This is a genomic window from Oceanimonas sp. AH20CE76, assembly GCF_039654065.1.
Lineage (GTDB): Bacteria > Pseudomonadota > Gammaproteobacteria > Enterobacterales > Aeromonadaceae > Oceanimonas > Oceanimonas smirnovii.
Genome location: NZ_CP155481.1, coordinates 1,445,822 through 1,502,787, shown reverse-complemented (window position 1 = coordinate 1,502,787; position 56,966 = coordinate 1,445,822). Strand labels below are relative to the sequence as shown.

At 57.7% G+C, this 56,966-nt stretch carries 53 protein-coding genes, 1 tRNA gene and 1 other RNA gene (2 of these 55 running past the window's edge); 17 read left to right on the top strand and 38 right to left on the bottom strand.

Going from position 1 to position 56,966, the window contains the following annotated elements; all coding sequences use genetic code 11:
* The 7 genes in view from N2M06_RS07320 to N2M06_RS07290 are tightly spaced (at most 2 nt apart) and all read right to left on the bottom strand, a layout consistent with a single transcriptional unit that may run on beyond the window.
* Positions 1-502 carry the 5' portion of a 2,3-dihydro-2,3-dihydroxybenzoate dehydrogenase gene (locus tag N2M06_RS07320; protein WP_019935407.1) on the bottom strand. The gene continues 260 nt to the left of window position 1, outside the view, so only the first 502 of its 762 coding nucleotides appear in the window; its start codon is at positions 500-502; its stop codon lies off the left edge, out of view.
* Complete coding sequence (locus tag N2M06_RS07315; RefSeq protein ID WP_346352070.1) at positions 493-4,347, bottom strand: amino acid adenylation domain-containing protein; 3,855 nt, start codon at positions 4,345-4,347, stop codon at positions 493-495. The genes N2M06_RS07320 and N2M06_RS07315 overlap by 10 nt, the downstream gene beginning before the upstream one ends.
* A 2-nt stretch (positions 4,348-4,349) precedes the next feature.
* On the bottom strand, positions 4,350-4,598 hold the full coding sequence (locus N2M06_RS07310; RefSeq protein ID WP_019935409.1) for a phosphopantetheine-binding protein: 249 nt from the start codon (positions 4,596-4,598) through the stop codon (positions 4,350-4,352).
* 1 nt (position 4,599) lies between these two features.
* Entirely contained in the window at positions 4,600-5,232 is a 633-nt protein-coding gene (locus N2M06_RS07305; protein ID WP_346352069.1) for an isochorismatase family protein, read from the bottom strand.
* A complete protein-coding gene (locus tag N2M06_RS07300) occupies positions 5,232-6,863 on the bottom strand; it encodes an AMP-binding protein (RefSeq protein WP_346352068.1) in 1,632 nt (543 codons plus the stop codon). Before N2M06_RS07300 ends, N2M06_RS07305 begins: the two co-directional genes overlap by 1 nt.
* Positions 6,856-8,025: an isochorismate synthase gene (locus N2M06_RS07295; protein ID WP_346352067.1), complete on the bottom strand. Its 1,170-nt coding sequence runs from the start codon at positions 8,023-8,025 to the stop codon at positions 6,856-6,858. Before N2M06_RS07295 ends, N2M06_RS07300 begins: the two co-directional genes overlap by 8 nt.
* Positions 8,022-9,266 carry an MFS transporter gene (locus N2M06_RS07290; RefSeq protein WP_346352066.1) on the bottom strand — a complete coding sequence of 415 codons (1,245 nt, stop codon included), beginning with the start codon at positions 9,264-9,266 and terminating at the stop codon, positions 8,022-8,024. Before N2M06_RS07290 ends, N2M06_RS07295 begins: the two co-directional genes overlap by 4 nt.
* Positions 9,267-9,456: 190 nt before the next feature.
* On the opposite strand from N2M06_RS07290, the gene N2M06_RS07285 reads away from it, so the two are divergent.
* Together N2M06_RS07285 and N2M06_RS07280 are read left to right on the top strand one after the other, a co-directional pair.
* Complete coding sequence (locus N2M06_RS07285; protein WP_346352065.1) at positions 9,457-10,596, top strand: hypothetical protein; 1,140 nt, start codon at positions 9,457-9,459, stop codon at positions 10,594-10,596.
* 1 nt (position 10,597) lies between these two features.
* Positions 10,598-11,257, top strand: coding sequence for a 4'-phosphopantetheinyl transferase superfamily protein (locus tag N2M06_RS07280; RefSeq protein WP_346352064.1), 660 nt, complete (start codon positions 10,598-10,600; stop codon positions 11,255-11,257).
* On the opposite strand, the gene katG is transcribed toward N2M06_RS07280, so the two are convergent.
* The 3 genes from katG to N2M06_RS07265 form a co-directional block, all read right to left on the bottom strand.
* Positions 11,246-13,402: a catalase/peroxidase HPI gene (gene katG / locus N2M06_RS07275; protein ID WP_346352161.1), complete on the bottom strand. Its 2,157-nt coding sequence runs from the start codon at positions 13,400-13,402 to the stop codon at positions 11,246-11,248. The genes N2M06_RS07280 and katG overlap by 12 nt on opposite strands.
* A 188-nt stretch (positions 13,403-13,590) precedes the next feature.
* Entirely contained in the window at positions 13,591-14,139 is a 549-nt protein-coding gene (locus tag N2M06_RS07270; protein ID WP_317075450.1) for a rhodanese-like domain-containing protein, read from the bottom strand.
* 14 nt (positions 14,140-14,153) lie between these two features.
* Positions 14,154-14,588 carry a hypothetical protein gene (locus N2M06_RS07265; protein ID WP_346352063.1) on the bottom strand — a complete coding sequence of 145 codons (435 nt, stop codon included), beginning with the start codon at positions 14,586-14,588 and terminating at the stop codon, positions 14,154-14,156.
* Between the two features lie 146 nt (positions 14,589-14,734).
* Between N2M06_RS07265 and N2M06_RS07260 the strand changes: the two genes are divergently transcribed.
* Positions 14,735-15,100 carry a glutathione S-transferase N-terminal domain-containing protein gene (locus tag N2M06_RS07260; protein WP_346352062.1) on the top strand — a complete coding sequence of 122 codons (366 nt, stop codon included), beginning with the start codon at positions 14,735-14,737 and terminating at the stop codon, positions 15,098-15,100.
* On the opposite strand, the gene N2M06_RS07255 is transcribed toward N2M06_RS07260, so the two are convergent.
* The 8 genes from N2M06_RS07255 to N2M06_RS07220 form a co-directional block, all read right to left on the bottom strand.
* On the bottom strand, positions 15,069-18,158 hold the full coding sequence (locus N2M06_RS07255; protein WP_346352061.1) for an efflux RND transporter permease subunit: 3,090 nt from the start codon (positions 18,156-18,158) through the stop codon (positions 15,069-15,071). The two genes, N2M06_RS07260 and N2M06_RS07255, sit on opposite strands and share 32 nt — an antisense overlap.
* Positions 18,155-19,510, bottom strand: coding sequence for an HlyD family efflux transporter periplasmic adaptor subunit (locus tag N2M06_RS07250; protein WP_346352060.1), 1,356 nt, complete (start codon positions 19,508-19,510; stop codon positions 18,155-18,157). The genes N2M06_RS07255 and N2M06_RS07250 overlap by 4 nt, the downstream gene beginning before the upstream one ends.
* Positions 19,503-20,132 carry a TetR/AcrR family transcriptional regulator gene (locus tag N2M06_RS07245; RefSeq protein ID WP_346352059.1) on the bottom strand — a complete coding sequence of 210 codons (630 nt, stop codon included), beginning with the start codon at positions 20,130-20,132 and terminating at the stop codon, positions 19,503-19,505. Before N2M06_RS07245 ends, N2M06_RS07250 begins: the two co-directional genes overlap by 8 nt.
* Before the next feature lie 112 nt (positions 20,133-20,244).
* Positions 20,245-21,180, bottom strand: coding sequence for a competence protein CoiA family protein (locus tag N2M06_RS07240; protein ID WP_346352058.1), 936 nt, complete (start codon positions 21,178-21,180; stop codon positions 20,245-20,247).
* Positions 21,181-21,263: 83 nt separating this feature from the next.
* Positions 21,264-21,617 carry a DUF86 domain-containing protein gene (locus tag N2M06_RS07235; RefSeq protein ID WP_346352057.1) on the bottom strand — a complete coding sequence of 118 codons (354 nt, stop codon included), beginning with the start codon at positions 21,615-21,617 and terminating at the stop codon, positions 21,264-21,266.
* A 38-nt stretch (positions 21,618-21,655) separates the two neighbouring features.
* On the bottom strand, positions 21,656-22,072 hold the full coding sequence (locus N2M06_RS07230) for a nucleotidyltransferase domain-containing protein (protein WP_346352056.1): 417 nt from the start codon (positions 22,070-22,072) through the stop codon (positions 21,656-21,658).
* A gap of 149 nt (positions 22,073-22,221) precedes the next feature.
* Positions 22,222-22,319: signal recognition particle sRNA small type (ffs, locus tag N2M06_RS07225), an RNA gene on the bottom strand.
* 91 nt (positions 22,320-22,410) lie between these two features.
* Positions 22,411-24,138 (bottom strand): SLC13 family permease, encoded by a 1,728-nt coding sequence (locus N2M06_RS07220; RefSeq protein WP_346352055.1) that lies wholly within the window; start codon positions 24,136-24,138, stop codon positions 22,411-22,413.
* A 114-nt stretch (positions 24,139-24,252) separates the two neighbouring features.
* Between N2M06_RS07220 and cysD the strand changes: the two genes are divergently transcribed.
* The 3 genes from cysD to cysN all read left to right on the top strand — a co-directional run bounded on the left by cysD (position 24,253) and on the right by cysN (position 27,675).
* Complete coding sequence (gene cysD / locus N2M06_RS07215) at positions 24,253-25,158, top strand: sulfate adenylyltransferase subunit CysD (protein WP_346352160.1); 906 nt, start codon at positions 24,253-24,255, stop codon at positions 25,156-25,158.
* Positions 25,159-25,344: 186 nt separating this feature from the next.
* A complete protein-coding gene (locus N2M06_RS07210) occupies positions 25,345-25,692 on the top strand; it encodes a four helix bundle protein (protein ID WP_346352054.1) in 348 nt (115 codons plus the stop codon).
* 60 nt (positions 25,693-25,752) lie between these two features.
* On the top strand, positions 25,753-27,675 hold the full coding sequence (gene cysN, locus N2M06_RS07205; protein ID WP_346352053.1) for a sulfate adenylyltransferase subunit CysN: 1,923 nt from the start codon (positions 25,753-25,755) through the stop codon (positions 27,673-27,675).
* Positions 27,676-27,843: 168 nt separating this feature from the next.
* On the opposite strand, the gene N2M06_RS07200 is transcribed toward cysN, so the two are convergent.
* The 5 genes from N2M06_RS07200 to prmB form a co-directional block, all read right to left on the bottom strand.
* Positions 27,844-28,125, bottom strand: a complete 282-nt coding sequence (locus N2M06_RS07200; protein ID WP_346352052.1) for a YfcL family protein — start codon at positions 28,123-28,125, stop codon at positions 27,844-27,846.
* Complete coding sequence (locus N2M06_RS07195) at positions 28,122-29,255, bottom strand: ATP-NAD kinase family protein (RefSeq protein ID WP_346352159.1); 1,134 nt, start codon at positions 29,253-29,255, stop codon at positions 28,122-28,124. The genes N2M06_RS07200 and N2M06_RS07195 overlap by 4 nt, the downstream gene beginning before the upstream one ends.
* Before the next feature lie 9 nt (positions 29,256-29,264).
* Positions 29,265-29,789, bottom strand: coding sequence for an elongation factor P hydroxylase (locus N2M06_RS07190; RefSeq protein WP_346352051.1), 525 nt, complete (start codon positions 29,787-29,789; stop codon positions 29,265-29,267).
* Between the two features lie 100 nt (positions 29,790-29,889).
* Complete coding sequence (gene aroC, locus N2M06_RS07185; RefSeq protein ID WP_346352050.1) at positions 29,890-30,975, bottom strand: chorismate synthase; 1,086 nt, start codon at positions 30,973-30,975, stop codon at positions 29,890-29,892.
* A 24-nt stretch (positions 30,976-30,999) separates the two neighbouring features.
* Positions 31,000-31,920: a 50S ribosomal protein L3 N(5)-glutamine methyltransferase gene (prmB, locus tag N2M06_RS07180; protein ID WP_346352049.1), complete on the bottom strand. Its 921-nt coding sequence runs from the start codon at positions 31,918-31,920 to the stop codon at positions 31,000-31,002.
* A gap of 50 nt (positions 31,921-31,970) precedes the next feature.
* On the opposite strand from prmB, the gene smrB reads away from it, so the two are divergent.
* Positions 31,971-32,495 carry an endonuclease SmrB gene (smrB, locus tag N2M06_RS07175; RefSeq protein ID WP_346352048.1) on the top strand — a complete coding sequence of 175 codons (525 nt, stop codon included), beginning with the start codon at positions 31,971-31,973 and terminating at the stop codon, positions 32,493-32,495.
* A gap of 48 nt (positions 32,496-32,543) precedes the next feature.
* Here the strand turns inward: smrB and N2M06_RS07170 are convergent, their stop codons facing one another.
* The 4 genes from N2M06_RS07170 to N2M06_RS07155 form a co-directional block, all read right to left on the bottom strand.
* Positions 32,544-32,756 (bottom strand): DUF1107 domain-containing protein, encoded by a 213-nt coding sequence (locus N2M06_RS07170; protein ID WP_019935786.1) that lies wholly within the window; start codon positions 32,754-32,756, stop codon positions 32,544-32,546.
* Positions 32,757-32,802: 46 nt separating this feature from the next.
* Positions 32,803-33,315, bottom strand: coding sequence for a phosphohistidine phosphatase SixA (gene sixA, locus N2M06_RS07165; RefSeq protein WP_346352047.1), 513 nt, complete (start codon positions 33,313-33,315; stop codon positions 32,803-32,805).
* A gap of 408 nt (positions 33,316-33,723) precedes the next feature.
* Entirely contained in the window at positions 33,724-33,858 is a 135-nt protein-coding gene (locus N2M06_RS07160) for a TIGR02808 family protein (protein WP_019935784.1), read from the bottom strand.
* Between the two features lie 41 nt (positions 33,859-33,899).
* Entirely contained in the window at positions 33,900-34,100 is a 201-nt protein-coding gene (locus N2M06_RS07155) for a hypothetical protein (RefSeq protein WP_019935783.1), read from the bottom strand.
* Between the two features lie 109 nt (positions 34,101-34,209).
* On the opposite strand from N2M06_RS07155, the gene N2M06_RS07150 reads away from it, so the two are divergent.
* Positions 34,210-34,683 carry a universal stress protein gene (locus tag N2M06_RS07150; RefSeq protein ID WP_346352046.1) on the top strand — a complete coding sequence of 158 codons (474 nt, stop codon included), beginning with the start codon at positions 34,210-34,212 and terminating at the stop codon, positions 34,681-34,683.
* On the opposite strand, the gene nfsA is transcribed toward N2M06_RS07150, so the two are convergent.
* Positions 34,640-35,365, bottom strand: a complete 726-nt coding sequence (gene nfsA, locus N2M06_RS07145) for an oxygen-insensitive NADPH nitroreductase (RefSeq protein ID WP_346352045.1) — start codon at positions 35,363-35,365, stop codon at positions 34,640-34,642. The genes N2M06_RS07150 and nfsA overlap by 44 nt on opposite strands.
* A 65-nt stretch (positions 35,366-35,430) precedes the next feature.
* Here nfsA and N2M06_RS07140 point away from each other — a divergent pair, with 65 nt between their 5' ends.
* Positions 35,431-36,108 carry a DUF2982 domain-containing protein gene (locus N2M06_RS07140; protein ID WP_346352044.1) on the top strand — a complete coding sequence of 226 codons (678 nt, stop codon included), beginning with the start codon at positions 35,431-35,433 and terminating at the stop codon, positions 36,106-36,108.
* A gap of 50 nt (positions 36,109-36,158) precedes the next feature.
* The gene (locus tag N2M06_RS07135; protein WP_346352043.1) at positions 36,159-37,082 is read left to right on the top strand and encodes a LysR family transcriptional regulator; all 924 of its coding nucleotides are present in this window, start codon (positions 36,159-36,161) and stop codon (positions 37,080-37,082) included.
* 147 nt (positions 37,083-37,229) lie between these two features.
* On the opposite strand, the gene N2M06_RS07130 is transcribed toward N2M06_RS07135, so the two are convergent.
* The 4 genes from N2M06_RS07130 to N2M06_RS07115 all read right to left on the bottom strand — a co-directional run bounded on the left by N2M06_RS07130 (position 37,230) and on the right by N2M06_RS07115 (position 45,091).
* Positions 37,230-38,894 (bottom strand): AMP-binding protein, encoded by a 1,665-nt coding sequence (locus tag N2M06_RS07130; RefSeq protein ID WP_346352042.1) that lies wholly within the window; start codon positions 38,892-38,894, stop codon positions 37,230-37,232.
* 107 nt (positions 38,895-39,001) lie between these two features.
* Positions 39,002-42,286: an EAL domain-containing protein gene (locus tag N2M06_RS07125; RefSeq protein WP_346352041.1), complete on the bottom strand. Its 3,285-nt coding sequence runs from the start codon at positions 42,284-42,286 to the stop codon at positions 39,002-39,004.
* Positions 42,287-42,632: 346 nt separating this feature from the next.
* Complete coding sequence (locus N2M06_RS07120; protein WP_346352040.1) at positions 42,633-43,979, bottom strand: MATE family efflux transporter; 1,347 nt, start codon at positions 43,977-43,979, stop codon at positions 42,633-42,635.
* 26 nt (positions 43,980-44,005) lie between these two features.
* On the bottom strand, positions 44,006-45,091 hold the full coding sequence (locus N2M06_RS07115; RefSeq protein WP_346352039.1) for an alkene reductase: 1,086 nt from the start codon (positions 45,089-45,091) through the stop codon (positions 44,006-44,008).
* A gap of 233 nt (positions 45,092-45,324) precedes the next feature.
* On the opposite strand from N2M06_RS07115, the gene N2M06_RS07110 reads away from it, so the two are divergent.
* Complete coding sequence (locus N2M06_RS07110) at positions 45,325-46,227, top strand: LysR family transcriptional regulator (RefSeq protein WP_346352038.1); 903 nt, start codon at positions 45,325-45,327, stop codon at positions 46,225-46,227.
* An 18-nt stretch (positions 46,228-46,245) separates the two neighbouring features.
* Here the strand turns inward: N2M06_RS07110 and N2M06_RS07105 are convergent, their stop codons facing one another.
* The gene (locus N2M06_RS07105) at positions 46,246-47,391 is read right to left on the bottom strand and encodes an RNA-guided endonuclease TnpB family protein (RefSeq protein ID WP_346352037.1); all 1,146 of its coding nucleotides are present in this window, start codon (positions 47,389-47,391) and stop codon (positions 46,246-46,248) included.
* Positions 47,392-47,512: 121 nt separating this feature from the next.
* Here N2M06_RS07105 and N2M06_RS07100 point away from each other — a divergent pair, with 121 nt between their 5' ends.
* Positions 47,513-48,049, top strand: coding sequence for a tyrosine-type recombinase/integrase (locus N2M06_RS07100; protein ID WP_346352158.1), 537 nt, complete (start codon positions 47,513-47,515; stop codon positions 48,047-48,049).
* Between the two features lie 218 nt (positions 48,050-48,267).
* Here N2M06_RS07100 and N2M06_RS07095 read toward each other — a convergent pair.
* Positions 48,268-48,355, bottom strand: a tRNA-Ser gene (locus tag N2M06_RS07095).
* Between the two features lie 378 nt (positions 48,356-48,733).
* On the opposite strand from N2M06_RS07095, the gene rnt reads away from it, so the two are divergent.
* Positions 48,734-49,411, top strand: a complete 678-nt coding sequence (rnt, locus tag N2M06_RS07090) for a ribonuclease T (RefSeq protein WP_346352036.1) — start codon at positions 48,734-48,736, stop codon at positions 49,409-49,411.
* Positions 49,412-49,440: 29 nt separating this feature from the next.
* Here the strand turns inward: rnt and N2M06_RS07085 are convergent, their stop codons facing one another.
* Entirely contained in the window at positions 49,441-50,115 is a 675-nt protein-coding gene (locus N2M06_RS07085) for a cupin domain-containing protein (protein ID WP_346352035.1), read from the bottom strand.
* 57 nt (positions 50,116-50,172) lie between these two features.
* Positions 50,173-51,651: a molybdate ABC transporter ATP-binding protein ModF gene (gene modF, locus N2M06_RS07080; RefSeq protein WP_346352034.1), complete on the bottom strand. Its 1,479-nt coding sequence runs from the start codon at positions 51,649-51,651 to the stop codon at positions 50,173-50,175.
* A 179-nt stretch (positions 51,652-51,830) separates the two neighbouring features.
* Here modF and N2M06_RS07075 point away from each other — a divergent pair, with 179 nt between their 5' ends.
* Positions 51,831-52,064 carry a TIGR02647 family protein gene (locus tag N2M06_RS07075; RefSeq protein WP_346352033.1) on the top strand — a complete coding sequence of 78 codons (234 nt, stop codon included), beginning with the start codon at positions 51,831-51,833 and terminating at the stop codon, positions 52,062-52,064.
* Positions 52,065-52,117: 53 nt separating this feature from the next.
* Here the strand turns inward: N2M06_RS07075 and N2M06_RS07070 are convergent, their stop codons facing one another.
* The gene (locus N2M06_RS07070; RefSeq protein ID WP_317075413.1) at positions 52,118-52,732 is read right to left on the bottom strand and encodes a peroxiredoxin C; all 615 of its coding nucleotides are present in this window, start codon (positions 52,730-52,732) and stop codon (positions 52,118-52,120) included.
* Between the two features lie 233 nt (positions 52,733-52,965).
* Here N2M06_RS07070 and N2M06_RS07065 point away from each other — a divergent pair, with 233 nt between their 5' ends.
* Positions 52,966-54,288 (top strand): Na+/H+ antiporter family protein, encoded by a 1,323-nt coding sequence (locus tag N2M06_RS07065; RefSeq protein WP_346352032.1) that lies wholly within the window; start codon positions 52,966-52,968, stop codon positions 54,286-54,288.
* Positions 54,289-54,556: 268 nt separating this feature from the next.
* Here the strand turns inward: N2M06_RS07065 and N2M06_RS07060 are convergent, their stop codons facing one another.
* On the bottom strand, positions 54,557-55,459 hold the full coding sequence (locus N2M06_RS07060; RefSeq protein ID WP_346352031.1) for a LysR family transcriptional regulator: 903 nt from the start codon (positions 55,457-55,459) through the stop codon (positions 54,557-54,559).
* 166 nt (positions 55,460-55,625) lie between these two features.
* On the opposite strand from N2M06_RS07060, the gene aguB reads away from it, so the two are divergent.
* Positions 55,626-56,516: an N-carbamoylputrescine amidase gene (gene aguB, locus N2M06_RS07055; RefSeq protein WP_317075410.1), complete on the top strand. Its 891-nt coding sequence runs from the start codon at positions 55,626-55,628 to the stop codon at positions 56,514-56,516.
* On the top strand, positions 56,516-56,966 hold the start of the coding sequence (gene aguA, locus N2M06_RS07050) for an agmatine deiminase (RefSeq protein ID WP_317075409.1). Its footprint extends 620 nt past the window's final position; 451 of the gene's 1,071 nt are visible here — the first part of the coding sequence; it begins with the start codon at positions 56,516-56,518; the stop codon falls past the right edge of the window. The genes aguB and aguA overlap by 1 nt, the downstream gene beginning before the upstream one ends.

Sequence of the window (56,966 nt, the reverse complement as noted above, 5' to 3'; positions counted from 1 at the left end):
CCAGCTCCAGCCCCAGGCAACGCATCAACATGTGGGTCGCCGCCTTGGACGCGCCATAGGCGGCCATGGCGTGCCGCGGTATGCCGGCGGCATTGGAGCCCACTGTCACCATAACGCCCTGCCGGCGCGGGCTCATTACTCTGGCCAGGGCCCGGCACAGATAGAAGACCCCGTCGGTATTTACCGCAAAGGTACGCCGCCACTGCGCATCATCAATGGTGTCTATGGTGCCGGACTGCAGCACACCGGCCACATTGATACCAAAGCCGATGGGGCCCAGCCGCTGTTCAATGTCATCCACCAGGGCGTTGACCGCCACTGAGTCGGTCACATCCAGCGGGCGGCTGTGCACTCGGGGCAAACCGTCAAACTCAGGGGCCACCACATCCGTGGCCACCACTGAGCAGCCGCTGTGATGCAGCAGTTTGACCAGAGCCCGGCCAATGCCGCCGCCGGCACCGGTAACCAGCGCCAGTTTGCCGTTAAATCCGCTCAGCTGCATTTTATGTTCTCCTCGGTGTGGGCCATGACGGCGGCAAGCTCGGGGGCCAGTGCCGCCGAGGCCTGACTGCCGGTCATTTCGGCATGTAAAAAAGGTAATTCAATGGCTTGTACCTGAGTGGCATAGGGTGCCCAGAGGGACGACTGCAGCCAGGGCTTATCACCATGATCCCGGCCGGCCCGCACGTGCAGCAGAGTGCCCGCCAGCGGCTGATGATAGTGCTCCCGCACCCATTTGTTGGTGCTGGTCACCGCCCGCACCACACCATCCAGCGCCGCCTCGGGCAAATTGCCCAGGGTGGTGTCGCCCCGGCGCAAAAACGCCACTACCTTTTCACGGGTGTCGAGCTCTGTGTGCTGCTCCGGATCGTAACCGGCAATGGCCAGCAGGGCGCGCAGCGCCGCCACCGGGCCAGGCTCCGGCTCGGCGCGCCAGCATTCTGCCGGATAGGCATCCAGCAGCGCCACCATGCCCACCGGCCGGCCCAGCTGCTGCAGCCGCACCGCCATGGCCTGGGCGATAATGCCGCCCACAGACCAGCCCAGCAGGTGCACGGGCCCTGTCGGGTACAGCTCATTGATAGTCTCAACGTAACGGGCCGCCAGGCTGTTGATGCTGTCCTCCAGGGGTTGCTGCGGGTTCAGCGCCGGTGACTGCAGGCCATAGAGGGCTCGGCCGGGCAGGCGCTGGGCCAGCTCGCGGTAGTTCCAGGCAATGCCCCCCGCCGGGTGCACCGCAAATACCGGAGGCAGACTGCCCTGCCCTTTCGAGAGTTGTATATAAGGCCCCAGGCCGTCATCAATGCTGAACTGGTGCGCGTCCAGCACGGCCGCCAGCCCCGCTACCGTAGGGTTGGCAAACAAAGCGCCCAGCCCCGGATCCCGCTGCCAGCGGGCTTCTATGGCCAGCAGCAGATGCACCGCCGAGAGCGAGTCGCCCCCAAGAGCAAAAAAGTCATCCTGCCGCCCCGGCAGCGCGGCCAGCTTCAGCTGCTCGGCAAACAGGACGGCCAGCGCCTGCTCGGTGGCGGTTTGCGGCTCGCCGCCGCTGCCGCTGTCGGCTTTGGGTGCCGGCAGCGCCTTGCGATCCAGCTTGCCGTTGGCCGACAGCGGCCAGTGCTCAAGCCAGACAAAGGCCGAGGGCACCATGTAATCCGGCAACCGGCCCGCCAGATGCAGGCGCAGTGCCGCTTCATCGGGCCCGGCATTGTCTTTGGCCTGCATATAGGCCACCAGTCTGGGGTTGCCGTCGTCATGGCGCAGCAGCACTTCACCCCGGGCCACCCCCGGTGCCGTGCTCAGAGCGTGGGTAATGTCACCCAGCTCAATGCGCAGGCCGCGCAGTTTTATCTGATCATCACTGCGGCCCAGATATTCCACCGCCCCGTCCCGGCGAAAACGTGCCACATCGCCGCTGTGATAAAGCCGCTCGCCGGGCGCAAAGGGGTTGGCAATAAAACGCGCATTGGTGAGCGCCGGCTGGCCCAGATACCCCCGGGCCAGCTGCACCCCGCCCAGATACAGATCGCCGGCCACGCCGGGCGGCTGGGGCCGAAGCTCGGCATCCAGCACATACAGCTGGGTGTTCCACACCGGAAAACCAATGGGCACGGAAATGCTGCTGTCGCTGCGGCTCGCCTCCCACCAGCTCACATCCACCGCCGCTTCCGTGGGGCCGTACAGGTTGAACAAGCGGGCCGACAGCCGCTGATGAAAGCGGTCCCGCAGGCTGGCTGTCAGGGCCTCGCCACTGACAATTACCCGGCGCAGAGAAGCATGTTCACCGCCGGGTGTCGCCAGAAAGGCCGCCAGCATGGAAGGCACAAAGTGCAGCGTGGTAATGCCCTCTTCATCAATAAGCCGGGCGATATGCCGCGGATCCTGATGGGCTCCGGGCGGGGCTATCACCAGACAGGCCCCGCTCAGCAAGGGCAAAAAGAACTCCCATACCGACACATCAAAGGTAGCGGGGGTTTTCTGCAAAATGCGCTCGCTGGCATCCACCGCAAAAAACGCCTGCATCCACAGCAGCCGGTTGACGATGGCTTTGTGCTCCACCACCACGCCCTTGGGCTCGCCGGTGGAGCCGGACGTGTAAATTACATAGGCGGCATCCTGCGGCATGGGCCGGTGAGCCAGCGCCGCTGTGCTGTGCTGAGGCCAGCTGCAGGGAGCCAGTGGCTGCCAGCGGGAAAAACGTTCGGTCTCATCGGTCAGTATTCGGGCCGGCCGGGCCGAGTCAAGAATGCGGTGCAGGCGTTCGTCGGGCTGGCTGGCATCCAGCGGCAGATAGGCTCCGCCGGCACGCTGAATGGCCAGCAGGGCAATCACCAGCTCAAAGGAGCGCGGCAGCGCCACCGCCACCAGCGACGACGGCGGCAGCGTCAGCGCCAGTGCCCGGCTGCGTTGCTCCAGCTCGGCGTAACTCATGTGCTCACCGTTAAACACCAGCGCCGTGGCCTCGGGGGTGGCCGCCATTTGGGCCTCGAAGAGCGCCACCAGTGTGGTGTCGGGCACGATATGATCAGTCTTGTTTACTTCAAGAGAATACCGCGCCTGCTCGGCGGGGGTGGCCAGGGGAATGTCCTGCAGCCGGCCATTGTGCTGCCATACCGACAGGGCCGCCTGCAAAAAGGCCGGCAGCCGGGCGCTGTGATCCGCCACGTCTTGCTGGCTGTAAAGGCGGCCATTGGCTTCAATTTCAAGGTGCAGGCTGTCCTGACCATTGCCCCGAAAACCCAGGGTCAGGTCGTCCACCGGCCCCGTGCTTAAAATGTGCAGTTCGGCCTGCATGCCCTTGAGGGTAAAAGGAGTGTAAAAGGGCTGCACATTGATCAGCGGCCCGTGCAGCCGGCGCTGGCCGCCAATCAGGCCCAGGTCCCGGCGCAGCTGCTCACCCCGGTAGCGGCCATGGCGGCGGCCCCGGGTCAGCTCCCGCACCGTGTGGGGCAGAAACTCGCTTAAGGCCTCATTTCCCGCTCGCAGGGCCAGCGGCAGTACGTTCATCACCATGGCGGGCAGGCGCGCCGCCTTGCTGCCCAGGCGGCCCATATAGGGAACGCCCACCACCACTTCCGTGGCCTGATCGCTGTGGCGGCGGCAATATTCGGCGGTCAGTGCGGTCAGCACATCGGGCCAGGGCAGCTGCCGGGCCTGACACAGGCTTAACAGCTGAGCACGCAGCTCATGGCCCAAAGGCACTCTGTGCCGGTGGCAGGTATGCACAGCCGCATGGGGCTGAGGCTCGCCGGCAAGGGTGGCCGGCGGCGGCAACGCGGTCAGGGTGTCTGTCCAGTAGGCCTGATCCCGGCGTCGGCGTTCGCCGTGCTGGTAGTCCTGATCTTCCTGCCATACCGGCAGCCAGGGCGCAAAGGGCTGGCTGCGGTCGTCACCGGCATAAAGGGCACTGACCCGCTCGCAGAACAGCGCCATGCCATAGCCGTCGTTCACCAGATGGTGCGCCCGCACATACCAGGCGTAACGCCCCTCACCCAGCAGATACAACCGCTGGCAGGCCAGTTTGTCCTGGCAGGGGTCCAGCGGCCGGTTCACATCCGCCAGATAATGCTGCTCGGCGGCTTGCGGCTGATCACGCATATCAATCACGTTCAGCCAGGGCGTGTGCGCGGCGTCGGGCCACTGCAGCGGACCCTGGGCAAAGCGCAGCTGCAGACTGATGGCCTCCCTGGCGGCCTGATTGGCGGCCTGCTCAAAGGCACTCACATTCAGCTCGCCCTCAAGATAAATGACATGGGCGGTATTAAAGGCCGGATTGTCCGGTGCCAGCTGCTGAGCAAACCAGAGCCCCTGCTGGGCTTCGGTCAGGGAATAGTGACGGCCTGCCATCTTTATGCGCCGCCCTGCTGACGCTGCACCTGCTGCCACCAGCCATCGAGCGTCGGCGTTTCCGCCAGATCGGCAAAACGCAGCTCCAGACCGGTTTTGTTCCATTCCACCGACAGGTTAAAAATGCGCATCGAGTCCAGCCCCCAGTCCAGCAGGTTGTCGTCGTTGTACAGTTCATCGGGGCTTTCACCCAGAATGGCGGCAATATCGCTGCGCATTCGCTCCAGGGTAAGGGGTGCTTGCTTGCTCATTTCAAAGGGCCTTTAAGAGTTGTTCTGTGGTCATGGGCACACCGCAGGTGCGGGCAATCCAGTGCAGGGCCGACATCTGATCCTCACGGCTGAAGTCGGCCACGGCGTCGGCGGCAATAAAGGGCTCTATGTCCAGCTGAAACGCCTCGGCAATGGTGGCGGTGCAGCCGATATGGGCATATACACCGGTCACCAGTAATTGATCCCGCCCGCGCACCCGCATCAGGGTTTCCAGGTTGCTGCGCTGAAAGGCGCTGTAGCGGTGCTTGACCAGCACATGATCGTCCGGCTGGGGAGCAAGCGCCTCGATAATGGCTTCATGCTCGGGCGCGCGGCTCATGCCCGGCCCCCACAAATCGGCCTGCAGGCCACGGTCGCAACGCTGCTGATTGCCTCTCTGAGCGGTGTAGAACACCGGGATCTGCCGTGCCCGGCAATGGGCAATCAGGGCGGCGATATTGGCAATGGCCGGTGCCAGCGGCGCGCCGGCGGTATTAAAGGGGCGCAGAAAATAATGCTGCATGTCGTGCACCAGCAGCGCCAGCCGGCCGGCCTCGGGCTGCCAGCGGGCACGAGCATCAGGCAGCTCTTGGGCGGTGGGTTGGGCATAGTCGGAAATAACGGGAAGTCCCATCAGTCTTGCTCCTCGGTTTGTTCCAGATAACGTTGGCGCAGCCGGGCGCGCAGCTCCCGCCGGCTGATTTTGCCCACGGCCGTGGTATCAAAGGCATCGGCAAACACAATTTGATCCGGCACCTTAAAGGCCGCCAGCCCCTGCTCGCGCACCCATTTTTTCAGCTCCACTGCCCGGGGCGGCTGATCTCTTGCAATGACAAAGGCGCAGCTGCGCTCGCCCAGATACTCATCGGGAATGGACACCACGGCGGCGTCAAATACTTGTGGGTGACTCAGCAGATAGTCTTCTATTTCTTCGGCGGAGATTTTTTCCCCGGCGCGGTTAATGTGATCCGTGGCCCGGCCCTGCACCACCAGATAGCCTTCCGGTGTGCGCTTGACGATATCGCCGGTGCAATAAAAGCCGTCTGCGGTAAAGCTTTTGGCGTTGGCCGCCTCGTCGTTGTAATAACCGCGAATGGTGTAGGGCCCCTGCACCTGCAGGTGTCCGGCTTCGCCTTCCGCCACCGGTTCGCCGTTATCGTTCACGATGCGCACTTCGTCATCGGGGCTGATGGGCCGGCCCTGAGTGTTGAGAATCAGCTCGTCACTGTCGTTCAGGCGGGTATAGTTGACCAGGCCTTCGGCCATGCCAAACACCTGCTGAAGGGTACTGGGCAGCGCATTTTGCAGCCGGCGGGCGGCTTCCGGCAGCAGCTTGGCCCCGCCCACCTGCATCACTTTCAGGCTGGAAATATCATGGGGGCTGTGACCGGCGGCATCGGCCCACAGCAGCGCCAGCGGCGGCACCAGCCCCACACAGGTGACCTGTTCCCGTTCAATCAGGGCAAAGGCGGCAGCGGGCTCGGCGCTGTCGCTCAGCACCACTGTGGCCCCTGCATGCAGGGCACCCAGCCAGCCCGGTGAGCTCATGGGAAAGTTATGGGCCGCCGGCAGCGCCACCATGTAGACACTGTGCTCATCAATGCCACACAGCGCATTGCTGGCACGAAACGAGTAAATGTAATCGTCGTGCGTGCGCGGAATCAGCTTGGACAGGCCGGTGCTGCCGCCGGACAGCTGCAAAAAGGCCACGGACTGAGGGTCGAATCCGGCGGGCAACAGGCTGGCGTCTCCTGCCAGCTGCTCCAGCGCAATATAGTCATGCCCCTCGCCGGCCATCACCACCTTCAGCTCTGGCAGAGTCCGGCCCAGCCCGGCAGCCAGGGTGGCGTAGTCAAAACCACCGTAGTGGCGGCCGGCAAGGTAGGCGCTGGCCCCGGCCTTTTTGGCAAAATGAGTGACTTCGGTAATGCGGTGGGCCGGCAGCGCATACACAGGGATAAGCCCGGCATAAAACAGGCCGCACACCACAGGAATAAACTCCGCCACATTACCGAACTGCACTATCACTCTGTCGCCGGGGTTCAGCCCCAGTGCCAGCAGGCCGGCCCCGATGCGACAGGCTTCCCGGTCAAGTTCACCGTAGCTGATGCGGGTGTCGCCGGCCACCACCGCCACCTTGTGGCCAAGCCGTTCGGCGCGCCCACGCAAAAAGGCCGGAAAGGTTTCACCGCGCCAGTAGCCGGCGGCCTTGTATTTCTGCTCAAGGGCGGCAGGCCAGCGCTGGCTGAGCGGGGCATTAGTCATGGTGTTGTTCCTCAAATTCAAGTTCATCGTCCACCCCCAGGGCGTTAAGCAGGGCGCGGAATTTGGCACCGGTTTCGGCTACCTCCAGCTCGGGTTCGGAGTCGGCCACTATGCCGGCACCGGCAAACAGCCGCAGGCTATTGGCCTGCACATGGGCGCAGCGAATGGCCACATACCAGTCACCGTCGCCGGCGTCATTTACCCAGCCCACGGCACCGGCATAAAAGCCCCTGTCGACCGGCTCCAGACGGGAAATGGTGTCCAGCGCCTGCTGGCGGGGGGTACCGCATACCGCCGGCGTGGGGTGCAGCAGGCCGGCCAGGGTAGCCACAGAGATGCTGTCATCTTTCAGGGTGCCGCTAATACGGGTGCCCAGGTGCCACATGGTGTTGGTGGTATAAAGGGACGGGCTGTCCGGTACATCCAGCTCGCTGCACAGCGGTGCCAGCGCGGCTTTAATGGCATCCACCACATAGGCGTGCTCTTCCAGATCCTTGGCCGACGCCGACAGGGAACGGGCGGCGGCGGCATCTTCTTCTGCATTAGCACGGCGGCGGGCCGATCCGGCCAGCGGATGAGACACTATGGTGCGTCCCCGCCGGGAAATCAGCAGCTCCGGGCTGGCTCCCACCAGCCAGGCCGGCGGTGCATTGGTGGCCACCGGTACCGGCAGCACATAAGTAGTGACACTGGCGTCCTGCTCCAGCCGGGCGGCCAGCGCCAGCGGATCCAGGCTGGCTGCGGCCTGCAGCTGCAGACTGCGCGCCAGCACCGCCTTGCTGAGTGTGCGCCCGTCTATGCCGGCCACACAGTGGGCCACCATGCTGGCATAGTCCGTCGCCGGCGGCTCTGCCCGGGCTTCATTCACCAGGGGGGCCAGCGGCGTCACCGGCTCTTCACCGGCCACTAACTCGGCGGGTTGGTAGAGGGCATCATCGGCAAAGGGATCAAAGGGCAGCGCACCCACCAGCAGGGCCGGCCCGGCGCGGCGGGTGCTGAAAAACGCACTTACCCGCTGGCTCAGGGTCTGGGTGTTGCCTGCGGGCAGGCAGGCCAGACAGCCCTGTGTCTGCAACTGCTGCTTTGGGCCACGCAGCACAAAACGGTAGCGGCGCTGCTCGGCAGTGGCCAGAGCGTCGGTAAAAGGCAGGCGGTTTATCATGGCGATACTCCCGGGGTTTCTTGAATGGTGTCTGCCGACGAATAGCGCCACACGGCAATGGCCAACAGCATGAGTAACATCAGTACAAGCACATAGGGCGCACCCGGTGCAATGCGGTATAACAGGGTCCCGGCCAGGGGCCCCACTATCATCGACAGCCCCTGCATGGAGGCCACCATGCCGGCGGCTGCGCCCTGCTCATGGGCGTCTACACGGTTAGCAGTTAACGCCTGAACCGCCGGACGCACCATGCCCATGCCAAGTCCAGCCAAGCCAAAGGCCGCCAGCATGGGCATGGCGCTTTCAAGCCACGCCACGGCACCAAAACCGCTGCCTGCCAGCACAGCGCCCAGTAACAGCCAGCGCTCGGGGGGCCAGGTTATGCGCATCATCAGGCTTTGAGAGCAAATCAGGCCGGCACCCACAGCGGTAAGGGCATAACCGGCGGTTTTGGCTCCTTCACTCAAGGACAGCTGCATGCGATCCAGTACCAGAAACCCGACCGTTGCCTGGGTGATGGCCACCGCCATCATGGCGGCAAACACCGCAAACAGCGGCAGCCGCAGCCGGGCGTCAAGCCAGCCCACCACAGGGCCGCTGCCCTGCCCCGGCTTGCTGCGGGTCTTATTGCCGGATGAGTTACCGGCATAGGTTTCCGGCAGTTTCCAGGCAATCAGTACCAGCGCCAGCACCGGCATGGCCGCTGCGGCATATAAGGACCAGGCAATGTCATACAGGGCTATCCAGCCCGCCACCACAGGGCCGGCCACCAGACCCACCGCATTGGCCGCGCCCAGTTTAGCCATGGCCGAGGCGCGATGTTGTGGCACCACCTGATCCGCCACAGAGGCGGCGGTAATGGCGGGCACGGCCGCATAAAACAGCCCCACCAGGGCGCGGCTGCCTACCAGAATAAGCAGTGACAGCGCCATGGCCGGCGGGCTGGTCAGAGCCAGGTCGATGGACCAGGCCATCAGCACATAGGTAACGGCATAGGCACTGAGGGAGATAAGCAATACCCGCCGCCGCCCGACCTTGTCACTGAGTTTTCCCCAGCGCCGGGCTGCCAGCATCCAGAGCACGCCACCCACGGTGAGTGCCAGCCCCCCGTGCCAGTCTGCCAGGCCAAGCAGGCGCACCACAGGGCCTACCACGGCCACAAACGCCATGATGGCCATGGTGCCAACCAGAGCTACAACATTAAGCACCCACAACTGAGGTGCAGTGGAAGGAGAAGTCATTACCGCTATGTATCCGAACAGAGAATGTGTGGTCCTGCCTGATGCAGGCCAGTGGGGTAGAAACTTAAGATATTCAAAACTCAAAAGCAAATGATATTTACTTGCATTAGTTTGATAAAGTGAGCAAGCTATTGAACTTTTCCGGCGTTACTTACTTTTGTCACTACTTTTTTCTTACAGGAGTTTCTGCATGTTCAGACACGCATCCCAGCGCGGTTTACGGCTGCGCCATACCTTTGCTCTTTCTCTGCTGGCAGCCGCCATCGGCACCGCCACCCCGGCGCTGGCCGCGCCAGAGGTGGCCCGCTCGGTAAAAGTGGACGAACGCGTCTATGAAATTGCCTTTAACCCCGCCAATCAGGCGGTGTATGCCGCCGTCACCGGCCTAGGTAACGACAGTGAGCAAAGCGTAAGCCCGGGCATAGTGGTGCTGGACGCCAACACCCTGGAGCAGAAAACCAAAATTGAAACCGGCGAAATCACGCCCTTTGGCTTAGGGATCAACGCTCAGACCCAGAAAATCTATGCCGTTGACACCCGTAAAGGGCTGGTCGGTGTGTATGATCTGAAAACCGGCAAGGAAGTAGCCGTTATCGAAAACAGCGGCAATGAGTCCAATCACCTGCGCCAGGCCGTGGTGGATGAAGGCACCAACAAAATCTATATCAGTGCCTTTGGTGGCATAGAGCGGGACGGCAAAAAAGGCCCGGCCAGTGCTGTTTGGGTGATTGACGGTGCCACCGACACGCTGGAGTCCGTTATTGTGTCTCCGGTGCAGTCTGCCGCCGGTCTGGCGCTGGATGCCGGCAAGCAGCGTTTGTATGTGGCTGACCTGAGCAACAGCAAAATTGCCGAAGTCGATATTAAGACCCAGAACGTGCTGCGCACCTTTGACTCTGTCAGCCTGGAAGGTGACGCCAAGGCTCAGCCTTTTGACACCATCAACCTGGCCATCGATACCAAAAACAACGTGCTCTATGCCATTAATCAGAAGTCCGGCGGTGTGTCACTGATCGATCTCAAGAGCGGCAAGGTAACCAAGACGGTAAAAACCGGTGACGGTGCCCTGAGCGCGCGGGTTCACCCGCAAAGCGGCGATCTCTATGTGGCCAACCGCAACGACGGCACCGTTTCTGTGGTGGACGCCGACACTCACTATGTAACCGCCCATCTGTTCACCGGCGTGCGTCCACAGACCCTGGCCATTGATCCGAAAACCGGTCAGGTTTATGTGAGCAACAAAGCCAAAGGCAAGGGCCGTCAGGCACCCAAGGATGCACCGGTACCGGTGGAAGCGGCCGGCAACACTGTCACCCTGATCACCCCCTGATATGTTGTTCAGGCCCGGACTGGCCAACGTCTGTTTTATTGGCGGCCGGTTTGACAGGAACCAGCTGGCAAAGGCAGACACCGGCCGGCTGGGCTTGAACAAGGCTTCTGCCAAACGCCGGGCCGAGTTTATGGCCGGCCGCCGGTGCGCCGCTGAAGCACTGTACCGGCTGGCGGGTGTTCACCATATGCCGGCCATGGGGCCGAAGCGTGCCCCTGTGTGGCCGGCCGGGTTTACCGGCAGCATCAGCCACAGCGACACCCATGCCGCCGCCGTGGTGGCCCGCACTCGGGACTATTGCGCGCTTGGCGTGGATATTGAACCCTGCCTTGCCAATAACAGGGCCACCGCGCTGCTCCCTGCCCTGCTGACCGCCGATGAGCAGACCCGGTTGACCGAAGCCTGCCTGGGTGAGCAGGTCACTCTGGCGTTTTCCTTAAAAGAGAGTTTGTACAAGGCGCTGTATCCGCTGACGCAAACACAGTTTTACTTTCAGGATGCGGAAGTGCTGGCCTCAGCGAATGGCCGGGCCAGACTGCGGCTGGTAACCGGCCTGAATGCGCACTGGCCGGCGGGTACGGAAGTAGCGGCAAAATACTGCCGCCATGGGGATCACCTGATAACACTGGTGGCCATAGCGGCAGAAAAGTCAGGCGCTTAAATCAAAACGGTCGGCGTTCATCACCTTGGTCCAGGCCGCCACAAAGTCGTGCACAAACTTGACTCTGTTATCGTCCTGGGCATACAGCTCGGCATAAGAGCGCAGCACCGAATTGGAGCCAAACACCAGATCCACCCGGCTGGCCGTCCACTTTACTTCATCGCTTTGCCGGTCCCGAATTTCATAATGATCTCCCACCGGCTGCCAGCGGTAGTTCATATCGGTCAGGTTCACAAAAAAGTCATTGGACAGGGTGCCCGGCCGGCTGGTGAGCACACCGTGTTTGCTGCCACCGTGGTTGGTGCCCAGCACGCGCATGCCGCCGATCAGCACCGTCATTTCCGGAGCGGTCAGCCCCATCAGTTGGGTTCTGTCGAGCAGCAGCTCTTCTGCATTCACCGCATAGTCTTTTTTCAGCCAGTTACGGTAGCCATCATGCACCGGCTCCAGCGGTTCAAAAGACTCCACATCCGTCATGTCATCGGTGGCATCGCCCCGGCCCGGCGAAAACGGCACTTCCAGCTGCACTCCCCCTGCCGCGGCGGCCTGCTCTATGCCCACATTACCTGCCAGTACAATCACATCAGCCAGACTGGCACCGCTGTCGGCGGCAATGGGTTCAAGCACACTCAGCACCTTGTTCAGCCGCGCCGGCTCATTGCCTTCCCAGCTTCGTTGCGGCTCAAGGCGAATACGGGCACCGTTGGCACCGCCGCGCATATCCGAGCCACGGAAGGTTCTGGCGCTGTCCCAGGCGGTGGATACCAGCTCGCTGATAGTAAGCCCGCTTTTGGCGATCTTGTCTTTAACATCCTGCACATTGTACCGGGTGGGGCCGGCGGGCACGGGATCCTGCCAGATCAGGGTTTCTTTGGGTGCATCCGGGCCAATATAACGGGTGCCGGGTCCCATATCCCTGTGGGTGAGCTTGAACCAGGCCCGGGCAAACACCTCGGAGAAGTAAGCCGGATCCTGATAAAAGCGCTCGGATATTTTACGGTAGGCCGGGTCCACCTTCATCGCCATGTCGGCGTCTGTCATCATGGGGTTATGACGAATAGAAGGATCCTCCACGTCCACTGGTTTATCTTCTTCCTTGATATCCACCGGCTCCCATTGCCAGGCCCCGGCCGGGCTTTTAACCGATTTCCATTCATGGTTAAGCAGCATCTCAAAATACCCGTTATCCCACACGGTGGGATGGGTAGTCCACGCCCCTTCCAGACCGCTGGTCACGGTATCACGGCCAATGCCACGGCGAGTGTGGTTGTTCCATCCTAGCCCCTGCTCCTCCGGACCGGCAGCCTCAGGCTCGGGACCAAGCTCGGCGGCATTGCCGTTGCCATGGGTTTTACCCACCGTATGGCCACCGGCGGTCAGCGCCACGGTTTCTTCGTCGTTCATGGCCATACGCTTGAAGGTTTCTCGTATGTCATGGGCAGTTTTCTGCGGATCGGGCTTGCCGTCTACCCCTTCCGGGTTGACATAAATCAGCCCCATCATCACCGCTGCCAGCGGGTTTTCCAGATCCCGTTCACCGGAGTAACGGCTGTTCTCGCTGCCGCTGGGTGCCAGCCATTCTTTTTCGGCCCCCCAGTAAATGTCTTTTTCCGGATGCCAGATGTCTTCCCGGCCAAAGGCAAAGCCAAAGGTCTTGAGGCCCATGGACTCATAAGCAATGGTGCCAGCATAGGTGATGAGATCCGCCCAGCTCAGCTTGTTGCCATACTTTCTTTTAATCGGCCACAACAGCCGGCGAGCCTTATCGAGATTGGCATTGTCGGGCCAGGAATTCAGCGGCGCAAAACGCTGGTTACCGGTGGCGGCACCACCCCGGCCATCGGCAATGCGGTATGAGCCGGCAGCATGCCAGGACAGCCGTATCATCAGGCCGCCATAATGGCCCCAGTCGGCCGGCCACCAGAGCTGGCTTTGGGTCATCAGTTCGGTGAGGTCTTTTTTGAGGGCGGCAAAGTCGAGGGTTTTTACCTGCTCGCGATAATTGAAACCACTGCCCATGGGGTTGGTTTTGCTGTCGTGCTGATGAAGTATGTCGAGATTCAGGGCCTTGGGCCACCAGTTCATATTCGACTGGCCAACCTCGGTAACGGCACCATGCATAACCGGGCATTTCTTGGCTGACATCATTCTTCTCCTTATGTGTGGCAGCAACCTGGCCACCAACAGCGTGTAGGGTTCGACTAATACTATTGACCAGAACTCACGGTTTTTATAATCGTTTGGCTCTGTTTTTTTGATTAGTTTTGACGATTAACTTACAACAGGCATTAAAAAACCGGCTGATGCCGGTTTTTTAATTTACAACGCAACCGTTATTGCGGACGGTGCAGTTTGTCGGGGCTCAGGCGCGGGCTCCAGGGCAAACCGTCGTTCTGCCAGCCGTTCACCAGCCTGAAACCGGCTTGCTCACCAGATTTGATGCTGTCACCCTGAAAGCCATGCACCACATAGTGAGCATTGGTAAAGCCGTGCTCCTGCAAAAACTCGGCGCTGGGCAGACCCCGCTCACTGCCGGAACGGCACATGGTAATGATGGTGGCGGTTTCATCCAGACCACGCTCCGCCAGGGCTGCTTTTACCTGCTCTATAAACTGCGGGTTGCGGTATAAACGGAACCGTTGCTTGTCTTCATCCCAGACGCTGCGGTCCACCAGCAGATAAGGCACGTTAAGATCCACTTCATTGGTGCCCCCCACAAACATGATCTCCACCGGATCACGCACGTCCAGCAACAACACCTGCTCATTGTCGCGGTTCAGCTCATAGGCTTGTTTGGCGCTCAGGCCCAGCTCATCGGCCCCGGCATAAACAGGCAGCGCCATGCTCACTGCCAGCAGCGCCGGTGTTAAACGTTTCCACATGCTTGTTCTCCTTATCAGAAGCTGAATACCCGTACATCCTCTGCCGTCATCATGGCAGCCATGTTGGCCGGCGTGGCCACGTCAACCTGCTCGCGCAGATCAGCCTGAGTATATTCACTGTTGGGCAAATAAAGTGCGCACACGCTCACCTTGCCCCCTCCTTGCTGCAACTTGTCCATCAGTTGTTCCGGGGTCACATTGTTGGGCTTCAGCGGCGCACTGCTGTACCCGTTAATAGCCAGATCTCCCGCTTTGTCACACAGCAGTACGTTTACGCTACTGCCCTGCTGTTGCATGGCATTGCCCAGTACCATGGCCATGCCCTGCACCTGAGGGGCAGCACTGGTGACCAGCAGTAATACCTTTGACTCCGCTGCCTGCGCCGCGCCGGCGGCCGTGATGCCGGCACCCAAAGCCAATGCAGCCAGTGTGTTTTTTCCTTTTGCCATCTCTAACACTCCTTTTTTAAGATTACCCTAATATAAGGTTATTCTTATATATAAGTAAAGAGTGTTTTCTTGAACATGTCTGGAGGGCGAACCCGGCTGCCCTTTCAGTTACAATCCTGACTTTACATCATCAAGGAGAACACTGAATGTTGGTTAAGCTGTTACGCAATGGCGTGGGTGGCATTTTTCAAGTGGGTGATCTGCTTACCCGCCCGGCCAAAATGAAGCGCGCCCCCGAGGCACAGCAAGAAATAAATGAGGCCTGCAAGCAACTGGCGCTCTATCAGCTGCCCCGCTGCCCCTTCTGCATCAAGGTACGCCGGAACATGCACAAGCTGAACCTGCCCATTGAAACCCGCAATGTGCACCCCGGCTCCCCCCACAGAGACGCGCTACAGGCCGGCGGCGGCCGGGTAAAATCCCCCTGCCTGCGCATTGAAGAAAACGGCGAAACTCAGTGGATGTATGAGTCCAACGACATTATCGCCTATCTGCAGCAGCGCTTTGGGTAAGATCATCGAGAATAGTATAAAGTGCCGGCAGTACCAGCAGCACCAACAGGGTGGATATCAACAGGCCAAACACCACTGAGATCACCAGGGGGATCACGGCCATGGCCTGAGTGCTGGTTTCGGCCAGCAAGGGCAATAACCCCGCAATGGTGGTGCTGGTGGTAATTAAAATGGCCCGAAAACGGTGACGGCTGGCGGCACTGGCAGCCTGGGCTGTGGTCATGCCCTCAGCCTGGTAAGACTTGATAAACTGCACCAGCAGAATGGCGTTATTGACCACAATGCCAGCCAGTGAGGCGGCACCAATCAGGGATGGCATGGACAGGTTATATCCCATGATAAGGTGCCCCCAGACTGCGCCCATAAAGGCCACCGGAATCGACAACATCACGATAACCGGCTCCGAATAACTGCGAAACTGGAATGACAAAATCAGGAAGATGCCCAGCAGCCCAATCAGCAGACCGCGGGCAATTGACTGGCCGGTTTCCTTTGAGCGGGCAGTCTGCCCTTCCACCTGAAGGTGAATATCGGGCCATTGCCTTTGCAACTGTGGAAACACCCGCCGGTGCAGATCCGCCACTATACTGCCGGCGTTGGCTACCCGGCTGTTTACATCCGCCGAAACGGTAACGGTACGCTGGCCATTAATGCGGGTGATCTGCGCCCAATGGCGCTCTTCCACAATATCGACCACCTCACCCAGGGGGATCATTTGTCCCTGGCTGCCCAGGATCACCGTGTCCTGCAAAAATGCCTGAGTGGCCCGTTCGGCACTGCTCTGACGAAGCAGCACTTCAATATGCTGATCACCAATTTGCACCGTATCCACAATATCTCCCAGCAGGCCGGTACGGATCTGGGCCGCCACACTGGCGGTGGTCAGCCCCAGTGTCAGGGCGCTTTCTTTTAACTTGAGGGTGCGCTGGGGCTTGCCGGGGCGAAGATCATCCAACACATTAAATGCCCCTTGATAGCGGGCTATCTCCCGGCTCAGGTAATGGGCGGCCGCACTCAGTTCAGTCAGGCTTTGGCCCTGCAGCCGCACTTCAATGGGAGTGCCGGCCGGGCCAAACCCCGGCTCCTGAATATTCAGGGCAATCAGGCCGGGAATATCACCAATTTCTGCATACCAGCCTTCGCTCAGGCTGGTGAGATCCACGGTGCGAAGCTCGGCTGTGAGCAAATCTGCCATCACCGTCACCACGTGAGCGCCCTTCTCCGTGGCACTGACATGCTGATTGAAACGGGCCTGAATATGGCGCACCAGTGGTTGCCCGTCGGGCTGCTGCGGACGGTATTGCTCATTGAGTGCCAGCATGGCGTCCGTTACTTTTTGGGCAACGGCCTGAGTATGAGACAACGGCGTGCCCTGAGGCAGCAATATGCGTGCTTCCAGCACATCACCGTCAATGTCGGGCATGGCTTCCATGCGCACATATCCACCGGCCATCACGCCCACGGAGCCCAGCAAAATCATCACCAGCACCGCCAGCACGCCATAACGAAAGCGTATGGCACCATCTGCCAGCCGGCCCACGGCTTCTTGCATGCGCTCAAACCGGCGATCAAAACCGGCACGAAAGCGGCTGCTTTGCTGGTCTTTTTTGGCCAGACCACTTTTCAGGTGATGGGGCAAAATCCAGAAGGCCTCAATCAACGAGGCCGCCAGCGCTGCAATCAGCACCACCGGCAACACTTCCAGCACAGAGCCCAGCTCTCCGGCCAGAAACGCCAGCGGCACAAACACCACCACCGTGGTTAAAAATGAGGAAAGCACCCCGGGCAGTACTTCAAGGGTGCCAGCGGCGGCGGCCTGCAACGGACCAGCCTCCGTGCTGGCGTGACGGGCTATGTTTTCGGTGATGACCACAGAATCATCCATCACAATACCAATGGCCATCAGCATGGCTACCAGGGTAATCATGTTGACCGACAGACCTGCCAGCGCCATCACCAAAAAGGCGCCGGCAAAGGCAGTGGGCAGCCCAAACAGCGCCCAGAAGGCCAGCCGGGGGCGAAAAAACAGGGCCATGACCAGCCCCACCAGCAACAAACCGGTAATGCCGTTGCTCACCAGCATTTGCAGGCGATCCTTCACAATGGAGGTCATGTCCTGGGTGATGTTCAGACTCACCCCGTCGTGCCGGGCCTGCTCTGTGGCAATAAAGGCGGTCAGCTCATCCATCACCCGCAGGGCATCGTCGTGACGACTTTTGTGGATCTCGAGAATAATGGCCCGCTTGCCGTTGAAATCGACCCGTTCTTCATCCCGTTCATGGGTTTCAGACAGGGTGGCAATGTTCCCCAGCGTTAACACCGCGCCACTGGCACTGGCCACCACCGGCAAACTGGCCAGCGCCTGCAACGAGCGGCGTTCGTCCACAAAACGCAGTTGTATGTCCTGATTGTCGGTTTGCAGCGTGCCCAGCGGCATATCAAGACTCTGGGCGCTGATGGCGCGGGCAATATCACCGGCGCTGAGCCCGTACTGACGCAGTTGATCCCGGGAAACCTCCACCTGCCACTGGCGCTGGGACAAGCCCACCATCACCACATCCGCCACGCCGTCCAGCATAAACAGCCGGTCTTGCAGCTCATTGGCGTAGCTCTCCAGATGGGCAAAACTCATGGGCCCGGAGACCGCAATGGCTGCGACCAGGTCGGTGCGGTACAGCTCGCGGATCACCGGTTTTTCTGCGCTGTCCGGCAGGTCCTTGAGGGCGTCTGTTTCGGTGCGGATGTCATCCAGAAAGCGGCCCATCTCCCCCCCGGGCGTCATGCTGACCACCGTATGCGCCTGGTTATCCCGGGCGGTACAGCTTATCTCTTTAACATTCTCTACCCGTTGCAGGGCGTTATTCAGCCGCTGGCAAATGGCATCTTCCACATCCGCCGCCGTTGCGCCGCGATATTCCATGGTGATGCTCACTTCAGGAGGCAAATAGGCCGGAAAGGTTTCACGGGTGAGACTGGGGGCCACAAACAGCCCCATGGCCAATATCAGGATCAACAGTAAATTACTGGCGGTGGGATGACCGGCAAACCAGCGGATCATGGCTGCTCTCCCTGCGCAAGCTGTTGCAACCGGTGCCGGGCCTGTTCATCGGGCTGCGGTGCCAGCAGACTGCCTTCCACCGCCGGCACCAGATCATCCAGGATCAGCCGGTCGCCGGCATTCAGCCCCTCGGCAATCACCGCCAGCTCTCCCTGTTGCCAGGCAATCGTCACCGGTTTGCGCTGCAGCCGGTTATGGTTATCGGCAAGGTAAACCTCATGCTGATGCAGGGCACTGGCCGGAATGACCACAACCGGCTCTTGTGTAAACGCAGAAATGGTGCCCTGCACAAACATATTGCGCACCAGCGGTGGCCGTGCCGGTGGCTCAGCACTGCGATAGGGTTCCTCCACCGTAATCACGGCTTGCAGTGTGCGGGTGCTGGCGTCCAGACTGCCGGTCACGCGAGTGAGACGGCCGCGCCAGTGAATATCCGGCACATTGCTCGGACTGACCCGCACCTCAAGTTGCTCCAGTGGCAGGTGCTGATGAATATTAACCGGTTGCTGGCGGGCAGCGTCTGCTGCCGGCAGCTGGGACAGCACCCGGCGCAGTTGCGCCAGCTCCACCTGAACCGTGGCCTCAGCGGCGGCAATATCATCAACAATAAACAACGTCTGGCCCGGGCTGACGTACTGGCCGGTTTCAATATCGGCCTGATGGACGCGCAGCGCCCAGGGTGCCTCAAAACCGGTATCTTCCAGATCCTTGATGGCACTGGCCAGACTGGCCTCGGCCCGCCCCTTGCGGGCAGTGAGGGCGTCACGCCTGACCGGTATCAGGCTCAGTTGGTTTTTCAGCTCCTGAACGGCCTGCTCCTGTAACAACGCAGCCCGTTGCTGTTCATCCAGACGGGTAGCCGACAAGGCACCGCGCTGGGCCAGTACCCGGGCGCGCTCCAGCTCTCGCTCTGCAAGGGCCAGACGCCGTTGCTCCAGCGCCAGCAATGCCTGGGTATTTTCCTGCTCCTGCTCCAGCTGATGCAGCTCGGCTGCCACGCCGGCCAGATCGGCCTCGGATGCCGCTTTTGCCAGTTCATAGCGACTGGGATCAATCTGCAACAAGCGCGTGCCTGAGGCAATAAAGTTGCCACTTTCCAGCTCCGGGTGCTTCCACACCACCCGTCCGGCCACATTGGCCACCGCTTTCCAACTGCGTGCCGGCAGCACCTGACCATACCCTTTGGCCTGGGTCATCAGCATCTGCGGCTGCACGTCCAGAATACGTACCGCAGTGGCACTGGCCTGCTTCTGAGTGCGCTGAGGTGGCTGCTTGAGCTTGACCATCACCACCACAAAAATAATGCCGGTCATCAGCGCCACAGAGAGGAGTAATTTATGCTTTCTAATCATCAGTCATCCCCAGGAGCCTGCCACTGAAAAGCCGGTAAACCCGCACCGCCATAAGTTCAATCTCATGCAGTTCACCACTGACCATGCCCTGCACCACCAGCCCCTGTATGGCACCAAGGTAAAGCACCGCCGCGGCTTGAGTATCAATGCCGGAAGCAACACTGCCCTGTTCAACCCCCAGCTCCAGCAGGGCCACCACTTTTTGCCGGTATTTGGCCAGCGTTCTGCGAATAATCTGCTTGGCAGGCCCGTTACCGGGCTTGTGCAACTCTCCCAGCATCAGTCGGGGAACGCCGGGGTTCTGAGCAATAAATCTGATATGGGCCATAAACATGGCCTCCAGCGCTTTGTCTGCCTGCGGGTACTGCTCAGCCACACTGAAAACACGCCGGCTGAGCTGCGTGGAAACCCAGCACGCCACCGACTCCCACAAATGGCTTTTGGTGGGAAAATGCTTGAAGAGTGCTCCCTGAGACAGGCCGACTCTTTCAGCAATCATGGCCGTGGTTAACGCAGAAGGATCCTGCTCAGCCGAGAGCTGAACAACGGCCTCTATGGTGGCGGATTGTCGTTGTTCGGTGCTCTGATAAGCCCTTTTGGTACTGGCGTCATTTTCAGGCATAACAAAAATCAAAGAAAGTAACTGATTACTTTATTATGGGAGAGTCATTTATATCAGGCAACGTTTTCGTCACACAATCAGCAGGCAAAAGCATACGGAAAAGCAGGCATTATCACTGTTGAATGTTCAGCTTTCTCGACGCCATGCAGGCTTGCCGGTAGCAGTAGCCTTCTGGGGAGATATCGGACGCGTCCAGCCGGCAGTGTTTGCAGATGCCGGGGCGTTTGGGCTGAGCGGAAGCGCTGGCTTTGGCCGGAGAGACTCGTCTTGGTCTGGCAATGGGCGGGAGTTTGGGCGACTGTGATTGCGGCAGCTGCGGCTTTGGTTTCTGTTGCGGTTGCGATTGCCATTGCTGCTGTTGTCTTTGGCGCAGTTCGGCATCGCGCTTTCTCTGCGCCTCCCGCTCCGCCCGCATTTTTTGTGCTCGCGGATGATACAGCCAGTGCAGGCACTTGCGGTGAGTGCTCAGGATGTGCAGCAGCCAGCCAATGCTGTTGAGCGAGCCTGGTTTTTCTGCTTCGAACATCAGCGTTGCAAACACTCCATACTCGACCGCCAGCACGCCGGTGCAGCCATGGCGCTCGGTATAGTCCGCCAGCCAGGGCGGCGGTGCGGCTGCACAGGTGCCCGCCGGCGGCAGGTAAATGCCAAGCCTGTATTTGCCGTCATTTCCCACCTGATACAGCGCCGTGGGGCCTTCTGCCGGGCCGGATGACGGAACATGGCTCACCGCCAGGGTTTTGCCCGTGCACACCGGCTTGTGAAAGCCGTCAATGCGCAGTGGCGGCGTGCTGAGCGAGTTAATCCGATCCAGTTTGTCCAGCAACATCAAGCGAATGCTGGTCTCAAAGGCAAAGGCGCAATCCCGTTCGCTGCCCTTGTGGTGGCTGAAATGATGGGCTTTATGCTGGCCCTTTCGTGCTATCAGCACACCATGGCAGCTGGGGCAATGGCACCCACAACCAAGGCCGCTTTCCACCTCTTCCACAGAGACGATTTGCTGATCGGCATCCCTGATGGCGAAAGGGATTAAGGTTTTTCCTGACATGGCGGCACTCATCCGTATGCAACAACCGATATGCAGCCAGTGTGGCATGGGTTGGTGCCCATGGCGAGTAGCCGGCAGGTGGTCTAGGCATTTAGTGCACGAATGCCTTCACGGGCAAAGGTGAGCAGGTCCTGATGGTAATCGGAAAGAATAACGTCATGCACAATGGCAGGATCGACTTCAAGGTAGTCGTGCATCAACGCATTTCGCAGGCCAATCACTTTGCGCCAGGGCACAGACCGGCTGATGACGCCTTTCTCAGCCAGCCGGTTAAAGGCCGTTAGCGCCTCATTGCTGGTCATGCCGGTTTCACGCTTTGCCCAGTGCTTGGCCAGCCCAATGCAAGACTCTATAAGAACCTGCAATGTACGCTCGGCGGCCCATTGCTCAAACCGGCTCCAGGGTCCTTGCTGTAAACGTGCTTTGAGTTCGTTCAAATCCAGCTAACACTGGTCGATATGCTCTTTCTGGGCATTCAGATAGGCATTGGGCCCTTGATATTCACTCCTCCAATTTTGTCAGCGTGAACATAATCCAGCTCCCATATGGAATAAATACGTTGCTCGACGTTCATTCTTTGAGATGACGACTTATCCAGTAACAGCTTGCCTTCGCTGAGTACACTCCAGCCCAGGGGTACTGGTGCAATGGCCAAGTCAACCACACTTAATGCTCCGTCAGGCATACTTAACTGATGCTGCCATTCAAGGGCTATTTCTTCCGGTCGCAATCGCCGTTCAAGTGGATTGTCCAGCCAACTGGTAAAAACCACCGCCAGATCGTAATCACTTTTTTCATGATGATCACCCCTTGCCCTTGAACCATAAAGCCACAGGGCTGCAATATCTGGGTGTTGACGAGCCAACTCAATGATGTTGTCAAGTTGCGGCATATCACCTCGTTGTAGATTTATTACCAACAAGGTTCAGTATACCTAATCAAAATATAAGAAAGTGATAAATACGAAGTGTTTTCTTTATAAAACCGGGAGGCAAAGAAGGGTATATCTAGTGAGAAATTCTTTACGGAATTGGAGGTGGCACCCGCCAGCCACATCCCGGCACTCGAAGCTTCTCGCCTTGGCTGCTCCCTTCCGGGCCTGACCAGGTAGACAAGATTTCGATGCGGGAGGACCAACGGGGCCACCATCGAAGCGAGGCCAGTGTAGCAAAATGGCCTTTCAATGCAACCACACGTGAACCGACTGCGGGTTTATTGGCCGATAGTGGCTCAAAACGGAAAAAACAGCGGCACCAGGGTGAGCACACCGGCACTGTACAGCACACTGATGGGCAGTCCGGTTTTAATATAATCCATTACCCGGTAGCGTCCTGGTGAGTACACCATCAGGTGCGTCTGGTAGCCAAAGGGAACCAAAAAGCAGGCACTGGCCCCAAAGGCTACCGCCATAATAAAGGGCATGGGATCGGCCCCAAAGCCATGGGCGGTAGATAAACCAATGGGAAAAGCCAGAGCCGCAGCGGCGTTGTTGGTCACGGTTTCGGTCAGCAGCAGGGTGATCAGGTAAACCCCCACAAAAGCACCAAATACGCCGTAGCCATTACAGTAGTCACGCATCATATTTGCCACCAGCGCAGCTGCCCCCGAGCTTTCCAGCGCCCTGGCCACGGTCAGTGCCGAGCCAATCACCATCATCAGTTCAAACGGAAAACGCCGGCGCAGCTCGGAAAGCGTCAGCACTCGGCTCAGTAACAGCGCCGCCAGCAGCAGCAACAGGCCATTCAGCAGCGGCACCGCGCCCAGCGCCGCCAGCCCGATCACCAGTCCAAACCCGCTGAAGGCAAACAGACTCTGCTTCATGCTGAGCCTGGGCCGCTGCAGGCTATTGCTGAGCAGATGAAAGTTACGGTCCAGGTTGCGGTGCTGTTTAAAGTCGGGCCCTACCGCCAGCAGCATGCTGTCGCCCACTCGCAGCGGAATTTTGCCAAGGGTGCCATACAGCCGGCGGCCGCCGCGGCGAATGCCCACCACACCGGCATTGAACATGGTGCGAAAGTCCACTTCCTGCAAAGTGCGGTTGGCCAGCTCCGACTCGTTGGAAATCACCACTTCCACCAGATTGGACGCCAGCAGCCGGTCTACACCGTTACCAAACAACTGCAGGCCGGCAAACTGCTGCAGTGCCTGTACTTTTTCTACCTCACCGGTAAATACCAGCACATCGTCCGCTTCCAGCACTTCGTCGGGGGATACCGGGCTTATCAACCGGTCGTTACGGGCAATTTCCAGCAGAAACAGCCCATTAAGCCGGCGTAGGCCGTTGTCCTCAATGCTCACCCCTACCAGGGGGGAGCCGCTTTCTACCCGGGCTTCCAGAAAGTAGGAGTGAGCGCATTCACTGCCCTGCTGCTGATATGACGGCAGAAAACGCCGGCTGAACAAGAGGCCCAGCAGGCACAACAGCGCCACCGGCAAGCCCACCAAAGTAAATTCAAACATGCCCAGGGCCGGCAGGCCGGCGTTCACCACAAAAGAATTCACTACCAGGTTGGTGGAGGTGCCAATCAGGGTGGTAATGCCCCCCAGCACAGAAGCAAACGACAGCGGAATAAGCAGGCGCGAAGCAGGAATATGGCGCTGGCGGGAAATGACGCCCAGCAGAGAGCCGACCACGGCGGTGTTATTCAGAAAGGCCGACAGCCCGGCGGTAAGGCCCATCAGCCGCAGGCTGGCCCGCCACTCCCTGCCCTGCAGCAAAGAATCCGATAACCGCTCCAGCAGCGGCGAACGCTCCAGCGCCAGCGACACCAACATTAATATCAACAGGGTGATCAGCGCCGGATTGGAGAAACTCGACAACATCGCCTGCTCGCTGATCACGCCGCACACCACATAGCCCACAGCCCAGCTACTGAACAACACGGCCGGTTTTATTCGACCGTGGATCAGCAACGCCAGCAAGACGCCAATTGATGCTAATACCAAATATGCTGACATATATAACCACTCGCTCTTTAGCAGGGGTATCATTGTACGCATATATCAAATAAACTGGATATATAGAATATCTATAACATTTTGTTATTAGCATAATCCAAAGGCGAGAACAGTATCACTATGAATCTGACGCACCTTCAGCGGCTGGAAGCCGAAAGTATTCACATTATGCGGGAAGTGGTGGCCGAGGCCGACAACCCGGTCATGCTTTATTCCATTGGCAAAGACAGCGCCGTGATGCTGCACCTGGCCATGAAGGCGTTTTACCCTTCCGTGCCGCCCTTTCCGTTGCTGCATGTAGACACCCGCTGGAAGTTCCGTGAAATGTACGAGTTTCGCGACTACATGGCCAAAAAACTGGGCATGGATCTGTTGGTGCACGTGAACCCCGAAGCCATTGAAAAAGACATTAATCCCTTTACTCACGGCTCCGCCATTCATACCGACATCACCAAAACCGAAGGTCTGAAACAGGCACTGGACAAATACGGCTTTGATGCCGCCTTTGGTGGTGCCCGCCGCGATGAAGAGAAGTCTCGCGCCAAGGAACGTATTTTCTCGTTCCGCACCGAGCAGCACCGCTGGGACCCCAAAAACCAGCGCCCCGAGCTGTGGAAGCAGTACAACGCCCGCAAGCACAAGGGCGAGTCCATTCGTGTCTTCCCCCTGTCCAACTGGACCGAGCTGGATATCTGGCAATACATTCACCTCGAGAACATTCCCATTGTGCCCCTGTATTACGCCGCCAAGCGCCCGGTAGTGGAGCGCGACGGTACCCTGATCATGGTGGATGACGAGCGCATGCCGCTGAAAGACGGCGAAGTGCCCATGATGAAAAGTGTGCGTTTTCGCACCCTTGGCTGCTACCCGCTCACCGGTGCAGTGGAATCCGAAGCCGCCACCCTGCCCGACATTATTCAGGAAATGCTGCTGACCAAAACCTCCGAACGCCAGGGCCGCATGATTGACCACGACTCCGCCGCGTCGATGGAGAAGAAAAAACAGGAAGGTTACTTCTGACGCTTCGCGTCAGAAGTAACCTTCAGCTGTAAGCTTTATGCTGTCAGCCTAACGGCAGCTATCAGCTTTAAGCTGTCAGCTGTCAGACAAACACCGGAGCTGCAGAAATAGTGCTGAGCCTGAAGGCAGCTGAGTCGCTAGCTGATAGCTGATAGCTGATAACTGACAGCTAACAAGGAGTGTGTGATGAATTTTGAGAAATTGCAGGTGTGGAAACGGTCGGCCCGACTTTCGGCTGAGCTGTATAAAGCCCTGAAGGACCTCAAGGATTTTGGCTTCAGAGACCAGATCACCCGCTCCGGTTTGTCCATTCCCAGCAATATTGCTGAAGGCATGACGCGACAGACAGTTAAAGATAAAACACATTTTTTAGTGATTGCCCGAGGCTCATGCGCCGAGCTGAGAACACAAATTTATATCGGCATGGAAATTGGTTACATCACCTCTGAGTCCGGAAAAGCATGGCTGGAGGAGACAAGAGAAATTTCCAAAATGATAAACGGGCTGATCACGTCAATAAATCAAACACCGTAAGCTGACGGTTTTTCTGACAGCTGACAGCTTACGGCTTATAGCTTCAAAGAGGATTTCATCATGGCGCATCAATCCGATCTTATCGCCAGTGATATTGAGCAATATCTGCAACAACACGAAAACAAAAGTCTGCTGCGCTTTATTACCTGCGGCAGCGTGGACGACGGCAAGAGTACCCTGATTGGTCGTTTGCTGTTTGAGTCCAAAATGCTGTTTGAAGATCAGCTCGCCGCCATGGAGGCCGACTCCAAAAAGTACGGTACTCAAGGGGAAGACATCGACTTTGCGTTGCTGGTGGATGGCCTCGCCGCCGAGCGCGAGCAAGGCATTACCATTGACGTGGCCTATCGCTTTTTCTCTACCGACAAGCGCAAGTTTATTGTGGCCGACACCCCCGGGCACGAGCAGTACACCCGTAACATGGTGACCGGCGCTTCTACTGCCGATGCCGCCATTCTGATGGTGGATGCGCGTAAAGGCATTCTCACCCAGACCCGCCGCCACAGCTTTTTGATGTCGCTGCTGGGCATTCGCCATATTGTGGTGGCCATCAACAAGATGGATCTGGTGAACTACGCGGAAGAGACCTTTAACCGCATCAAGGAAGAGTACGCTCAGTTTGCCGAGCAACTGAACCTTGAGAGCATTACCTATATTCCGCTGTCGGCGTTCAAGGGCGATAACATTGTTGAGCCCAGCGCCAACATGCCCTGGTACCATGGCACCACCCTGATGGGCTACCTGGAAACCGTGGAAGTGGACGACACCCGCATGCAGCGCGCGCCGTTCCGCCTGCCGGTACAGTGGGTAAACCGCCCCAACCTGGACTTTCGCGGCTTCTCCGGCACCATTGCCAGCGGCGTGATCCAGCCCGGTGACCGCATTCGCGTGCTGCCGTCCGGCAAGGAAAGCACCGTCGAGCGCATTGTGGTGCACGGCGGCGATTTGCCACAGGCCGTGGCCGGCCAGTCGGTGACCCTGACCCTGGCGGATGAAATTGATATCTCCCGCGGTGATGTCATCTCCACTACCGAGGATCCCATTGCTACCGCCGATCAGTTTGAAACCACCCTGGTGTGGATGCACGACGATGCCATGCTGCCGGGCCGCCCCTACCTGCTGAAAATTGGCACCAAAACGGTCACCGCCACCATCACCGATATTAAATATCAGGTAAACGTGAACACCCTGGAGCACGTGGCCGCCAAGAAGCTGGATTTAAACGGCATTGCGGTGTGCAACCTCAGCCTGGACCGGGCCATTGCCTTTGATGACTACCAGAGCAACAAAGACACCGGCGGCTTTATTCTAATTGACCGGCTGAGCAACAATACCGTGGCCGCCGGCATGCTGAACTTCTCCCTGCGCCGCAGCCAGAACATTCATATGCAACACGTGGATGTGAACAAGGAAGCCCGCGCTCTGGCCAAAAACCAGAAGCCGGCGGTGCTGTGGTTCACCGGCCTGTCCGGTGCCGGCAAGTCCACCATTGCCAACCTGGTGGAGAAAAAGCTGCACGCACAGGGCAACCACACCTATCTGCTGGACGGTGACAACGTGCGCCACGGCCTGAATAAAGACCTTGGCTTTACCGATGCCGATCGGGTAGAGAACATTCGCCGGGTGGCGGAAGTATCCAAACTGATGGTGGATGCCGGCCTGCTGGTACTCACCGCCTTTATCTCGCCATTCCGCGCCGAGCGCCGCCTGGCCCGGGAAATGCTGGAAGACGGTGAATTCATTGAAGTACACGTGGACACCCCGCTGAACGTAGCGGAAGAGCGTGACGTGAAGGGCCTGTATAAAAAAGCCCGCCGCGGGGAGCTGAAGAACTTCACCGGCATCGACTCGGCCTACGAGCAGCCCGAGAACCCGGAAATTCGCCTCGACACCACGGCCATGAGTGCCGATGAAGCGGCGGATGCAGTGATTGAGCTGCTGACGAAAAAAGGCATTATCGGCGGCGGTGACTGGTCTATCTAAAAAAATAGCAGTCAGCCATCAGTTGGTAGGTTGGGACGAGTCCCAACACTCCAGCCGCGGTTGTGATTACCAGTTAAAAAAGGACTCCGGCTTTCACCGGAGTCCTTTTATTTTGAATCGTTATTGTTGGGATTCGCGTGGCTCATCCCAACCTACGCGAGCTGCGGCTTAAGCAGCCTCGGCTTTTTCCAGCAGTTCGTTCCAGTAATTCAGCACCAGCTTCTGATCATTGTCGTTCAGCTCACCGCTGAGGATGGCCTGATTCAGACTGGTTTTTACCCGCGCCTTTACGTCGCGAATATGGTTGCGACCGGCAATTTCACTCTGGGCCACGGCCAGAGTAATGTGCCCGCGCAAATAGCCGCCGGCAAACAGTTGATCTTCAGTGGCGACCGCTACCTTGCCATCAATTTCCTGCAGCAGACGCTGTTCAAATTCAAAAATATTCATTCATTTGCCTCGTATTCCGGGTTTGCTACCCGTACCAGCACTTCATCATGGTAGCCAGTGATCACCCGCATCAGGCCACCCAGTTCGCGGTCCAGATCGGGATCATTGGTATCGACTCGCAGCGGGCGTCCGTTCAGTGAACTGAGTTTGGACTTGGTTGCCAGCAGCCAGATATTGTCACGCCCCACGGCGTTAATGACCGCCGGGCTAAGCTGCTGATTGCCGCGGCCAAACACATGGCCCTGGCCCCCTATCAGGGTGATCACCAGCTTGCAGTTTTTGTCCCTGATATGTTCATACAGGCCCTGGGCATCCAGATCCGAGGCAACAAGTTGTTTTTGATAAACCAGATCCACCCCCAGCAGGGTGTTTTCAAGGCCGAGCCGCTCCATCACTGCCGCCACCGTGCTGCCCGAGCCCATAATGAAGTAGCAGTTGTCCTCTTCTTCCATGCGCTCTATCACATCGTCGGCAATGTCGGTCAGCACCAGCTCAACGGATTCTTTGCCGGCCACTTTGACCGCCTGCACATAACTGAGTTCACCGGGGATCAGCATTTCGCCATAGCGACGGGCGCGCACCCGGCCTTCCCGAAACGCGGCTTCGTCTATGTCCATCACATCGGCTTCCACCAGGCTTACCGGCTCGCCGCGCACCAGTTTGGCCAGCAGCCGGCCGGTGCCCGCGGGAGTGACGCCATAAACGCCGGAATGAATTTTTACCCCGGCAGGAATGCCCAGCACGCACAGGCTTTCCGGGGCCACGGCACAGATGTCCCGGGCGGTGCCATCGCCGCCGGCAAACAACAGCAGATCGATGTTTTGCTCCACCAGGCTGGCCACGGCGGCCTGAGTATCGCCGGCAGTGGTCGGTTCCCCCGGCTGATGGCACACCTCAAAGGGCAGCGCCAGCTCCCGGCACAGACTCTCGCCCATGTCGCCGGCCACGGTGTAAATACAGAATCTGTCTTTCAGCTCGCTCAGCTCAGCCAGCGCCAGGCCACTGCGCTGCAGGGCTCTGGGCTCGGCTCCTCTGGCCAGCGCCTCGGCGGCCAGGCCGTCACTGCCCTTGAGGCCCACACTGCCTCCCAGACCGGCCAGCGGATTGATGATAAGACCAATTCTGAACATCATGGCTCCTTAAACAAAATCGGCGGCGGCAAGGGGAGAACGCTGATAATGCGACTGCAACACCGCCATAAACTGCTGCGCCCGGGCGGGAAAACCGCGCTCGAGATAAACCAGCGCCTGGGCACGCACCTTGTCACGAAAGGCATGCCGATCCGGCTCTACCGTGCCGTCCAGGTTGTCGCAGCTGACATTAAAGGGAAAGCCGCAGCTTAATGACAGCGCCCACTCAATGGCCTGGGGTTTTACTTCCACCTGCTCAAAGGCCGCCTGCGCCTCGGCGTCACGGCCATCGGCATAATACCAGTAGCCATAATCCGGCTGCTGCCGGCGCGCTTCACCTGCCAGCAGCCAGTGCGCCACTTCATGCAGGGCACTGGCAAAAAAGCCGTGCGCAAACACAATGCGGTGGTGCTCGCTGTGCTCATCCGCCGGCAGATAAATGGGCTCGTCGTGGCCCCGCTCCAGACGCGTGTTATGGGAAGCGTAAAAAGTCTGATCAAACAGGGAGATCAGATCCCGGTAACAAAACGACATAAACAGATAAAAAACGGCCCTTCACAGGGCCGCTATTCTACCCGCTGACTGCAGGCAAACAAGAGGGAGGCGTCACGCTTCAACCCAAAATGGGTGTGGCTCAGCGCAGCTGGGGCGTGCCGGTATGCACACCGGCATTCTGCGCCCGGTTCAGCAACAGATGATCCAGCAGCACCATGGCCATCATGGCCTCGGCAATGGGCACGGCACGAATGCCCACACAGGGGTCGTGGCGGCCGCGGGTAACCATCTCGGTGGCGTTGCCGTCTTTATCAATGGTATTGCCCGGCACCATAATGCTGGAGGTGGGCTTGAGCGCAATGCTGGCGATAATGTCCTGGCCGCTGGAAATGCCACCCAAAATGCCGCCGGCATGGTTGCTGGCAAAGCCTTCCGGGGTCAGCTCATCGCGGTGCTCGGAGCCTTTTTGCTCCACTACCTCAAAGCCATCACCAATTTCCACGCCTTTTACCGCGTTAATGCCCATTAACGCATGGGCCAGATCGGCGTCGAGGCGGTCAAACACCGGCTCGCCCAGGCCCACGGGCACACCGGTGGCCACTACCTGAATCTTGGCACCGATGGAGTTGCCCTCTTTTTTCAGGTCGCGCATGTATTCATCCAGCGCGTCCAGCTTGCCGGCATCGGCAAAAAAGAAAGGGTTGGTTTCAATCATGCTGCGATCAAAGGCCTCGGCCTTGATCGGGCCAAGCTGGGTAAGATGGGCATAAATGGACACGCCGAACTGAGCCAGCACCTTTTTGGCAATGGCACCGGCGGCCACCCGCATGGCGGTTTCCCGGGCGGAAGAGCGGCCACCGCCCCGATAGTCACGAATGCCGTATTTCTGGTGGTAGGTGTAATCGGCATGACCCGGGCGGAACAGGTCTTTAATGGCGGAGTAGTCTTTGGAGCGCTGATCGGTGTTTTCAATCAGCAGGCCAATGGAAGTGCCGGTGGTTTTGCCTTCAAATACACCGCTCAGAATTTTCACTTCGTCTGCTTCCCGCCGCTGGGTGGTAAAGCGCGAGGTGCCGGGCTTGCGCCGGTCCAGATCCTGCTGCAGATCGGCTTCGCTTATTTCAACGCCCGGGGGCACACCGTCCACCACGGCACCCAGTGCCAGACCGTGGCTTTCGCCAAAGGTGGAGACGCGAAAGAGGGTTCCTATACTGTTCCCTGCCATGAATTTTTCCTTACAACTTGATGATTAAAACTGATCCCGGTGTGCCAGCAGATCCCGCCGGCTGATCACAAATACGCCATGGCCGCCATGCTCAAACTCCACCCAGGATAGAGGCAATTCGGGAAACGCCATATCCATGTGCACCTGGCTGTTACCCACTTCCACCACCAGCACGCCGTCTTCGGTAAGAAAGTCGCAGGCCTGAGCCAGCAGGCGACGGGTAAAGTCGAGGCCGTCAAAGCCCGATGCCAGCGCCAGCTCAGGCTCGTGCTGAAACTCCTCGGGCAAATCGCTCATGTCCTCTTCATCCACATAAGGCGGATTGGCCACAATCAGATCGTATTGATCACCGGCGGGCAACGCGCTGAACAAGTCCGACTCAATAGGAATGACCTGCTGCTCAAGACCGTGGTTATGAATATTGATTTCTGCCACATCCAGCGCATCCCGGCAAATATCCAGCGCATCCACTTCTGCCTCGGGAAAGGCATGGGCCAGGGCAATGGCAATGCAGCCGGAGCCGGTGCACATGTCCATGATACGGGCAGGCTCATGGGCCAGCCAGGGCGCAAAGCGCGTGTCTATCAGCTCGGCAATGGGTGAGCGCGGAATCAATACCCGCTCGTCCACATAAAACTCATAGCCGGCAAACCAGGCGGTATTGGTGATATAAGGCGTGGGCAGACGCTGCTCTACACGAGTGCGAATGGCCTCCAGCAAAATTCGGCGCTCGGCGGGCACCAGGCGGGCATCGCGCACCTGAGGCGGACAGTCGAGGGGCAAGTGCAGCAGCGGCAACACCAGTTGCACCGCATCGTCCCAGGCGTTGTCGGTGCCGTGGCCGTAAAACAGTCCGGCCTGTTGAAAGCGGCTGGCGGCAAATCGCAGCCAGTCACCTGTGGTGTGCAGCTCGTTGAGCGCCTCGTCATTAAAAAGCGTGTCCAAAACCCCTCCGCCTCGCTAAAATGGCTGTTTTTTGAGTGACAAAAGCGAACATGACCGCCTCATCCCCTCCCCAAAACGACGATAAAACGCTGTTCATGGAAGCGGTGCGCGGTGTCCGTAAATTGAAGCAGGATACCATAAGTCCGCACCGGTCGCCGGTCAAGGTGAAAGCCATGCGGACAGCAGAGCGCAAGGACAGAGCCGAAGCCCATCCGTTTTCCGACTTGTACGAACCCTGGCTGGATCAGGACGGCCCCACTCGCTTTCGTGCCGACGACACCTCGGCCTTTGAACTGAAACGGCTGCGCCGGGGCGATTATGTGCCCGAGCTGTTTCTCGACCTGCACGGCCTGACTCAGGAAGAAGCCAAGCAGGAGCTCTCTGCCCTGCTGCTGGCCGCCCGCCGGCAAAACGTGAATTGTGTGTCGGTGATGCACGGCCATGGCAAACACATATTAAAGCAGCGCCTGCCCATGTGGCTGGCCCAGCACCCTCAGGTGCTGGCGTTTCATCAGGCCACCAAGGAATGGGGCGGTGATGCGGCCTTGCTGGTGTTATTGCAGACCGAACGTTAAACGCAAAAAGGCCGGGCAGGTGCCCGGCCTTTGAGTCCCGTGCCTGTATCAGGCGGTGGCTTGCGATGAGTTCAGCTGATTGATCAGACGGTTGATTTCACTGACCGTTTTACGATGTTGAACGTCGGCCTGCTCGGGCATAATCAGCAGGCCTTTGGCGTAGTGATAGGCACCACGGCCATGAATGTAGAGCCTTCCTTTGAAAAAGGTTTTTACATGTTTTGCGATCAACAAAGGCTGATAGTTATTAAAGATTCGCATTTTCCACCTCTGCCTTACTTATTCGTGCTCAATTATTGGTGTTTAATTAACCCATGGAGCCGCAAAGCGGCCATGGCCGTGGACGATGGGGGCGAATACTGTGGGGTCCTTCCAACCAGTTAAATAAGCCGCCGTGTCCTTTTTCCAGCGTAATTTTGGCTACACCGGAAGTGACGAAAATTGGTGCCATGGTTGCCGGGCACAAACTTTCGACAAGAAATCCAACCAGGGGCATGTGGCTTATGACCAGCAGATTCTGGCTTTGTTCAACGTCGGCATAAGCCAGAACAAGGCTGGCGGTGATGTCGGCATCAGCATTGGGTATCAGCTCGTCGCAAAAGTCTATCCGGGTTCCCGGAATAAACCGTGACACCTGCTGCCAGGTTTGCCGGCTGCGCACATAAGGGCTGACCAGCACGCGATCAAAGGATGATACCTGCTGCGCAAGCCACTGTGCCATATGACAAACTTCTTCTTCTCCATGCTCTGTCAGCGGTCTCAGGGCATCGGTGGATGCCTGGGACACTGCCTGGCCATGACGCATGACAAAGATATTCATCTTCACCTCACCTTCAGGCGAACCCGCCTCGTGAAAAGGGCGGGCATCATACCCCTGCAAATCTGGTTGCTCAAGGATCCGGCTCACTTTTTGCGCATGCCATATCTCGCCACCCCGATTAGCACCCTTATAACATATATAGAACAATCTGGTGACAAGATTCATGCATTTAAAGTGCTGCTTGGTTAAAAGTCAGCCGGCAAACAGATTGCAGCAGATCAATGACACTTTGATGACGCCAAAAAAAACTGGCCGGTCAGGGCCAGTTAAACGAGTTCTCATTATTACGAGTGAACAGAAACCAGAATCTGAGATCACCCCGGTGATACTCAGCGTGTTGACGTGGCGCCAACAAAGGCAAGGTTACTGCACCATCATTTGAGGATGTTGATCCTGGTCAACAAAACGTTAACCCTTACGCTTGTCTAGCCACATCAGGATCACACAGGCCACCACCGACACGGCAATAAAGCCAAACAGAAAGATAAGGGGCATGGCGGTATAGCCAAGTACGTTCCAGATGAGTTGTTCCATTGCGCTCATAGGCTTGCTCCGGATAACGAATTTGCCAACAGTGTAGCAGATCAGGCCCTGATCAGGGCATAGCGCGAGCCGCGTGCACTCACCAGAGACCAGCGCCGGCGCGCCATAAACATGGGCAGCACGGCAGGCCCGAGCAAACACCCCAGCATGGCCCAGCGGCGCGGCGGTAATGCACTCTGCAGTGCGGCAATATAAAACAGCAGCCCGCTCAGAGGGGCCAGCAAGAAAACGGCTAACATCATAAAAAACCTCCTGACTGGCTAAAATATTACCACATGCCCTTACCTGCTGTCAGGATATGAAATATCCTCTATCTTCTATGCTTTAGCCAATCTGAACAGAGAAATCATTATGTCCTACCGCCATATTTTGGTTGCACTGGAACTGCATCCCAGAGAGACCCCCTTGCTGCAACGAGCCACGGAGCTGGCGGAATATTATGGTGCCGACCTGCACCTGGTGCACGTTCAGCCGGATTTGAGCGGAGTGTATGTGGGCGGGCTGAACATGAGCCTGCCCCAGCTTAAAATGAAGCTGAGGCTGGAAAGCGGCCATGAACTGATGCGGCTGCTGCAAGAGGCACAAAACCAGGTAACCAGTGTGTCATTGCCTACCGGCGATTTGCATCAGGCAGTGCGCATGGCAGTAAAGGAAACCAAAGCCGGCTTGCTGATTTGCGGTCATCGCCCCCACCACCGCTTTTGGGGTCATCTGTTTTCCAACAGCGTGGGCTTTATGGATATCAGCAACTGTGATCTGCTGGTGGTGAAACTGGCCGCACCTACTTCAGACAAACCCCCTGGCGCTGAAGAAACTCGAACATAAACGGCCGTGCCTCTCTGGCCAGGGTTTCCCCAATCTGCCCGGTCCAGCTGGTGTCTTTCTTGCCACCGGTGCGGGTCTGATAATAGTGACGCACCTGTGCGTCATAATCGGCCATCACAGCATCACTGTGCTCCGGCTGATAGCCATTTTCCATAAACATCATGCTGGCCGGCAATCGCGGCTTTGGCTCAGGATCCTGATCAGGATGCCCCAGGCATAACCCGAATAATGGAATAACCCCTTTGGGCAGCCCCAAAAGCTCACTCAGTGCCACCGGCTCATTGCGCACTGCGCCAATAAAAACACCCCCCAATCCCAGCGACTCGGCCGCTGTCAGGGCATTTTGCCCCATTAACGCGGTATCAATAGCGCCAATCAGCAACTGCTCGGCAAAGCCGGTCCGGGCATTGGGCACCCAGTGTAAATGCCGGTGAAAATCGGCACAAAACACCCAGAATTCAGCCGCGCTGCCCACATAGTCCTGATTGCCGCACAGTGCCATGACTTGCTGACGAAGGGCGGTGTCGGTAATGCGAATCACACTGGAGGCCTGCAAAAAGCTGGAGCTGGACGCCGACTGGGCAGCGGCCATAATGGCACTCAGTTGTTCAGGCGTAATGGCTTCCTGAGTAAATTTCCGAGTGGATCTGTGTGCCCGCATCAATTCAATCGTGGTTGTCATATTCACCTTTCATTTTCGGTCTGTGTATCATCATGCTTATTGAGGCCGTCTGAATGGAAGCAACCGTGAAGCAAACCCAGCATATTGAACCCATGTCCCGCCGCCATGGTCCTGCCCTGGCTGCTGCTGGCCTTGCCGGCATCATTTTGTTACTTCCCCTGCTCTACTGGTTTAATCACAGCGCTCAGCTGGTGCTGATATTTTTAATGCTGGCTTGTCTGGTATGTCTGGTACTGGGCCTGCTGAAGCTGCGCGAGCCGGTATACAGCTTTTCCCTCAGCGAAGACAATTTACACTTTCATCATCGCATTGGCGGCTGGAGCCTGCACTGGAGCAATATTGTGCGGGTGGATCAGCCCAGAGTAAACAGCGGCCTGGATTTGGTCGCACTGCCTTATGTGGGCATTAAAATACGCGATTATGATGAGTTTTTACCACTGATGACACCAAGGCTGATTGTGCACCTGCTCACAGATCAGCGCCCTTTGCTGGCCATGGGCGTGCGCTTTGGCACCATAGACAGAGCCAAACTGCACGACTGGCTGATTGAAGACACCCATTACCGTTCGGCAGCGGGCCGTCATTATCAGGGCCTTGCTGCCATGCTGGGGCACCGTATGAGTCATTTACGTGAACTGTACGGCTACGATTTAATGGTGCATGAATCATGTCTGGACCGAGACACCGCCGATTTTGTACAGCTGCTGCGCCGTTATCATGGCACCGGGCCGGTGGCGCTTTAATCGCGGCGTGCCGGCAGGCACAATAACGCTTTTCTCCTTAAGGCGTGCCCATGAAACATCTTGATGCCCTGTATCTGTTTGTAAAGGTGGTGCAACAGGGCGGTTTTTCCCATGCTGCCGCCCAGCTGGCCATGCCGACTGCCACACTCAGCCGGCGCATTTCCAACCTGGAGCAGGCACTGGGCTGCAAACTGCTCAGCCGCACCACGCGCAAGCTACAGCTGACAGAAGAAGGCCGGCGCTACTATGAGCGGCTGAATCCGCTGTTAAGCGAGATGGAACAGGTCACCGGAGATATTCAGGGGCAAACCCAAACCATGAGCGGCCTGATTAAAGTGGCCGCCCCCATCGCCATTTCCAATACCTTTCTGATAGATGGCATTACCGAATTTTGCCTGCAATATCCGCAAATACGCATCGATCTGCTGCAAAGTAACGATTACACCAGCCTGCTGGATACGGATCTGGATGTGGTGTTTTTCAGCGGCGAGCTGCCCGACTCCACCCTGCGCTCACGCCAGCTGGGCGAGGTGCAATATGGCCTGTTTGCTGCCCCCCGTTATCTGGCCGAAAAGGGCGAGCTTAACCATCCGGAAGAGCTGGATCAGCATCATATTATTCAGTGCTGGCCTCATCGCAACTGGCAGCTTACCGACAGCCGGGGCCGGCGCTTTCACCTAAAACCTGTGGCCCGGCTATCGGTTAATCAGATGCAGTCAGCGGTGAAGGCTGCCATCAAGGGGCTGGGTATTGTGAATGTGCCCCGTCATTACGTGGCTCACTATACAGAAGCAGGCTTGTTACAACCGGTGTTACCGGACTGGCTGGGCGGTAAACGACCATTTCATATGGTGTATCACAACCGGGAGCTGGCACCGGTGCGGCTGAATGCGTTTATTGAGTTTATTGATCAACATATGCGATACCGGCTGGCATCAACCTGGGTAACCATGGGGGAAACAAAGCAGGAATAGCAGACAAAAAAATGGGCAGAACAATCTGCCCGACTCCACTAACAAAAGATCTCTGTAAGCTATGAACACACGGTATCACAGGCCTGTAAGGTTAATTAGCTGTTATTTTGCAAAACGAATTATGTGATTATTCCATTTTTGGAATAATCATTTTGCCAGCTCTGTTTCCCATACCACTGCCTGCCCTTTGGGCCAGCGTTCATCGAGATCAGCATAGGCTTTCTCCAGCAAATGCCGCTTGATCTTGAGGGTGGGCGTTAAGATATCGTTTTCTACGGTCCAGGGCTCATCGATCAATAACATGCCCCCCAGCCGCTGATGGCTTTCAAGCTGGCCGTTAATCCGCCCCAGGCACGCCGACAGCTCACTGGCCAGCTGCTCTTTACTCTGAGTGGCCGCATGCTCCGACAACTGCACCAGCGCCATGGGCTGCGCCTGACCACTGCCCACCACACACACCTGTTCCACCAGGCTGCTTTCAATCAGCATGGCCTCTATGGGCACCGGCAGCACATATTTGCCCTTGGCGGTTTTAAAGGCATCTTTCAGCCGGCCGGTTATGGTAAGAAAACCTTCATCGTCCAGCTTGCCCCGGTCGCCCGTGTGCAGCCAGCCATCGCGCAATGTTGCCTGGGTTGCTTCTTCATCTTTATAGTAACCGCTCATCATGCCTTCACAGCGGCACAGAATTTCCCCTTCATCGGAAATGCGGATCTCCACGCCCACGCCGGCCTTGCCGACGGTACCGACTTTGTCGGAACGAAACGGATAGTTAAGGGTGGAATAGGCCAGGTTCTCGGTCATGCCCCAGGCTTCGGTGATGGGCATGTCCAGCTTTTCATACCAGCGCAACAACCAGGGTGAAATGGGAGCCGAGCCGCAACCCAGAATACGGGCCTTGTCGAGCCCGAGGCCGGCCTGAATTTTCTTTTTCACCAGACCCGACAACAGCGGAATGCGCAGCAGCAATTTCAGTTTGGCTTCTGGCAGCTTTTCCAGAATGCCGCTGCGAAAGTTGGTCCAGAGCCGGGGCACAGAAATAAACACTGTGGGTGAAATGGTTTTTACGTTATCCACAAAAGTGGGCAGGCTGTGTGCAAAGCCTACCTGCGCACCGGCATAGAGGCTGGAGCCCAGGATATAAACCCGCTCGGTAATATGCGCCAGGGGCAGATAGGAAAAGGCCCTGTCGTCTTTGTTAAGCCCCGTGCTTTCCAGAATGCCCCGGCAGGCTGCGGCATAGGCACCATGGGTTATCATCACGCCCTTGGGCTTGCCGGTACTGCCGGAGGTGTACACCAGGCTCATCAGGGCACCGGCCTCAGGCACGGGTTTCTCTGCGATGGGATCCTGCACCAGCAGGCTGCTCCAGTGATGATGGGTCTCCATGCTGGTGTCGTAGGGCATGGCAAGGCGCATCACTCCCTCGGGAATGCCCGGCTCCTGAGTATCGGGGTTGTCGAGCTTGCCAATAAATACTGCCTTGCTTTCACTGTGCTCCAGCACATAGCGAACGGTCTCGGCACCGGCAGTAGGATAAATGGGCACACTGATGTAGCCGCCCATTTGCAGGGCAAAATCACAGATAAACCATTCGGCACAGTTTTTGGACAACAGCGCTATTTTATCACCGGGCTCAAAGCCAAGCTTTTTCAGGCCGGATACCAGCCGGCCGGCCATTTCCAGCACCGAGCCCCAGCTGTGCTCATGCCAGCCGTCGGCCCTGGGCTGGCGCAGATAAATTGCCTCGGGCCGCTGCTCGGCCCAGTGATACAACATTTGCAATGGCAATGTGCGATCGGAAGCAGTCATGAGGTTCCTTATTGCTGATGAGAGCCACTGACACAAGTATTGCAAACATTTTACAGAGCGGCAGCTTTTATATGAGTCAGGTTACTGATTGGCTTGAGAAAAGTTGATCAGTGCTGACTTTTTATAAATGCATGAAAGTCTGTCTCAAACAGCGGCCGGCTGTACCAGTAGCCCTGAATGGCATCACACCCCTTGGCGCGCAAACGCTCCAGCTGCGCTTCGGTTTCCACGCCCTCGGCAATGGTGCTCATGCCCAGGCTCTTTGCCATTTGAATAATGGCATTCACAATGGCCTTGTCTTCATGGTTGTCGGTAATATCGTCGATAAAGGACTTATCGATTTTCAGCTTATTCACCGAGAAGCGTTTCAGATAACTCATGGAAGAGTAACCGGTACCGAAATCATCAATGGAAATGCGAAAGCCGGCGGCACTCAGAGTGGCAAGCTGCTCACCGGTGTGCTCCGGATTCAGCATGGCCACGGTTTCGGTCAACTCCAGTTCGAGCCGGCTGGCGGGCACACCGCTGGCGGCCACCCGCTGTTGCAGCCGGGCCACAAAATCGGGCTGCGCCAGCTGTACTGCAGAGACATTAATGGCAATCACGATATTCTCAAAACCTGACTGCTGCAGCCGGTTCAGTTGCTCCAGCACCCGATCCACTATCCACCAGCCAATGTTCACAATCAGGCCGTTCTGCTCGGCCAGCGGAATAAACTCACCCGGTGACACAAAGCCCCACTCAGGATGTTGCCAGCGCAGCAGCGCTTCGGCACCGGTGACACTACCCTGCTGTAAATCTAGCTGGGGCTGAAATGCCAGCGCCAGCTCGCCATTAACCATGGCATTTTTCAGGGCGGTTGCTAATGACAGCGCCCGTTCACTGTTTTTCTGCATGTCGGGCGCATAAAAGCGCAGCCCGTTGCGGCCGTCCTGCTTAACCCGATACATGGCAAGCTCAGCCGCCTGAAACAGATGCTGAGCGCTGTTACCGTCTTCCGGAAAAGTGGCAATGCCCAGAGATGCACTCAGCGACAGAGACGTGCCCGCCGTGGGCACAGGCTGCTCAATGCGCGCCAGCAAGCGTTCTGCCAGCAGTGCCAATGATTTGTGTTCACTGTTTTTTACCGTGAGCACAACACTGTCTCCTTCAGGCCGGCCAACCAGGCTGCCTGGTGCCAGCTCTTCTTGCAGGCGGTTGGCCATTTCCACCAATATTTCATCACCGGTGGCATGCCCCAGGGTATCGTTCACCGCCTTGAAGTTATCAATGTCCAGCCACATCAGCGCCAGCCCCTGCCCCATGGAAGCGGCCGCTTTCATTTGCAGGGCCAGTTGCTGCTCAAAGGCCTGTTTATTCAGTAGGCCGGTCAGCTGATCAAAACGAGACAGCTCACGCAACCGCTCAGCATTGTGTTTTTGCTCGGTAATGTCTTCCTTGTGAGCCACGTAATGAATAACCCGGCCCAGCTCATCGGTAACCGGATAGATGGTGGTACTTTCCGTGTATTCATCACCCTGCCTGCGCCGGTTAATCAGCTCTCCTTTCCAGGTGTGGCCACGCCCCAGCGTGCTCCACATATCCTGATAGACACTGTGAGCCGTTTTACCCGACTTGAACATTTTGGGATTTCGCCCTATCACTTCCGCCGCACTGAACCCGCTCACGGCCATAAAAGCCGGATTCACATACTGCAGCCTGACATCGGCGTCGGTAATAATGACCGGATAAGGACTTTGCTCCAGCGCCTTGGACAATAAATGAATGGCACTGTCTTGCCGGCGCTGACGCACCCGGCTCCAGATGCCGCCCGCGAGGATCTGCAGGCTGTCGGCATCCTGCCGGTGATAACGCCGTTTGCCCAGCACCGTCAGCACCAGTGGCACATGTCCTTTATCAATAACGGGCACACTCATGCCGGTGGCAGCCAGTGACGAATAGGGAGTGTCTTCTGCATCATACCACTGCACCGTATTATGACGGGCTGCCGCGGTCTGCCAGGGCGAGCTGTCTTGTTCCAGATCTGCCGGGCTGATCCCAAAAGGTACGGCATCTACCGGCAAATATTCGGCATCATGCTCACGGCAGACATGAATAACCGCCGCAGTGCTGACACTGAGCTCCGCTGCCTCTTTAGCACAGGTAAATAACAGCTCGGCCACGCTCGCTTTATGATCCAGATGATTCACCAGTGAAAGGGCATTATTCAGCCGGGTTTCATGCTGAATACGCTGTTCATTGGCCACCTGGCGGGTCACATTCCGCGACATCACCAAAAAACTGCGTTGGTGCTGATTGTGCTTGCGCGATACCGACAGCTCCAGATGCTCTCCCGAGCTCAGGGCTATTCTGGTGTGATGGGCAATACCGTGTTTATCCGCCTCTTGCAGTGCATGAAAAAAAGCATTGCCCGCCTGTGCCGGCAACCAGTTTTGCTGCTCACTGCCAGCGGGCAGATCACCAACGTCTCCGGTAGCATACACAGACAGCACCCGGCCGTGGCTGTCTACCTCCAGCAGCGCATCGGGCAGCGCATTCAACGTGGCCTGCAGCCGGGAACGGGCATCACTTAATGACTGATAGGGCTCATAGACAGTTTCACGGAACAGCGCACGATAGAGAAAACCGTAGCTGATAATTTTGTAACCGTGCCCAAGAATATTAAAGGCATCAGTAAATTCGACATAGCGGGTAAGAAAGTACTCCGCCATGGCCATAATAATGGCTGAGACGGTTAAATAGAGATAGCCGAGCTGGCCGCTGCGCCGGTAACCTTGCATCAACCCCAGTGCCGCCAGCAGACAGGCGGCAATCATGCCGTATTCAAGCTGTATCTTGAAAGGCGTTAACCCCTCTCCCACCACAAAGGTATCGGGCACACTGTCGGGAAAGCCAATAAACCAAACCTGACACAGCGCTACCACGGTTAACACAAACATCAAGCCACAGCGGCGCTGCCACCTTGTGGTGGTGCGACTGGAAAGGGAAGGTACAAATGCCATCAACAGCAAGGTGATGGCGGTAAGCGCGCGGGCTGCCAGCCAGAAATTAATGGCTTTTTCCGGAGTATTGTCGGTAATAAAGGCAGGCATAACCCGGTAAGACAGCAGATGGGACAAGTCGAGCAGCGCAACACCCAAAAAGCCCGCGCCAATCACCAGCGCCTGCAAGGAAGGCCGGTATCGCTGGGTTACCCATGCCATGCCAAAGATCATCATGGCAACAGCAAAGGCAAACATCTCAAAGATAATATTCAGCGGCACATAATGAATTAACGACTCAAGCTGCTGCACCACAGGCGGCACCTGAGCCACCATCATCAACAGCGCCAGCACACTCACCCAGACACAACCCTGAACCACTTCCCTGTTGTGCCACATGCCGGCTGGCATTAACCATGCCTTACTCAATATCCACCCCTGATACTTGCTGCTTATTACCGGTATGACACCGGCACATAGCGGCAAAGTCTGTATCAGTTCTGCCGGTGAATCAAGCGGTTAACATCACTCCCGCGTCGCCATTTTTTTGACACATTCGCTTACAGACTCTCTGCAAACAGGATCAGCAATACACTGACCGCCAGCAACACCCACAAACACCGCTCTATCCAGTCTGTTTCCATCGTTCTTTACTCTTGAGTTTTCGCCACTGCCATAAGCTGTGCAAAATAAGAGCCAATAATGTCGGCAACCTGAACAAAAAACCCCGCACATGACTGTGCGGGGTTGTAACAGACTAGAAACCGGCTTTTGCGGCAGCCCTGCCGGAAGCCGGCCCGGCCTTGATGCACCAGCTTCGGTACAGGTGCCAGCTCATCAGTCCGGCCAGCAGATTTCCTGCCATGGCACCCAGCAGCAGCCCGTTCAGGCCATCCAGCATGGAGCCGAGCCACAACAGAGGCAGGTAGCACACCAGCAACCGCAGTGCCGACATCACCAGGGCCAGCCGGGGCATGCCCATGGCATTGCATGCCGATACCAGGATCATGCACACCCCCATGGCACCGTAACTGAGCGGCACCCGCCACAGGTAACCGGAAAGAATGGCAGCAGTGGTGCCGTCGCTGGTAAGCACATGACTCAGAGGCACAGATACCACCACCAGCAGCAGCGCCAGCGCCAGCTGCCATAACAGCACAAAGGTCATTGCGGTACGTACCAGTTGCCGTATCTGCTCCATATCCTTGCTGCCCCTGAGCCGGCCAATCATGGGCGGCATGGCCATGGTCAGGGCCAGCACCACCACGATGGACAGCAGCTCAATACGGCTGCCCAGCCCCCAGGCAGCCACCGCATGCTCGCCATGCACAGCCACCAGCGCTGTGGCCAGCATGGCTGACAAGGGCGGCACCAGCTGGCTAAGGGTGCTGGGCAGCATAAAGGACAACAGGCGAGTCAGCCCGCTCCGGATCCGGGCGGCATGACGTGGCAAGCGGATCAGTCGGCGGCGCAACAGACCGGTAAAAGTAACCACACAACCGGCTCCAAAGGCACAGACGGTGGCCCAGGCGGCCCCGGCCAGGCCCATGTCCAGGGTAAAAATGAACAGGGGATCCAGCACCATATTGATCAGGCTGGTCAGTACCATCACCAGCCCGGGCAACAGGGTTTCGCCGTGGGCGCGGAACAAACTGTAGCCAAAATACAGCATGGCTCCCAGCCAGCAACTGAACAACCAGGGCAGCCAATATTCCCGCACCAGCGGAAGCAGCGACCCGGAGGCCCCTAGACGAAAGACAATCTCTTGCTGCCCGGCCCAGACTAGCAGGCAAAGCAGTAACACCACTCCCCCGCCGGTGGCCAGCACCAGGCTGCCCAGTTGCTTGGCTTCACCTTGTTTGCCGGCTCCGAGCGCAGTAGAAATAATGGTGGTGGTGGCAATGCCCAGACCAACCTGAATGCCGATGATCAGCTGATATACCGGAATGGTAAAGCCCACTGCCGCCAGCGGCTGGGTGCCCAGCTGGCCGATAAAGGCACTGTCGACCATCTGGCTGCTCATGATGGCCAGCACACCAATCAGCATGGGCCAGGTCATGCGGTACAGCTGCCGGCCAAGGGACCCGCCGGTGGGTTTTATCATGTCAGTCATTGCCTGGCAGCAACGGCTTATGCAGTGGCATCTGCTGCAGCCAGCGTGGGATAGTCGTTATATCCCTCAGCCCCCTGGGTATAAAAAGTGGCCGGATCCGCTTCGTTCAGTTCGGCACCTGCCTGCATTCGCTCCACCAGATCCGGATTGGCAATAAAAGGCACCCCAAAGGCAATGCCTTCTGCCTGACCAGACTGCACGGCCGCATTGGCTTCCTCGCGATCGTAGCCCATATTCAGGATCAGATTGCCCCGGTAGTGCTCACGGGCAGGCGTTACTACATCCAGCTGCTGCTCACCCAGAAAATCACCGCGCATCAGGTGCAGGTAAGCCAGCTGGCAGTCGTTCAGGCGCTGTGCCAGCCAGGTGATCAAGCCGACCGGATCGCTGTCTTTCATGCTGTTAAAGCTGTTCAGCGGCGACAACCGCAGCCCCACCCGATCACTGCCCCAGACGCCGATAACGGCATCCAGCACTTCCAGCAACAAGCGGACGCGGTTTTCGATCGGTCCGCCATACGGGCCGGTGCGCAGGTTGCTGCCGTCCCGCAGAAACTGATCCAGCAGATAGCCGTTGGCACCGTGCACTTCCACACCGTCAAAACCGGCACGTTTGGCATTCTCGGCGGCTATTTTAAAGCCCTCGACAATGGCCGGGATCTCGTCATCACGCAGTTCCCGGGGCACTGTGTAGGCCTTTTTTCCTTCCGGCGTATGCGCTTCGTCATTGGTGATGGCTACTGCACTGGGTGCCACCGGCACCCGGCCGTTGTTCAGCAGCGGATGACAGGCCCGGCCTCCGTGAAAGATCTGCAGAAAAATCTTGCCGCCGCGGGCATGCACCGCCTCGGTCACTTTTTTCCATCCGGCCACCTGGGCCTCTGAGTAGATGCCCGGCTCGCGCCAGAATGCCGAATTGCCTTCCATCGCCATGGTGGCCTCGGCAATCAGCAAGCCGGCAGAAGCGCGCTGAGCATAATGCTCAGCAATAAGATCAGTAGGCACATGATCGGCATCGGCGCGAACACGGGTCAGCGGGGCCATCAGCACCCGGTTATTCAGTTCAACGGCACCCAGCCGGACCGGCGTAAAGAGATTGGTCATAAAAATTCTCGTTATGGTGACTGGCAGGAAAGACCTGCCAAAAGCATGAGCCTATTTCGCCAGAACCGGCCATGGCTGTGTAGCTGGTCCGGCTTTGGAACGGTTGTGAATAAAAGTTGAAACCAGACTGGTACCATACCGGTCGTATAATGCACCAAATTTCTGTTGGCTTTTGACTCCCCCAGCGTATTACACCCGGTCAAAACCGTTGATCACTGAGGCCCTATAACCCGATGATTCCCAATCAGCTCAACATCTTTCTTGCCGTGATAAGGCACGGTAACTTTTCTTCTGCGGCCAGGCATCTGGGGGTAACTTCGGCGGCCGTCAGCAAGGCCGTGGCCCAGTTGGAGAAGTCACTGGAATTGCGTTTGTTTCACCGTACCACGCACTCTCTTACCCTCACCGAAGACGGCCATGAACTGCATAAAAGAACCGGCCCTCTGGTGGAGCAGCTGGAAGATCAGATAAGACGCAGCAAAGACAAGAAAAAGCAGCCTCACGGCCGGCTGAAAGTGAACCTGCCCGACAGCTTCGGGCGCATGGTGGTGCTGCCCCTGCTGCCCGCCTTTCTCGAAAAATATCCCGACATTGAGCTGGATCTGCAGTTTGATGACCGCATCGGCGATCTGGTGAAAGAAGGTGCTGATGTGGGCATTGGCGTTATGCTCAATCAGGACAGCCGCCTGATTGCCCGCGACTTTTATCAGCTGCAACCCGTGCTGGTGGCCAGCAGTGGCTACCTTGAAAAATTTGGCGAGCCCGCCACCCCAAATGAGCTGTTGCACCATAACTGCATTGCCTACCGCTCTTCCACTACCGGCCGCAAAAAAAACTGGGACTTTCGCGTGAAAGGCGAGCTGATCCAGCACGAGCCTCAGGGTAACCTGACCGTAAACAGCCTGTCGGCCGCCATCAAGGCAGTGGAAATGGGCGTGGGTATTGCTGCCGTGGGCATTGGCCATGCTCAGGCCTGTATTGAACAGGGTTGTTTTCGCCGCGTGCTGCGAGACTATGAGGCCGACCCCATTCAGGTAATGATTTACTACTCGTCGCGCAACTACCTGCCTGCAAAAACCCGGGTGTTTATCGATCACCTGATGGAACATGTTCACGTTGACTTCTCCCCTCCCTAAAGGAAGGGGATTCCCAATTCACCGAGAACCGGACACGGAGACTGGCCCCATGCCGCTTATATTCTCTCCAAGGGCTAACACCGCCAGCCCGACGGCTTTAATGTTGGTCGCGGCGTTAATGTCGCGGTCATGGTGTGCGCCACATTCGGGGCAGTCCCATTTCCTGACCGACAACGGCAGCGACGACAAGGTATGCCCGCAACCCGAGCAGCGTTTGGAGCTGGGGAACCACTGGTCAATGGCGACCAGTGAGCGACCGGCCCATTCCGCCTTGTACGCCAACTGGCGCACGAACTCGCCCCAGCCGGCATCAGCAATGGCCTTGCTGAGTGCCGGGTTGCGGATCAGGTTTTTCACTGTCAGGGATTCAACGCAGACTACTTGGTTCTCGTTAATCAGTCTGCGGGACAGCTTGTGCAAGTTGTCCTGTCGGCAATCGGAGATTTTAGCATGAAGTTTCGCCACCTTCTGGCGGGCCTTGGCGCGATTGGCCGAGCCGAGCTTTTTCTTGCTCAGCCGGCGCTGTGCCTTGGCCAGCCTGGCGGCGTATTTCGCGGTATGGCGGGGATTGCCGACCCGTTCACCCTGGTCGGTGATAAACAGATCTGTCAGGCCCAGGTCAATGCCGGTCATGTTGGGTGTCACCGGCAGTTTGCTGGGCGCGAACTCACACAGGCAGATCACAAAGTAACGGCCTGCCGAGTCTTTGGAAACGGTGACGGTACTGGGCTCGCCGGGCAGTTCACGGCTCCAGCGAATGTCCAGCGGGGTTTTGCTCTTGGCCAGGTACAGCTTGCCGTTCCGGTATTTGAAGGCCGAGCGGGTGAACTCCGCCGACTGGCGGTGCCGCTTGTGCTTAAATACCGGGTACTTGGCACGGCCTTCAAAGAAGTTTTTGAAGGCGGTTTGCTGGTGGCGCAGGCATTGCTGCAAGGGCACACACGACACCTCAGACAGAAACGCCAGCTCAGGATCTTTTTTGAGTTCGGTCAGTCGGGCGTTAGCACCAACGTAGCCGATTTTTTCCTGACGCTGATAAAAAGCATCGGTACGCCAGCGCAGTATGGCGTTATAGACAAAACGCACACAGCCGAAGGTCTGCGCCAGCAGCTCAGCCTGTTCGGGAGTTGGGTAAAACCGATATTTATAAGCGCGTTTCGTCATGTGCTTAGCTTAGTAAACCACTGTATAGATAGCCAGCTAAAAAGGAGGGGCGGGAACAGGGGCGGCTGACGCCGCCGCGCTATCCCTCCCTGCCCTAAAAGGACGGGGTTTCCCGCGCAAAATTGATCAAGACACGGCCGATCCGTTCGAGCGCAGCGAGCTGCAACGCATTGCCAAGGTGAAGAGCCGGCGACCGCAGGACATTCACCTGGTGATGTTTGCCTCCTGGTCGGGGCTGCCACTCTCGGAGGTGATGGCCCTGGCCTGGGAAGATGTGGACACCGAAACCTGGCAGCTGAAGGTCCGCCGGGCCAAAGTCGATCCTCACTACAAGGTCCCGAAAGAGCGATCTCGGGTTCGCATCGTTGAACTGATCGACCCTGCCATTCACTGGCTTCAACAACAGATGCCCTACACCATGATGCTTCCGCAACAGGAAGTGTCGGTGCGACAACGGGACAATATCACCATCCGCGCTGACGAAGTGCGCTTTGTGTTTATGAACGGGACCGGTGAGCAGCAGACCCCCTGGCATGATCCGTCACTCCGTCGCTGGTATACCGATCTGTTGGTTAAAGCCAAGGTTCGCCACCGCGGGCCGAACCAGTGCCGGCATACCTTCGCGAGTCAGGCGCTCTCGAACTATGTGCCCATGTAGTGGGTAGCGCACCAGCTCGGTCATACCGACACGAAGATGGTCAAAAAACACTATGGAAGATGGATACCAAAAGATACTAAATCAGTGGCTGGAATAGTTTCGGAAATGATGGGATTTAGAGAGGACATGGGCGGACAGAAAAACGGAATTTCTGCCACGAATTTGCCCCAAACCTTTGAGGATGCTTCGCAATTTCCTTGGAAATCAACGAGATAATTTGGCGGTGAGGGAGAGATTCGAACTCTCGATACGTTGCCGTATACACACTTTCCAGGCGTGCTCCTTCAGCCACTCGGACACCTCACCAATTTTTGTGCTGTATTTTATTTGAGAGTGTTTAGCTTCACTCTGCGTAAACTGGTAGTCCATGTCCTCGGGCTGACGTAGCACGCTACGTGCTGTTTACCTCTCGGCTTCGCCTCGGGCAGCCACTCGGACACCTCACCAATTTTTGTGCTGTATTTTATTTGAGAGTGTTTAGCTTCACTCAGTGCTGAAGGCCTGTGCCTTGTCAGCGGGGCGTATAGTAGGCAAGGCCGGCGTCGGGTGCAACCCTTTTTATCAGCACGCTATTTCGTTTGCACATTATTGCAGCACTGTTGCTGTAAACTGCGATACGGGCGACGATGCGCCATGACTCTGGCATAATGGACGACCGTTTTTTGCAGCAACAGGACCAACTTGATGACGGCAACAACTTCCGCCACTCAGCTACACGAGCGTTTTCGGGGCTATTACCCTGTGGTGATCGACGTGGAAACCGGCGGGTTTAACGCCAAAACCGATGCTCTGCTGGAAATTGCCGCCATCACCCTGAAAATGGACAAGGACGGCTGGTTAAAGCCGGATCAGACCTTTCATTTTCATGTGTCTCCCTTTGAAGGGGCCAATCTGGAGCCGGCGGCGCTGGAGTTTACCGGCATTGACCCCTGGAGTGCCTTGCGCGGTGCCGTCACCGAGCGGGAAGCGCTGGAGCAGATTTTTAAAGGGGTGCGCAAGGGTATCAAGGCCAACAAATGCCAGCGGGCCGTTATTGTGGCGCATAACGCCTCGTTTGATCATGGCTTTGTGATGGAAGCCGCCGAGCGTGCCGAGCTGAAACGCAATCCGTTTCATCCGTTTGCCACCTTCGACACCGCCAGCCTGGCGGGCCTGGCGCTGGGGCAAACGGTATTGGCCAAGGCCTGCCGCGCTGCGGGCATGAGCTTTGATAACAAGGAAGCCCACAGCGCCCTGTATGACACCCGCAAAACTGCCGAGCTGTTCTGCACCATCGTTAATCGCTGGAAGCTACTGGGCGGCTGGCCCCCTGCCCCGGCAGAAGCGCCTGATTTTGGCAGCGATGAGCATGCACCGGAATAAAAACGCCCGCCAGTTGGCGGGCGCGTTACTCAGCCGGTCTGGTTAACCGGCATCGAAGAGGCAAGATGCCCGGTGCGCACCCAAAGCCGAGTGTGACCGATGGCATTCAGCTCGGGCACCGACATGGGTGCCAGCCGCAACCAGCTGAGTGGCCCCAGGGTTTGTTTGCCATCACTCAGCTGCCCTTGCAGCACCAGAATTTCCAGGCCGGCGCGGTAACAACAGGCAGGGAAACGACCGCCATCGGCAAACTCCAGCAAGCTGGTGTTCACTCCCCCGTAGCGGTGCAGCGACAAACGTCGAAAGCCATGCTCCCCCGTCAACCACAGCCCCTGGGCCTCCCGTATTGCCTTGAGCTCGCTGTCGCTTTCATCAAATTGATTGAGCTTGACGAAAATCACACATCCGGTACGGCTGAAGGCACGGTGGCGGCTGCCCGGCGGATGGCGCACATAGGAGCCGGCCTCATGGTCGCCGTTTTCATCAGAAAAGGTGCCTTCCAGCACCCAGAATTCCTCACCCAAAGGGTGCTCGTGCTCCGCAAATACAGAGCCCGGCTGAAAGCGCACCAGGCTGGTAACATGACCGCTTTCGGCGGCTTCGCGCTCCAGCGGATAACGCCACACGCCGGCCGCCGGCGAGGGTTGCCAGCGGTCGGGGTCATAACTGAGGGTAAGAGATTGAGCAAAGTCCATATTCAGCATCGGCACTAACCCGACGAACAAGTGGGATCTTTATCCTGACCCCGCTGGCTGAATTGGTCAAGCTTTCTGCAGGGTTTCACAGGGGTAGTGATAACCGCCTTCGCCATCGGCCACAAAGCTGAGGCGGTGACTGATGCAGCCGGGCGCATCGGACTGATGATGGGACACAAACAACAGCTGTGTGCTGCCTTCGGCCACCAGCAGATCAATCCAGCGTTTTACCCAGTGGCGGTTAAGGGTGTCCAGCCCCTGCAACGGCTCATCGAGAATAAGAATGGGCGGATGCTTGACCATGGCGCGGGCAATCAGCAGCAGCCGTTGCTGGCCGTAAGATAGATTGCGGAACGGCTCATTGGCCTGTGCCGTCATGCCCAGCAGCGCCAGCCACTGGTCGGCCAGCTTGAGCTGAGCATCACCGGGCTGCTGATAAACGCCGATGGAATCAAAAAAGCCCGACAGTATCACCGCCCTGGGGGTGGCGGTCACGCGGTAGTCCTGCTGCATGGTGGTGCTGACATACCCGATATGCTGTTTGATGTCCCAGATGGTTTCACCACTGCCCCGGCGGCGGCCAAATAAAGTGAGATCGTTGCTGTAGCCTTGCGGGTGATCACCGGTCACCAGGCTGAGCAAGGTCGACTTGCCGGCACCGTTGGGGCCCATTATCTGCCAGTGCTCACCGGGGTTTACCTGCCAGTTGAGGCCGTTCAGGATCACCTTGTCACCAAAGCTCACGCGCATGTCGCGCATGATTATGCGCGGCGTGTTCGCATCCAGCTCGCGCCGCTCGACATCGGGATCCGCCGGTGGCAGTGCCTGTGTGCTGGCTTCCAGCGCGGCCAGATGATGCAGCTGCTGCAGCTCGGCAGAGGCTGCCACCTGCTCACGGGGGCCGGCCTGGGCCAGTTCGCATTCTGCCAGCAGCCCAAGATGGGTGGCAAAGTCCGGCAGCTCTTCAAAGCGGTTTACAATCAGCACCAGGGTCTGGCCGGCAGCCACCAGCTCGGCCAGCAGCGTCATCAGGCTGTTATGGGCGTTTACGTCCAGGCCGTCAAAGGGCTCGTCAAGCACCAGCAGCGCAGGGTGGCTGAGCAGCGCCCGGCACAGCAGCACCTTGCGGGTTTCACCGGTAGACAGATATTTAAAGCCGCGATCCAGCAGCGAGCTGATGCCAAACCGTTCGGCAAGCTCAGCCAGCTCATTTGCGTCGTGGCCGCCTTCCAATATGATTTGCCGGGCACTGTGGCCGTCGTCCTGAGCGTCGAGCAAGTCGCTTTCATCCTGCTCCCGCTCCCGGTCTGCCAGTTGTTGCAATTGCTCAAACGACACCCACTCTGTGCTGGCAAAACCATACTCGGCCTCACCTTGCGTGCGCTTCAGCTCACCGGCCAGCGCCCGGGCCAGTGCTGTTTTGCCGCTGCCGTTGGCACCCACAAAGGTCCAGCACTGCCCCTGCTCAAGGTTCAGTTCGGGAATGTGCAGCTGATGGCGTTCACTGATGGCAAAACGGGCGTCCTTGATACAAATGGCGCTCATGAAAGCGGTTCCTTTACGGTTGTGACAAAAATCACATAATCCGCAACCCGGCAGCCGGATGCAAGTGCAATCATGCCGGCATATAAACGCTAACTGTGAGCCATGCCCCAGCCTGCAGGCCGATAACAGGCTAACGTCAAAGGTGTTTTTGCTCACTACCCGCACACCAAGGAGTGCCTATGCGTTATCACCCCAAGTTAATGGATGAACTGAATTTATTGCTGCACTTTAATCTGGATACCAATCAACAAGGCATTAAAGTACATCACGATGCCGAGCCGGGTATGATTGATGCCGCCGCCAGTTTGCATGGCAAAGGGCTTATCACTCAGGTTGACGGGGGCTACCTGACGGAACTGGGACGAGAAACCGCCGAGCATGCACAGGCCATGCTGGGGTTGTTGAAAGAGTAAACAAAAAATGCCGGCACAAGGCCGGCATTTTGGTATTTAACAGTCAGCCATTTTTACTTGGCAGACAGATCACCGGCGTGCTCGGTCAGGTATTTGGCAACACCTTCAGGAGAATCTTTCATGCCGGCTTTGCCTTTTTCCCACTGAGCGGGGCACACTTCGCCGTGCTCTTCGTGGAACTGCAGCGCGTCGATCATGCGCAGCATCTCGTCGATGTTACGGCCCAGGGGCAGATCGTTCACAACCTGGTGACGAACCACGCCGTTGGCGTCGATCAGGAAAGAGCCACGGAAAGCAACACCGGCTTCCGGGTGCTCAACGTCATAAGCCTGGCAGATTTCGTGCTTCACGTCAGCGATCAGCGGGTATTTAACCGGACCGATACCGCCGTTCTCAACAGCGGTGTTACGCCAGGCGTTGTGGCTGAACTGGGAGTCGATGGACACGCCAATCACTTCCACGCCGCGCTTTTGGAACTCGTCAAAACGCTGGTCAAAGGCGATCAGCTCAGACGGGCACACAAAGGTGAAGTCCAGCGGGTAGAAAAACACCACGGCGGCTTTGCCCTTGGTGAACTCCTTGAGGTTGAAGTTATCAACGATTTCGCCATTACCCAGAACGGCAGCAGCGGTAAAGTCGGGAGCCTGACGGCCTACCAGTACGCTCATGTTTATCTCCTTGCTGTGTTAACACGCGAAAAATCATCAATCTATCGCGGCGGAACCAACAGTATATGGGCGCGGTTGCACAAACCCAAGGGCGAAGGCAGCGATAACGTGATGCTTGTACAAAGTTCACACAATGTGGTTTTCCCGCTCTTTTGGCAAATAATGCTCGACATTCACGGTTCAATTTGCAAACTAGCCGCTTCGTTTGACGTTATGAACTAAAAGGATATTCCATGAATCCCGTTGTTATCGCCGTGTCGTTGATGCTGGTGCTGAGCCTGCTGCGCATCAACGTGGTGATCTCACTGGCCCTGAGTGCCCTGGTGGGCGGGCTGGTGGGCGGCCTGTCGCTGACCGACACCGCCAAGATTTTTGCCGATGGCCTGGGTGGCGGTGCCACCATTGCATTAAGTTATGCCATGCTGGGGGCCTTTGCCGTGGCCATTTCCCGCTCCGGCATTACCGATCTGCTGGCGGTACGCATCATTCGGGCTCTGGGGCAAAATGCCAGTCAGGGCCGGGTGCTCTGGATTAAATCGGTATTGCTGTGTGCCCTGCTGCTGGCGGCAGTGTCGTCCCAGAACCTGATCCCCATTCATATCGCCTTTATTCCCATTCTGGTGCCGCCACTGCTGCATGTAATGGCCCAGCTCAAGCTGGATCGCCGGGCCGTGACCTGTGTGCTGACCTTTGGTCTGACTGCGACTTATATGATGCTGCCGGTAGGCTTTGGCGGTATTTTTCTGAACAATATTCTGCTGGCCAATCTGGTGGAAAATGGCGTGGAAGCCACCAAGGGCATGCTGCCCATGGCCATGGGTATTCCGGTGGGAGGCATGTTCCTGGGTCTGCTGGTGGCGCTGTTTATCAGCTACCGCAAACCCCGCCAGTACGATGAAAGCAAAATCATTGCAGTGGAGCCGGAGCATATTCAGATTAACCCGCTGCATATTTTTATTGCGGTGATCGCCATTCTCAGCGCGCTCAGCCTGCAGCTGTACAGCGACTCCATTATTCTGGGTGCCATGGTGGGCTTTATTATTTTCACCATGGGCGGGGTTATCAAGTTCCGGGAAAGTCAGGACGCCTTTACCCAGGGTGTGAAAATGATGTCAATGATCGGTTTTATCATGATCTCCGCCGCCGGCTTTGCCGCCGTAATCAAGGCCACCGACGGCATTGGTGCGCTGGTGCAGGCAGTGGCCGATGTGCTGGGTGGTCATAAAGCCCTGGCGGCGCTGGCCATGCTGGTGGTGGGCCTGCTGATCACCATGGGCATTGGCTCATCGTTTTCAACCATTCCGATTATCGCGCCCATTTATGTGCCCTTGTGCATTTCGCTGGGCTTTTCGCCGCTGGCCACCCTGGCCATTATCGGTACCGCCGGTGCCCTGGGTGATGCCGGCTCGCCGGCGTCAGATTCTACCCTCGGCCCGACCTCTGGCCTGAATGCCGACGGTCAGCACGACCATATCTGGGACTCGGTAGTACCTACCTTCCTGCACTACAATATTCCGCTGGTAGGCTTTGGCTGGCTGGCAGCCATGGTGCTGTAAACTCAGCTTTCAGCGGTAAGCTGTCAGCCATCAGTTGTGCCGGGTTTTGCCCGGCATTTTTGTTTCTGGCATCCATTAAATTACCCGCAGGAGACAGAAACTTAACGGCAACTACGTGCTCGTCAGGAGGGCAATGGGTGTCTGCTTCGCCGTGCCCTTTGCGCCAGGGATGGCGCAACGGAGCCTACATGGAAGTATTCACGGCGTGCCGGCGAAGTAGTGCGCATTGGCCGACGATTTTGCACAGTTTCTACATACCGCTATGTAGTTAAATCAGCGTTCGCAGCAGCGCCCGCAGCCATTGCAGGGCGGGCTGGCGGTCGTGCAGCGGGTGCCAGACGCAGTTGAGGTGGTAGGCGGGCAGATCCGGCGGCAGGGCTACCTGCTTCAGCGGCCAGGCACCGGCCAGCAAGGCCGCCACCTTGCTGGGTAGCACCAGCAGATGATCACTTTGCGCCACTATGGCCGCCGCCGACATATAACTCTGACTGTTCACCGAAATTTGCCGCTTCAGCCCCTGCCCGGCCAGCCAGGTGTCAATGCTGGCTTCCCGGGTACCCAAGGGCGAGTGAAACACATGGGGCAGCGTGGTCAGCTGCTCAAGTGACAACCCCTCGCCCACCCCGGGATGATCTGCGGCCACAATGCCTGCTAATGGCTCGGTCAGCCAGGTTTCGGTACATAGCGAGCCCGGTACTTTCATGTATTCATCAAAGCCCAGCACCAGATCCACCTCGCCGTTGGCCAGCTCCGCTTCGGGCAGCTTGTCCCGCAGAATATCAATTTCAATATGCACCCCGGGTGCCAGGGTTTTCAGCCGGTTGATCAGTGGTGGGATCAGCACGCACTCCACATAATCGGTGGTGCTGATCACAAAGCGCCGGCGCGACGTTGCCGGTTCAAAATGATCACTTCGGCCCAGCTCCTGCTCCAGCAGCGTCAATGCCCGCCGAACTGCCTGATGTAACTCCTGCGCTCGCTGGGTGGGTTGCATGCCGGTGGCCGAGCGCACCAGCAGCGGATCGGCAAAAAACCGCCGCAGCCGGTTCAGGGCATGGCTCATGGCCGGCTGGCTAATAAAGCACTGCTGTGCTGCCTGGGTCACATTGCGCTGGGTCATCAGGGCATCAAAGGCCAGCAGCAGGTTAAGATCAAGCTGGTGCAGCTTCATACAACATTCATACTGTGAATAATAAAATTTATATTATGCATTTGCTGAATGAGCTAACAAGCCGCACACTTCACGTTATTGCTACCGGCAGCCGCAAATGACGCCGGCCTTTTGACCTGATAACTGTTGACCTGATAACTGTTGACCTGATACTAGGAGCCTTGATATGACCATGGTAACCGTAGCCGCCACTCAGATGGCCTGCAGCTGGAACCGGGACGAAAACATTGCCCGTGCCGAAAAACTGGTGCGTGATGCGGCCGGCCAGGGTGCCCAGATCATTCTTATTCAGGAGCTGTTTGAATACCCTTACTTCTGCATTGATCAAAGCCCGGAGCACTTCGCTCTGGCTCAGGAAGTGGACAACAGCCCGCTTATTCAGCACTTTCAGGCTCTGGCCAGGGAGCTGCAGGTGGTGCTGCCGCTGAGCTTTTTTGAGCGTGCCGGCAATGCCTATTACAACTCATTGGTGGTGATCGACGCCGACGGTGCCGTGCTGGATCTGTATCGCAAAACTCATATCCCCAATGGCCCCGGCTATCAGGAAAAGCAGTTCTTTACCCCCGGCGACACCGGTTTCAAGGTGTGGCAGACCCGCTATGCCAAAATTGGTGTGGGCATCTGCTGGGATCAGTGGTTTCCGGAAACCGCCCGCAGCCTGGCACTGATGGGGGCTGAACTTATCTTCTTCCCCACCGCCATTGGCTCTGAGCCGCAGGATCCGACCATCAACAGCCAGCCGCACTGGACCCGCACTCAGCAGGGCCATGCTGCTGCCAACCTGGTACCGGTGATTGCGTCCAACCGCATCGGCACCGAGCAAAGCAAATATGAAGACGCTCTGGAAACCACTTTCTACGGCAGCTCTTTTATTGCCGATCAGTTTGGCGAGCTGGTACAACAGGCAGATAAAACCAGCGAGTGTGTGTTGGTACACAGCTTTGACCTGGCCGAAATTGCCAAAACCCGCGCCAGCTGGGGTCTGTTCCGGGATCGTCGCCCGGCCATGTATCAGACTCTGCTCACCTCCGACGGCAAACAGCACGGAGGTCGCTGATGGACGCACTCAAGGGCTTTTATATGCCTGCCGAGTGGGCACCCCAGCAGGCGGTATGGATGATCTGGCCGCACCGGCCCGATAACTGGCGGGAACAGGGTGCGCCGGCTCAGGCTACTTTTGCCCGGCTGGCCGAGGCTATCGCTGTGGTGACGCCGGTTTATATGGCAGTGCCGGCAGCAGAAATGAATAAGGCACGCGCTACCATGCCGGCAGCGGTAACCCTGGTGGAAATAGACAGCGACGACGCCTGGGCCAGAGACACGGGCCCCACTGTGGTAGTAAACGACAAGGGCGATATTAAAGGGCTGGACTGGCGCTTTAACGCCTGGGGCGGTGACCAGGGCGGACTTTACTCACCCTGGGACCAGGATCAGGCCATGGCGCAAGCCATGCTGGCCCAGCATGGCATTGACGCAATAGAAAGCCCGCTGGTGCTGGAAGGCGGCT

Excerpts from the sequence above, each read along its gene's own strand:
- N2M06_RS07315 (WP_346352070.1), bottom strand. The coding sequence starts at position 4,347 with ATGGCAGGCCGTCACTATTCCCTGACCGAAGCCCAGCAGGGGCTCTGG.
- N2M06_RS07310 (WP_019935409.1), bottom strand. The coding sequence starts at position 4,598 with ATGAGCAAGCAAGCACCCCTTACCCTGGAGCGAATGCGCAGCGATATT.
- N2M06_RS07305 (WP_346352069.1), bottom strand. The coding sequence starts at position 5,232 with ATGGGACTTCCCGTTATTTCCGACTATGCCCAACCCACCGCCCAAGAG.
- N2M06_RS07300 (WP_346352068.1), bottom strand. The coding sequence starts at position 6,863 with ATGACTAATGCCCCGCTCAGCCAGCGCTGGCCTGCCGCCCTTGAGCAG.
- N2M06_RS07295 (WP_346352067.1), bottom strand. The coding sequence starts at position 8,025 with ATGATAAACCGCCTGCCTTTTACCGACGCTCTGGCCACTGCCGAGCAG.
- N2M06_RS07290 (WP_346352066.1), bottom strand. The coding sequence starts at position 9,266 with ATGACTTCTCCTTCCACTGCACCTCAGTTGTGGGTGCTTAATGTTGTA.
- N2M06_RS07285 (WP_346352065.1), top strand. The coding sequence starts at position 9,457 with ATGTTCAGACACGCATCCCAGCGCGGTTTACGGCTGCGCCATACCTTT.
- N2M06_RS07280 (WP_346352064.1), top strand. The coding sequence starts at position 10,598 with ATGTTGTTCAGGCCCGGACTGGCCAACGTCTGTTTTATTGGCGGCCGG.
- katG (WP_346352161.1), bottom strand. The coding sequence starts at position 13,402 with ATGTCAGCCAAGAAATGCCCGGTTATGCATGGTGCCGTTACCGAGGTT.
- N2M06_RS07270 (WP_317075450.1), bottom strand. The coding sequence starts at position 14,139 with ATGTGGAAACGTTTAACACCGGCGCTGCTGGCAGTGAGCATGGCGCTG.
- N2M06_RS07265 (WP_346352063.1), bottom strand. The coding sequence starts at position 14,588 with ATGGCAAAAGGAAAAAACACACTGGCTGCATTGGCTTTGGGTGCCGGC.
- N2M06_RS07260 (WP_346352062.1), top strand. The coding sequence starts at position 14,735 with ATGTTGGTTAAGCTGTTACGCAATGGCGTGGGTGGCATTTTTCAAGTG.
- N2M06_RS07255 (WP_346352061.1), bottom strand. The coding sequence starts at position 18,158 with ATGATCCGCTGGTTTGCCGGTCATCCCACCGCCAGTAATTTACTGTTG.
- N2M06_RS07250 (WP_346352060.1), bottom strand. The coding sequence starts at position 19,510 with ATGATTAGAAAGCATAAATTACTCCTCTCTGTGGCGCTGATGACCGGC.
- N2M06_RS07245 (WP_346352059.1), bottom strand. The coding sequence starts at position 20,132 with ATGCCTGAAAATGACGCCAGTACCAAAAGGGCTTATCAGAGCACCGAA.
- N2M06_RS07240 (WP_346352058.1), bottom strand. The coding sequence starts at position 21,180 with ATGTCAGGAAAAACCTTAATCCCTTTCGCCATCAGGGATGCCGATCAG.
- N2M06_RS07230 (WP_346352056.1), bottom strand. The coding sequence starts at position 22,072 with ATGCCGCAACTTGACAACATCATTGAGTTGGCTCGTCAACACCCAGAT.
- N2M06_RS07220 (WP_346352055.1), bottom strand. The coding sequence starts at position 24,138 with ATGTCAGCATATTTGGTATTAGCATCAATTGGCGTCTTGCTGGCGTTG.
- N2M06_RS07210 (WP_346352054.1), top strand. The coding sequence starts at position 25,345 with ATGAATTTTGAGAAATTGCAGGTGTGGAAACGGTCGGCCCGACTTTCG.
- cysN (WP_346352053.1), top strand. The coding sequence starts at position 25,753 with ATGGCGCATCAATCCGATCTTATCGCCAGTGATATTGAGCAATATCTG.
- N2M06_RS07200 (WP_346352052.1), bottom strand. The coding sequence starts at position 28,125 with ATGAATATTTTTGAATTTGAACAGCGTCTGCTGCAGGAAATTGATGGC.
- N2M06_RS07195 (WP_346352159.1), bottom strand. The coding sequence starts at position 29,255 with ATGTTCAGAATTGGTCTTATCATCAATCCGCTGGCCGGTCTGGGAGGC.
- N2M06_RS07190 (WP_346352051.1), bottom strand. The coding sequence starts at position 29,789 with ATGTCGTTTTGTTACCGGGATCTGATCTCCCTGTTTGATCAGACTTTT.
- aroC (WP_346352050.1), bottom strand. The coding sequence starts at position 30,975 with ATGGCAGGGAACAGTATAGGAACCCTCTTTCGCGTCTCCACCTTTGGC.
- smrB (WP_346352048.1), top strand. The coding sequence starts at position 31,971 with ATGACCGCCTCATCCCCTCCCCAAAACGACGATAAAACGCTGTTCATG.
- N2M06_RS07170 (WP_019935786.1), bottom strand. The coding sequence starts at position 32,756 with ATGCGAATCTTTAATAACTATCAGCCTTTGTTGATCGCAAAACATGTA.
- sixA (WP_346352047.1), bottom strand. The coding sequence starts at position 33,315 with ATGAATATCTTTGTCATGCGTCATGGCCAGGCAGTGTCCCAGGCATCC.
- N2M06_RS07160 (WP_019935784.1), bottom strand. The coding sequence starts at position 33,858 with ATGAGCGCAATGGAACAACTCATCTGGAACGTACTTGGCTATACCGCC.
- N2M06_RS07155 (WP_019935783.1), bottom strand. The coding sequence starts at position 34,100 with ATGATGTTAGCCGTTTTCTTGCTGGCCCCTCTGAGCGGGCTGCTGTTT.
- N2M06_RS07150 (WP_346352046.1), top strand. The coding sequence starts at position 34,210 with ATGTCCTACCGCCATATTTTGGTTGCACTGGAACTGCATCCCAGAGAG.
- nfsA (WP_346352045.1), bottom strand. The coding sequence starts at position 35,365 with ATGACAACCACGATTGAATTGATGCGGGCACACAGATCCACTCGGAAA.
- N2M06_RS07135 (WP_346352043.1), top strand. The coding sequence starts at position 36,159 with ATGAAACATCTTGATGCCCTGTATCTGTTTGTAAAGGTGGTGCAACAG.
- N2M06_RS07130 (WP_346352042.1), bottom strand. The coding sequence starts at position 38,894 with ATGACTGCTTCCGATCGCACATTGCCATTGCAAATGTTGTATCACTGG.
- N2M06_RS07125 (WP_346352041.1), bottom strand. The coding sequence starts at position 42,286 with ATGCCAGCCGGCATGTGGCACAACAGGGAAGTGGTTCAGGGTTGTGTC.
- N2M06_RS07120 (WP_346352040.1), bottom strand. The coding sequence starts at position 43,979 with ATGATAAAACCCACCGGCGGGTCCCTTGGCCGGCAGCTGTACCGCATG.
- N2M06_RS07115 (WP_346352039.1), bottom strand. The coding sequence starts at position 45,091 with ATGACCAATCTCTTTACGCCGGTCCGGCTGGGTGCCGTTGAACTGAAT.
- N2M06_RS07110 (WP_346352038.1), top strand. The coding sequence starts at position 45,325 with ATGATTCCCAATCAGCTCAACATCTTTCTTGCCGTGATAAGGCACGGT.
- N2M06_RS07105 (WP_346352037.1), bottom strand. The coding sequence starts at position 47,391 with ATGACGAAACGCGCTTATAAATATCGGTTTTACCCAACTCCCGAACAG.
- rnt (WP_346352036.1), top strand. The coding sequence starts at position 48,734 with ATGACGGCAACAACTTCCGCCACTCAGCTACACGAGCGTTTTCGGGGC.
- N2M06_RS07085 (WP_346352035.1), bottom strand. The coding sequence starts at position 50,115 with ATGCTGAATATGGACTTTGCTCAATCTCTTACCCTCAGTTATGACCCC.
- modF (WP_346352034.1), bottom strand. The coding sequence starts at position 51,651 with ATGAGCGCCATTTGTATCAAGGACGCCCGTTTTGCCATCAGTGAACGC.
- N2M06_RS07075 (WP_346352033.1), top strand. The coding sequence starts at position 51,831 with ATGCGTTATCACCCCAAGTTAATGGATGAACTGAATTTATTGCTGCAC.
- N2M06_RS07070 (WP_317075413.1), bottom strand. The coding sequence starts at position 52,732 with ATGAGCGTACTGGTAGGCCGTCAGGCTCCCGACTTTACCGCTGCTGCC.
- N2M06_RS07065 (WP_346352032.1), top strand. The coding sequence starts at position 52,966 with ATGAATCCCGTTGTTATCGCCGTGTCGTTGATGCTGGTGCTGAGCCTG.
- N2M06_RS07060 (WP_346352031.1), bottom strand. The coding sequence starts at position 55,459 with ATGAAGCTGCACCAGCTTGATCTTAACCTGCTGCTGGCCTTTGATGCC.
- aguB (WP_317075410.1), top strand. The coding sequence starts at position 55,626 with ATGACCATGGTAACCGTAGCCGCCACTCAGATGGCCTGCAGCTGGAAC.